The organism is Rouxiella badensis, from assembly GCF_002093665.1.
GTDB lineage: Bacteria > Pseudomonadota > Gammaproteobacteria > Enterobacterales > Enterobacteriaceae > Rouxiella > Rouxiella badensis.
On sequence record NZ_MRWE01000034.1, the window covers coordinates 1 to 57,671 of the forward strand.

Annotated in this window: 53 protein-coding genes (1 of these 53 running past the window's edge); 19 read left to right on the plus strand and 34 right to left on the minus strand. The window is 52.8% G+C overall.

The genetic code is table 11. The features are described 5' to 3' along the window. Positions 1 to 573: 573 nt before the first annotated feature. The 4 genes from BS640_RS17530 to BS640_RS17545 form a co-directional block, all read right to left on the minus strand. Positions 574 to 1,023: a YcgN family cysteine cluster protein gene (locus BS640_RS17530; protein ID WP_017490966.1), complete on the minus strand. Its 450-nt coding sequence runs from the start codon at positions 1,021 to 1,023 to the stop codon at positions 574 to 576. A 122-nt stretch (positions 1,024 to 1,145) separates the two neighbouring features. Continuing rightward, positions 1,146 to 1,802 (minus strand): fumarylacetoacetate hydrolase family protein, encoded by a 657-nt coding sequence (locus BS640_RS17535; RefSeq protein ID WP_017490965.1) that lies wholly within the window; start codon positions 1,800 to 1,802, stop codon positions 1,146 to 1,148. 48 nt (positions 1,803 to 1,850) lie between these two features. Further along, positions 1,851 to 2,933 (minus strand): lytic murein transglycosylase, encoded by a 1,083-nt coding sequence (locus BS640_RS17540; protein ID WP_017490964.1) that lies wholly within the window; start codon positions 2,931 to 2,933, stop codon positions 1,851 to 1,853. A 164-nt stretch (positions 2,934 to 3,097) separates the two neighbouring features. Further along, entirely contained in the window at positions 3,098 to 3,370 is a 273-nt protein-coding gene (locus tag BS640_RS17545; protein ID WP_017490963.1) for a YcgL domain-containing protein, read from the minus strand. 136 nt (positions 3,371 to 3,506) lie between these two features. Here BS640_RS17545 and minC point away from each other — a divergent pair, with 136 nt between their 5' ends. The 3 genes from minC to minE all read left to right on the plus strand — a co-directional run bounded on the left by minC (position 3,507) and on the right by minE (position 5,355). Continuing rightward, on the plus strand, positions 3,507 to 4,202 hold the full coding sequence (gene minC / locus BS640_RS17550; protein ID WP_017490962.1) for a septum site-determining protein MinC: 696 nt from the start codon (positions 3,507 to 3,509) through the stop codon (positions 4,200 to 4,202). Between the two features lie 61 nt (positions 4,203 to 4,263). Next, a complete protein-coding gene (gene minD / locus BS640_RS17555) occupies positions 4,264 to 5,076 on the plus strand; it encodes a septum site-determining protein MinD (RefSeq protein ID WP_017490961.1) in 813 nt (270 codons plus the stop codon). Between the two features lie 3 nt (positions 5,077 to 5,079). Continuing rightward, positions 5,080 to 5,355 carry a cell division topological specificity factor MinE gene (minE, locus tag BS640_RS17560; RefSeq protein ID WP_017490960.1) on the plus strand — a complete coding sequence of 92 codons (276 nt, stop codon included), beginning with the start codon at positions 5,080 to 5,082 and terminating at the stop codon, positions 5,353 to 5,355. Between the two features lie 302 nt (positions 5,356 to 5,657). On the opposite strand, the gene BS640_RS17565 is transcribed toward minE, so the two are convergent. The 4 genes from BS640_RS17565 to BS640_RS17580 form a co-directional block, all read right to left on the minus strand. Next, positions 5,658 to 5,915, minus strand: a complete 258-nt coding sequence (locus tag BS640_RS17565; RefSeq protein ID WP_084913022.1) for an immunity protein — start codon at positions 5,913 to 5,915, stop codon at positions 5,658 to 5,660. A gap of 291 nt (positions 5,916 to 6,206) precedes the next feature. Beyond that, positions 6,207 to 7,562 carry a carbohydrate porin gene (locus BS640_RS17570; protein WP_084913006.1) on the minus strand — a complete coding sequence of 452 codons (1,356 nt, stop codon included), beginning with the start codon at positions 7,560 to 7,562 and terminating at the stop codon, positions 6,207 to 6,209. 86 nt (positions 7,563 to 7,648) lie between these two features. Continuing rightward, positions 7,649 to 9,076: a glycoside hydrolase family 32 protein gene (locus tag BS640_RS17575; RefSeq protein ID WP_084913023.1), complete on the minus strand. Its 1,428-nt coding sequence runs from the start codon at positions 9,074 to 9,076 to the stop codon at positions 7,649 to 7,651. A 21-nt stretch (positions 9,077 to 9,097) separates the two neighbouring features. After that, the gene (locus tag BS640_RS17580) at positions 9,098 to 10,339 is read right to left on the minus strand and encodes an MFS transporter (protein ID WP_084913007.1); all 1,242 of its coding nucleotides are present in this window, start codon (positions 10,337 to 10,339) and stop codon (positions 9,098 to 9,100) included. Between the two features lie 275 nt (positions 10,340 to 10,614). Here BS640_RS17580 and BS640_RS17585 point away from each other — a divergent pair, with 275 nt between their 5' ends. Beyond that, positions 10,615 to 11,610: a LacI family DNA-binding transcriptional regulator gene (locus BS640_RS17585; RefSeq protein ID WP_084913008.1), complete on the plus strand. Its 996-nt coding sequence runs from the start codon at positions 10,615 to 10,617 to the stop codon at positions 11,608 to 11,610. A 7-nt stretch (positions 11,611 to 11,617) separates the two neighbouring features. Here BS640_RS17585 and BS640_RS17590 read toward each other — a convergent pair whose 3' ends face one another. From BS640_RS17590 to BS640_RS17620, 7 genes are all read right to left on the minus strand, one after another. Continuing rightward, positions 11,618 to 13,297 (minus strand): glycoside hydrolase family 13 protein, encoded by a 1,680-nt coding sequence (locus BS640_RS17590; RefSeq protein ID WP_084913009.1) that lies wholly within the window; start codon positions 13,295 to 13,297, stop codon positions 11,618 to 11,620. Then, complete coding sequence (locus BS640_RS17595) at positions 13,297 to 14,952, minus strand: glycoside hydrolase family 13 protein (protein WP_084913010.1); 1,656 nt, start codon at positions 14,950 to 14,952, stop codon at positions 13,297 to 13,299. Before BS640_RS17595 ends, BS640_RS17590 begins: the two co-directional genes overlap by 1 nt. After that, positions 14,949 to 16,085, minus strand: coding sequence for an ABC transporter ATP-binding protein (locus tag BS640_RS17600; RefSeq protein ID WP_051040084.1), 1,137 nt, complete (start codon positions 16,083 to 16,085; stop codon positions 14,949 to 14,951). Before BS640_RS17600 ends, BS640_RS17595 begins: the two co-directional genes overlap by 4 nt. Before the next feature lie 65 nt (positions 16,086 to 16,150). Next, positions 16,151 to 17,512: a family 4 glycosyl hydrolase gene (locus BS640_RS17605; RefSeq protein ID WP_017492876.1), complete on the minus strand. Its 1,362-nt coding sequence runs from the start codon at positions 17,510 to 17,512 to the stop codon at positions 16,151 to 16,153. A gap of 37 nt (positions 17,513 to 17,549) precedes the next feature. Continuing rightward, positions 17,550 to 18,395, minus strand: a complete 846-nt coding sequence (locus BS640_RS17610) for a carbohydrate ABC transporter permease (protein ID WP_084913024.1) — start codon at positions 18,393 to 18,395, stop codon at positions 17,550 to 17,552. Beyond that, positions 18,395 to 19,378 carry a carbohydrate ABC transporter permease gene (locus BS640_RS17615; RefSeq protein ID WP_017492874.1) on the minus strand — a complete coding sequence of 328 codons (984 nt, stop codon included), beginning with the start codon at positions 19,376 to 19,378 and terminating at the stop codon, positions 18,395 to 18,397. The genes BS640_RS17610 and BS640_RS17615 overlap by 1 nt, the downstream gene beginning before the upstream one ends. 44 nt (positions 19,379 to 19,422) lie before the next feature. Next, entirely contained in the window at positions 19,423 to 20,688 is a 1,266-nt protein-coding gene (locus tag BS640_RS17620) for an ABC transporter substrate-binding protein (protein ID WP_084913011.1), read from the minus strand. 122 nt (positions 20,689 to 20,810) lie between these two features. Between BS640_RS17620 and BS640_RS17625 the strand changes: the two genes are divergently transcribed. Together BS640_RS17625 and BS640_RS17630 are read left to right on the plus strand one after the other, a co-directional pair. Further along, entirely contained in the window at positions 20,811 to 21,746 is a 936-nt protein-coding gene (locus BS640_RS17625; protein ID WP_017492872.1) for a LysR family transcriptional regulator, read from the plus strand. An 88-nt stretch (positions 21,747 to 21,834) separates the two neighbouring features. After that, positions 21,835 to 22,968, plus strand: a complete 1,134-nt coding sequence (locus BS640_RS17630) for an endo-1,4-beta-xylanase (protein WP_084913012.1) — start codon at positions 21,835 to 21,837, stop codon at positions 22,966 to 22,968. Here the strand turns inward: BS640_RS17630 and BS640_RS17635 are convergent. Continuing rightward, positions 22,965 to 23,621: an O-methyltransferase gene (locus BS640_RS17635; RefSeq protein ID WP_084913013.1), complete on the minus strand. Its 657-nt coding sequence runs from the start codon at positions 23,619 to 23,621 to the stop codon at positions 22,965 to 22,967. The genes BS640_RS17630 and BS640_RS17635 overlap by 4 nt on opposite strands. Before the next feature lie 125 nt (positions 23,622 to 23,746). On the opposite strand from BS640_RS17635, the gene BS640_RS17640 reads away from it, so the two are divergent. Beyond that, a complete protein-coding gene (locus BS640_RS17640) occupies positions 23,747 to 24,379 on the plus strand; it encodes a TetR/AcrR family transcriptional regulator (protein ID WP_084913014.1) in 633 nt (210 codons plus the stop codon). Between the two features lie 177 nt (positions 24,380 to 24,556). After that, positions 24,557 to 25,486 carry an FUSC family protein gene (locus BS640_RS17645; RefSeq protein WP_225741470.1) on the plus strand — a complete coding sequence of 310 codons (930 nt, stop codon included), beginning with the start codon at positions 24,557 to 24,559 and terminating at the stop codon, positions 25,484 to 25,486. A 90-nt stretch (positions 25,487 to 25,576) separates the two neighbouring features. Here BS640_RS17645 and rnd read toward each other — a convergent pair whose 3' ends face one another. The 6 genes from rnd to BS640_RS17675 form a co-directional block, all read right to left on the minus strand. Further along, entirely contained in the window at positions 25,577 to 26,698 is a 1,122-nt protein-coding gene (rnd, locus tag BS640_RS17650) for a ribonuclease D (RefSeq protein WP_017492867.1), read from the minus strand. 173 nt (positions 26,699 to 26,871) lie between these two features. After that, positions 26,872 to 28,569, minus strand: a complete 1,698-nt coding sequence (gene fadD, locus BS640_RS17655) for a long-chain-fatty-acid--CoA ligase FadD (protein ID WP_017492866.1) — start codon at positions 28,567 to 28,569, stop codon at positions 26,872 to 26,874. A 523-nt stretch (positions 28,570 to 29,092) separates the two neighbouring features. Beyond that, complete coding sequence (locus BS640_RS17660; protein ID WP_017492865.1) at positions 29,093 to 29,362, minus strand: hypothetical protein; 270 nt, start codon at positions 29,360 to 29,362, stop codon at positions 29,093 to 29,095. Positions 29,363 to 29,670: 308 nt separating this feature from the next. After that, positions 29,671 to 30,273, minus strand: coding sequence for a Slp family lipoprotein (locus tag BS640_RS17665; RefSeq protein ID WP_084913016.1), 603 nt, complete (start codon positions 30,271 to 30,273; stop codon positions 29,671 to 29,673). Positions 30,274 to 30,334: 61 nt separating this feature from the next. Then, positions 30,335 to 31,051 carry a tRNA (adenosine(37)-N6)-threonylcarbamoyltransferase complex dimerization subunit type 1 TsaB gene (tsaB, locus tag BS640_RS17670; RefSeq protein ID WP_017491110.1) on the minus strand — a complete coding sequence of 239 codons (717 nt, stop codon included), beginning with the start codon at positions 31,049 to 31,051 and terminating at the stop codon, positions 30,335 to 30,337. A gap of 131 nt (positions 31,052 to 31,182) precedes the next feature. Then, entirely contained in the window at positions 31,183 to 33,084 is a 1,902-nt protein-coding gene (locus BS640_RS17675; protein WP_017491109.1) for a DNA repair helicase YoaA, read from the minus strand. Positions 33,085 to 33,227: 143 nt separating this feature from the next. Between BS640_RS17675 and BS640_RS17680 the strand changes: the two genes are divergently transcribed. Next, entirely contained in the window at positions 33,228 to 33,572 is a 345-nt protein-coding gene (locus BS640_RS17680) for a RidA family protein (RefSeq protein WP_017491108.1), read from the plus strand. Between the two features lie 76 nt (positions 33,573 to 33,648). Here BS640_RS17680 and BS640_RS17685 read toward each other — a convergent pair whose 3' ends face one another. From BS640_RS17685 to zwf, 3 genes are read right to left on the minus strand one after another with little or no spacing between them, the layout of a single operon-like run. Next, entirely contained in the window at positions 33,649 to 34,290 is a 642-nt protein-coding gene (locus BS640_RS17685; protein ID WP_017491107.1) for a bifunctional 4-hydroxy-2-oxoglutarate aldolase/2-dehydro-3-deoxy-phosphogluconate aldolase, read from the minus strand. 20 nt (positions 34,291 to 34,310) lie between these two features. Further along, positions 34,311 to 35,006 carry a 6-phosphogluconolactonase gene (pgl, locus tag BS640_RS17690; protein WP_017491106.1) on the minus strand — a complete coding sequence of 232 codons (696 nt, stop codon included), beginning with the start codon at positions 35,004 to 35,006 and terminating at the stop codon, positions 34,311 to 34,313. 40 nt (positions 35,007 to 35,046) lie between these two features. After that, complete coding sequence (gene zwf, locus BS640_RS17695) at positions 35,047 to 36,522, minus strand: glucose-6-phosphate dehydrogenase (RefSeq protein WP_017491105.1); 1,476 nt, start codon at positions 36,520 to 36,522, stop codon at positions 35,047 to 35,049. Positions 36,523 to 36,948: 426 nt separating this feature from the next. Between zwf and BS640_RS17700 the strand changes: the two genes are divergently transcribed. Next, entirely contained in the window at positions 36,949 to 37,818 is an 870-nt protein-coding gene (locus tag BS640_RS17700) for a MurR/RpiR family transcriptional regulator (protein WP_017491104.1), read from the plus strand. A gap of 293 nt (positions 37,819 to 38,111) precedes the next feature. Further along, positions 38,112 to 39,554: a pyruvate kinase gene (pyk, locus tag BS640_RS17705; RefSeq protein WP_017491103.1), complete on the plus strand. Its 1,443-nt coding sequence runs from the start codon at positions 38,112 to 38,114 to the stop codon at positions 39,552 to 39,554. A gap of 88 nt (positions 39,555 to 39,642) precedes the next feature. Here pyk and lpxM read toward each other — a convergent pair whose 3' ends face one another. From lpxM to aspS, 9 genes are all read right to left on the minus strand, one after another. Then, positions 39,643 to 40,617 carry a lauroyl-Kdo(2)-lipid IV(A) myristoyltransferase gene (lpxM, locus tag BS640_RS17710; RefSeq protein WP_017491102.1) on the minus strand — a complete coding sequence of 325 codons (975 nt, stop codon included), beginning with the start codon at positions 40,615 to 40,617 and terminating at the stop codon, positions 39,643 to 39,645. A 160-nt stretch (positions 40,618 to 40,777) separates the two neighbouring features. After that, positions 40,778 to 42,112 (minus strand): murein DD-endopeptidase MepM, encoded by a 1,335-nt coding sequence (mepM, locus tag BS640_RS17715; protein WP_084913017.1) that lies wholly within the window; start codon positions 42,110 to 42,112, stop codon positions 40,778 to 40,780. 19 nt (positions 42,113 to 42,131) lie between these two features. After that, positions 42,132 to 43,070, minus strand: a complete 939-nt coding sequence (gene znuA / locus BS640_RS17720; protein ID WP_376783505.1) for a zinc ABC transporter substrate-binding protein ZnuA — start codon at positions 43,068 to 43,070, stop codon at positions 42,132 to 42,134. A 428-nt stretch (positions 43,071 to 43,498) separates the two neighbouring features. Then, positions 43,499 to 44,503 (minus strand): Holliday junction branch migration DNA helicase RuvB, encoded by a 1,005-nt coding sequence (gene ruvB, locus BS640_RS17725; RefSeq protein WP_017491099.1) that lies wholly within the window; start codon positions 44,501 to 44,503, stop codon positions 43,499 to 43,501. A gap of 8 nt (positions 44,504 to 44,511) precedes the next feature. Beyond that, a complete protein-coding gene (gene ruvA / locus BS640_RS17730) occupies positions 44,512 to 45,126 on the minus strand; it encodes a Holliday junction branch migration protein RuvA (RefSeq protein ID WP_017491098.1) in 615 nt (204 codons plus the stop codon). A 104-nt stretch (positions 45,127 to 45,230) separates the two neighbouring features. Beyond that, positions 45,231 to 45,752 carry a crossover junction endodeoxyribonuclease RuvC gene (gene ruvC, locus BS640_RS17735; protein WP_017491097.1) on the minus strand — a complete coding sequence of 174 codons (522 nt, stop codon included), beginning with the start codon at positions 45,750 to 45,752 and terminating at the stop codon, positions 45,231 to 45,233. 180 nt (positions 45,753 to 45,932) lie between these two features. Continuing rightward, positions 45,933 to 46,676, minus strand: a complete 744-nt coding sequence (locus BS640_RS17740; protein ID WP_017491096.1) for a YebC/PmpR family DNA-binding transcriptional regulator — start codon at positions 46,674 to 46,676, stop codon at positions 45,933 to 45,935. Positions 46,677 to 46,763: 87 nt separating this feature from the next. Beyond that, entirely contained in the window at positions 46,764 to 47,201 is a 438-nt protein-coding gene (gene nudB / locus BS640_RS17745; RefSeq protein ID WP_017491095.1) for a dihydroneopterin triphosphate diphosphatase, read from the minus strand. Further along, positions 47,201 to 48,994 (minus strand): aspartate--tRNA ligase, encoded by a 1,794-nt coding sequence (gene aspS, locus BS640_RS17750; protein ID WP_084913018.1) that lies wholly within the window; start codon positions 48,992 to 48,994, stop codon positions 47,201 to 47,203. Before aspS ends, nudB begins: the two co-directional genes overlap by 1 nt. Before the next feature lie 292 nt (positions 48,995 to 49,286). On the opposite strand from aspS, the gene BS640_RS17755 reads away from it, so the two are divergent. The 8 genes from BS640_RS17755 to BS640_RS17790 form a co-directional block, all read left to right on the plus strand. Beyond that, positions 49,287 to 49,862: a hydrolase gene (locus BS640_RS17755; RefSeq protein ID WP_017491093.1), complete on the plus strand. Its 576-nt coding sequence runs from the start codon at positions 49,287 to 49,289 to the stop codon at positions 49,860 to 49,862. An 81-nt stretch (positions 49,863 to 49,943) separates the two neighbouring features. After that, positions 49,944 to 50,762 (plus strand): DUF72 domain-containing protein, encoded by an 819-nt coding sequence (locus tag BS640_RS17760; protein ID WP_084913019.1) that lies wholly within the window; start codon positions 49,944 to 49,946, stop codon positions 50,760 to 50,762. 139 nt (positions 50,763 to 50,901) lie between these two features. Next, positions 50,902 to 51,657, plus strand: a complete 756-nt coding sequence (cmoA, locus tag BS640_RS17765; RefSeq protein WP_017491091.1) for a carboxy-S-adenosyl-L-methionine synthase CmoA — start codon at positions 50,902 to 50,904, stop codon at positions 51,655 to 51,657. Continuing rightward, on the plus strand, positions 51,654 to 52,625 hold the full coding sequence (gene cmoB, locus BS640_RS17770; protein WP_017491090.1) for a tRNA 5-methoxyuridine(34)/uridine 5-oxyacetic acid(34) synthase CmoB: 972 nt from the start codon (positions 51,654 to 51,656) through the stop codon (positions 52,623 to 52,625). Before cmoA ends, cmoB begins: the two co-directional genes overlap by 4 nt. Before the next feature lie 472 nt (positions 52,626 to 53,097). Further along, positions 53,098 to 54,528, plus strand: a complete 1,431-nt coding sequence (locus BS640_RS17775) for a PhoPQ-activated protein PqaA family protein (protein ID WP_017491089.1) — start codon at positions 53,098 to 53,100, stop codon at positions 54,526 to 54,528. A 93-nt stretch (positions 54,529 to 54,621) separates the two neighbouring features. Further along, positions 54,622 to 54,870: a CsbD family protein gene (locus BS640_RS17780; RefSeq protein ID WP_017491088.1), complete on the plus strand. Its 249-nt coding sequence runs from the start codon at positions 54,622 to 54,624 to the stop codon at positions 54,868 to 54,870. Positions 54,871 to 55,694: 824 nt separating this feature from the next. Beyond that, positions 55,695 to 57,020, plus strand: a complete 1,326-nt coding sequence (locus tag BS640_RS17785) for an APC family permease (RefSeq protein ID WP_084913020.1) — start codon at positions 55,695 to 55,697, stop codon at positions 57,018 to 57,020. 74 nt (positions 57,021 to 57,094) lie between these two features. Further along, positions 57,095 to 57,671, plus strand: the 5' portion of a protein-coding gene (locus tag BS640_RS17790; protein WP_084913021.1) for an NAD(P)/FAD-dependent oxidoreductase. The gene runs 860 nt beyond the window's last position; 577 of the gene's 1,437 nt are visible here — the first part of the coding sequence; the start codon lies at positions 57,095 to 57,097; the stop codon falls past the right edge of the window.

Below are 57,671 nucleotides of genomic sequence, written 5' to 3' on the forward strand. Positions count from 1 at the left end.
GGCTTAACCCATAATCACGCGGGTGGTTTATAAATTTTCAAAAAAATTATTAAAAAATCGATTTAAATCTAACTCTTTTTGATTACTTAACAATGCTATAGTCATTTTTGTGCTAAAAGCACATGTGTGTAAATATTACTGATTTGTTTGCCCATCTCTTGATGGGCCTTTTTCTACATCAACGGCAATCACAAAACTCTTCCCTGCACGCTTTGTTGATGATGTCTAAGGCTTGAAGTCACCCACTTTCAAGCTGGGCACGGGTATGAGCAGCCATTGAGGCATTGCCAAATAGCGTTAACAAGATATAGAAGAATAACCAAAGCTAGCAGTACACATCTGGAGTGGTGGAGAGGGAAAACTCGAACTGATGAGCGCACTATCGTATTTGTAGCGCGGCTGCCCATCAAATGGGCCATACTTCAGCCCAGAGGATTTATGACCTTTACGGCAAATGGATGAGCGAAAACAACTCAGACCAATGTCGGTTATGAATTCTGGTTTCAATCATTCTGTCCCAGATATGCCTCAAGCCCCAAAAATTTGAGTCACAAAAGCTTATACTTCAGAAACCTACCTGGCCCACTGCGGCTTATTCAAGATATGATCCTGCCAGTCAACAACGTCGTCTTCGCGTACCGCAATATTACGCACCGAGATGCGGGCGGCGTGCATGGCTGACTTGGACTCTTTATGCAACAGAGGATGCCATGGCAGCAGATCCTTGCCCTCACCAATCAGGCGATAGGCGCAGGTCGGCGGCAGCCAGTCGAACTTGGTCAGGTTCTCACGGGTCAGCTTGATGCAATCTTCTTCGAGCGCAAAACGATTCTCGTAATTGCGACACTGACAAGACTTGATGTTCAACTGGTTGCAGGCAACGTTGGTGAAGTAAATCTCGTCCGTGTCTTCATCGATTAGCTTATGTAAACAGCATTGCCCACAACCGTCGCACAGTGCTTCCCATTCATTATCGGTCATTTCAGACAGCGTTTTTTGCTGCCAAAAAGCGGGTTGAGACATAGTGACATCCGGTTTTAATAAAAATGAGGCTGACTATATAGACGCTTTAGCCTCGAGATGCAAGCAAAGCGACCCATAATAGCAGCCGCGTTGTGGTTGCGCCCTGTCATTCAACCCGCCTGTCAGATGACGCGGGTCGTAATTGCTTTGCCGTTGAGAAAGATTTCAAGAGCGTCACCGGCAGCTATTGGCCCTACGCCATGCGGCGTGCCGGTAATGATGATGTCGCCGGCGCGCAGTGTGAAGAATCGGCTCATGTAGGCAATCAGCGGCAATATTGGGGTGAGCATGTCGCACGTGTTGCCCTCTTGCCGCACCTCACCGTTGACCACTAATTTTAGTTCAGCCTGCTGTGCATCACCAAACTCGCTGGCAGAAATAAATCCCGACACTGGGCAGGAACCATCGAAGCCTTTAGCCTTATCCCAGGGCTGCCCGTGCTTGATAAATTCGCTCTGCAGTTCGCGCAGAGTCAAATCGAGCGCAACGCCATAACCTGCAATCGCCTCACTCACCCGCTGCTCGTTCGCCTGCTTTAAAGGTGAACCGATTAATACGGCAAGCTCTACCTCGTGGTGAACCACGCCGAAATCCTTGGGGATGGCGACGGGTTGCAAAATATCGCACAGCGCGGTTTCCGGTTTGATAAACACCAAGGGCTCTGTCGATGCTGCGCTGCTCATCTCTTTGATATGTTTTGCATAGTTATTACCTACGCAAACCACCTTACTCACGGGATAATCCAGAAACGCGCCATGCCAATCACGATGCTGATACATTGGGCTCTCTCCCTTGCCAGCCGGTTGTTGCTGGCTAAAAATAGGTCGCTATTGCACGGAGGCTCCGGCGATATCATCTGCCATCATGCCAACGCTGATAGCGAAATAGTAAGAGCGATTCCAGTGCATGATGGTCCTAAAGTTATCGTAAACCATAAATGCGCGCCCCTGATCGGAGTCTGGCGTAATAATCCAGGCACGCGTCACAGAAGCAGGTAAAGGTTTACCGTCCAGCGACAGCACGCCCTTTTGCTGCCATTCTGCGGCGCTGTGCGCCTGATCGTTTTTCAAACCAACCTGCGTGGTGTCAAAACCGGCGGGTAATTTGACCTCCATTCCCCACCCCTGATTTGCCTTCCATCCTTCAGATGACAGATAGTTCGCCGCAGAGGCAAAGACGTCGGAGGTATTGTTCCAGATATCAATCTTGCCGTCACCGTCACCGTCAGCGCCATACCTCAGGTAAGAGCTAGGCATAAACTGCGTCTGCCCCATCGCGCCGGCCCATGAACCTTTCATCATCTCACTGGTTGCCTTACCTTGTTCAACAATAGTCAGTGCTGCGATTAATTCATTGGTGAAAAATGCTTCCCGGCGACCTTCAAAGGCCAGCGTCGCCAGCGCCGAGAATGCGTCATCTTTGCCCTGTATCTTTCCGTAATTACTTTCCATGCCCCACAGCGCGACAACATACTGTGGCTGTACAGCATAGCGGTCACTGACTTTTTGCAGTTCGGCCGCGTGTTGTTGAGCCAGAGCCTGGCCCTGCTGGATTTTAGAGGTAACAAGTACGCGGCGCAGATAGTCGTCGAGGGTTATCTTGTTTTCAGGCTGATTTTGATCGAGGCTGATAGCTCTGTCGACGAAATGCACGTTGGCAAATGCGCTATCGAGGGTTTTCTGGCTTATACCCTGCTGTCTGGCCTTTTGTTTAAGCTGTTCAACGTAGGCAGGAAACTCTGCAGGATTGCGTCCCTCGGCGGCTAAGGTCGTTTGGGCAGGTTTGGCGGCAGCAGGCGCCACAGTGGCAGCAGGAACGCTTGCAGGGGCAGACTGGGTCTTATCGTTCGCGCAGCTGCTTAATGCCACAGCGCCCATCGCCAGGGTGATAACCGATAGTTTTAAGCTCATCGCGTGCTTCCTTTTCGTGGCAACCTTTATGGCAATGCTTCATTGCAAATGCATTGTGCTTCTCATAAGGGCTAACGTGCAGGAGCGCGAGGATGAATGCAAGACTCCCGCCTCTCATTTTCATAAAAGACGGGATATGTCAGATTTTCCCTAGAATAATCTGATTATTTATTGTCTGAGCCGAGGTGGATATTTAATAGACTCTCGGTCGGAGGTGGCACCTGCAGGTAATAGCCGCGCTCGGTCAGCTCTTGTTTAACTTTTTCAATATCTGCGGTCGCAAGCTTCTCGCGCGTGCCCAGGTTAACCATCATAGAAAACACCGGCTTGCCGAAACTTTTCATCAGTTCTTCAGGAACCTGAGTGAAATCGTCTTTTTTTTCGACATACAGGTAGGTTTGATCACGTTTATTACTTCTATAAATTGCACAAAGCATTTTTTTAACTCTATTTTATTGGAACGGTGGCTTGCCTAGATATAGCTGTAACTATACCATGCATAACGTACATCGGAATATCGCCCCCCGTGTGGTATTCCGGGGATTTAAAGATGCTGAGACTGAGTCAGGATAGATGTCACAATCGCCAATAGAACTAAAAGGCAGCAGTTTTACCTTATCGGTTGTTCATTTACACAGTGCACAACCCGAGGTTATTCATCAGGCATTACAAGAAAAGTTGGAGCAAGCTCCTGCATTTCTGAAAAATGCCCCTGTTGTTATCAATGTTGCAGCACTCACCGGTGATGCAGACTGGAAAAAAATTCAACAGGCTGTCGTTTCTGCAGGCTTTCGCGTTGTAGGCATCAGTGGGTGCAAAGATGAACAGCAAAAGCGTGCGCTTTCGCTTACCGGTTTACCGCTGCTAAGCGAAGGACGCGTCAAGCGTGCCCTTGCAGAGCCGCCGGCCCCGGTTCCGGTGATACCGGATAATGCCCCTGCCAAAACGCGGATTGTCAGTACGCCAGTCCGTTCAGGTCAACAAATTTATGCCCGTAACAGCGATCTTATTGTAACCAGCAGCGTGAGTGCCGGTGCCGAGCTTATTGCCGACGGCAACATTCATATTTATGGCATGATGCGCGGTCGTGCATTGGCCGGCGCTGCGGGTGATACGAATTGTCAGATATTTTGCACGCATCTTGGCGCTGAGCTAGTCTCTATCGCAGGCCAGTATTGGCTGAGCGATCAAATCCCGTCCAACTATTTTGGACAGGCTGCGAGACTTCGCCTCCAGGATAACGTGTTAACCGTACAACCTTTATATTAAGTTTCTGCGCCTCTTTTACCCTCTGGGGCAGACACTACGACCTTTGACAAGGAATCTTTACATGGCACGCATAATTGTTGTTACATCGGGTAAAGGGGGCGTTGGCAAGACTACTTCAAGCGCAGCCATTGCTACCGGCCTTGCCCAAAAAGGCAAAAAGACCGTCGTCATTGATTTCGACATCGGTTTGCGTAATCTCGACCTGATCATGGGTTGCGAACGTCGCGTTGTGTATGATTTTGTCAATGTTATTCAGGGTGATGCCACGCTGAATCAGGCACTTATCAAAGATAAGCGCACCGAAAACCTCTACATTTTACCGGCATCACAAACGCGTGACAAAGACGCGTTGACCCGTGATGGCGTTGAAAAAATCCTGAAAGACCTGGCCGATATGGACTTTGATTTCATCGTCTGTGACTCTCCGGCAGGGATCGAAACCGGCGCGCTGATGGCACTGTATTTTGCCGACGAAGCCGTCATCACTACCAACCCTGAAGTCTCTTCTGTTCGTGACTCCGACCGCATTTTGGGCATTTTGTCTTCAAAATCCCGCCGTGCGGAACAGGGTCAGGATCCTATCAAAGAACACCTGCTTCTTACCCGCTACAACCCTGGCCGCGTTAGCCGTGGCGACATGCTGAGCATGGAAGACGTGCTGGAAATCCTGCGCATTCCACTGGTTGGCGTGATCCCTGAAGATCAATCGGTGCTGCGTGCGTCCAATCAGGGCGAACCGGTTATTCTGGACCAGGAGTCTGACGCAGGTAAGGCATACGATGACACGGTCAGTCGTTTGCTGGGTGAGGAACGTGCGTTCCGTTTTATTGAGGAAGAGAAGAAGAGTTTCCTGAAACGCCTGTTTGGGGGATAAGCCATGGCATTGTTAGATTTCTTTTTGTCCCGCAAAAAATCGACAGCCAACATAGCCAAGGAACGGCTACAGATCATCGTAGCTGAACGGCGTCGAGGGGACAGTGAACCCGCCTATTTGCCTGACCTGAAGCGTGATATTTTAGCGGTCATCTGTAAGTACATTCAGATTGACCCTGAAATGCTCCACGTGCAGTTCGAGCAGAAAGGCGACGATATATCGGTGCTTGAGCTGAACGTGACACTTCCTGAGTCAGAGTCGGAAGAAGCACCAAAATGATCGGCTTTGAGTAACCCTCCCCTGTTCCTGGAACAGGGGATAATTTTTTCCGCCCGTTGACGTTCTGACGGTAGATATTCACGACTTTTACTTTTTGAAATGACCAGAATGCTTGAATAATTGTATTCAGGTATGTGACCTGAAAAATAACAGGCAGTGGTTTTGGGGTAGGGTCATTGAATAGTTCGAAATCCTGTTCGGAATTAGGAGCGGTTTCCCTTTCTAACCGCCAAATAAAACGTCCAACAAACCCTCGGTTGCTGAACGTTGCTTAAAATGGATTTATCAGAAAGCGCTAGCGATTATACGATTCCGTATTTTTTCTCAGTAACAAATTTAGGTTCTTTCCAGTTCGGGCCTTTTACGATTTTCCCATTTTGATCAGCTAGTACACCTTTTCTAAATAACTCATCGTATTTAGATGAAAGCTCTCCACAGGTAACTACACCATATCGGTTGTATGTAAATAACTTATCTAACTTTGGATAGTCAGACGTTGGTCCTAAAAATGTTAATATATCCTCTACACTTTCATTTTTGATTATATCTTTTAAAGACATTGAATTATCCTCCCAAGGCATCTTTTAGTTCCTGTTCACAATCGGCTTGTAGGGTCTCATCAGTATAAAGGCTCAGTTCTCTTTCGTTTATTTTATAATCCTCTAGAGTTGCAGCATGGGTATTATTCCATTGTTCTTTTCGTCTAGAAATGCTTTGAGAAACTTCTCCATCTTTGATCCGCTATATAGCTATCGCTGTTTCCAAGACTGCATAAGACCCCCCCTGTTTTTATCCAGGGGAGTCTTTATCTGATTGGCAGCAAGGCTAGCGGAGAAAAAGACCGCCCTGTCTTAAAACAGATATTTGAATCTCAGCCGTGCGCCATAACGAGGTTGATGATTGCCCTGCTCTTCAGAGGAGGCATTTAGCCAGGACGTGTAGGCACCCAGATAAATATTGAAGTTAGGCATTGCCATAATATCAGGAAGCTGCCAGGAAGTATGCAGAGTGTGAATATCATAATTACCCGGCGCCAGAATCGAACATTCATTATCACAGCTTTCATTAACTCCAGAAATATTAAACTCGGAAATCTTGTTGTGAGCATAAATATATCCCAGCTCGACGCGATGCCAGAGCGCATTAACGCCCGCACTGAAGTCCTTCTCCTCTTTCGCATTCATCATGGCGGTGTTGAGGTTAACGACCATCCCATTCTCGAGATCGTTTTTCAGCGTATTCCACGTCATGGTTAAGCCATAGCCCGTGCGCCTGGACTGATCGTTCCATTTCCCGTTGCCGTCGTTATAACCATAGGCATTCTTGACCAGATTGCTTTCCATCGCCGCCGCAACGGAGTAAATACCGGATTGCCACGCCACAACCGGACGTGTGTACACCACATTTTTTTGATTTTCCAATTCCGTGCCGTGGTAGCGGCTGTCGACATACAGAGAACTGCCATCCTCGACCAGGTTATTGAGCTCAAAATACCAGTTGCCAAGGGTTTTGCTGACCAACAGGTTGCCACCGCTGTTGCTGCGGCCGCGTGCCTCTTTCATCATGTAAATATAGCCGTAGCCGTCGCTGTAGAGATTGTTTGCGGTATTACCGGAATACTCGACAAAAGTGTCCTGATTCAGCGGGAACATATCGTAGGCCTCAAAACGCCCGACTTTCATCTGCCAATCGTTTTGTTGGCCAAAGAAGAATACCGCATCGTCAAGATTCATCTTGCCATTCATATCCGCCAGCGGCTGAACGTTGAATCCGGCGTAACGGCCAGCGGTCGACCTTTGCATCCCTTCCAGACCTAACAATATACGTCCATTAATATCCCAACGCTCCTTATTACCCGGTGCCCAGTTTTTATTAGCGCTAGTTTTTAACGAAGTTAAACTGCCCGTACGGCTTGCGCCATCGAGATTAAATTCAACGTCACCATAGAACTTTAGTTCTGCATTAGGATTTGATTTCACTAAAGGGGGACTTTCTCTTTTAACCACGGCGACGATATTCTCTTTTATTTCACCCGCCCCTTGCTTTAGCTTTATAATTTCCGCCTCAGCTTTATCCGCGCGTTTTTCTGCGGACTGTAACCGCTGTTCGAGTAACGCAAACCGCTGCTCTAATGTGAGAGAGGATTGTGCAAGAAGATCACCAGAGAAAATACTGAAACACAGCACCAGTCCGACTTTTTTATTCATCGAATTAATCCTTGCCGAAGGGTTATATTTTATTATTAATGTGAGAAACCCGCCCGTTTATTACGGGCAAGGTCATTATTTACAAATTATTTTAAATACCAGGCACCACTTTCATTGAGCACGGCTTTACCTGACCAGGCAAAGATATGCAGCTTTCGTTGGTCGGGATAAATACGACTGCTCAGGCAGGCTTCCCCATCATTAACAAAAACCTCAACGGAGGACTTGTCGAAAAAGACCCGAAGTGACAATGCTGCCGTCTGCGGTAATGGCACGCTGCGTTGGCCACAGAGTCCAAACTGCGGATAATGACGTTCCAGAATCAGGCGTTGGGCCTGGTTATCAACATACAGCCGCATCCCCTCCTCCAGAGCAATACCGTACTGCTCTGCATCACTCCCCACCCTGTCCCACTCGAGAATCACCTCCGTCGTTTCGCAGTGGTCCATCACGCACAGCGCCTGATTATCCAGAGTCTGCGCCGACCAGCTTGAGAAATCCTGACGCATTGCTTCGACCTCTTTTACGGGTCGCATTTGCAGACGATTTTCCGCCGTCAGGGTAAGTTCACGAGGTAAAGAGAGCATTCCCGCCCATCCGTCACGCTGTTCCGGCATCGGTGATTCCCACATGGCCAACCATCCAATCACAATGCGTCGACCATCGGGTGCCAGGAAACTTTGTGGCGCATAAAAATCGTGCCCGTGGTCTAGCTCCTGAAACGCGACTTCTTGCACAAAGTTTTCTCCCGGTTGCCAGTGCCCCACGATAGACCCGCTCTGGAATAAGTTCCGATTCGAATATCCCTCGGCTTGCATACCTTGCGGGGAAAACATCAACACCTGTTTGCCCCGCAGCGTGAAGAAATCCGGGCATTCCCACATGAATCCCATGCCTTGCGGGGCGACAGCAAGCACCCCTTCATCATGCCAGTGGCGAAGATCCTCTGAGCGATAGAGCCTTACCATGCCGGTATCTTCGGTGCGTGCGCCGACAACCATGTACCAGCTCTCGCCCTCTTTCCAGACTTTAGGATCGCGGAAATGGTGCAGTCCGGCCGGCGTATCGAGCACCTGTCCCTGTCGATTAAAATGAATGCCGTCCTCGCTGGTTGCCAGGCATTGCACCTGATAAAGGTTATCGTCGCTCGCAGGACAGCCGTGAAACTTATGCCCGGTATAGACGAGGGCTAGCTCGTTACCGTTGACAACCGCAGAGCCTGAGAAGCACCCGTCTTTATCTTCCGGTCCTTCTGGCGCGAGCGCGACGGGCAGATGTTCCCAGTGCAGTAAATCGCGGCTTCGTGCGTGGCCCCAATGCATAGGCCCCCACTGCGTGGAATAAGGATGATGCTGGTAAAATGCGTGATACCAGCCCTCAAACCAGACCAGGCCATTAGGATCATTCATCCAGCCTGCTCTTGCCGCCAGATGATATTCGGGGTACCAGCGCCTGTTCAGCTGTTCACCTTTAACCCTGAGTGCTTGTTCGGCTTTGTCTATTAATAACGTCATATTCATTCACTCTTATTTCATTCAAACGGCAGAAGGTTGTGACAATAAATCTTCTGGAGAGGGCTTATTGCTGCGTAAAAGAAAGATTGAGATAAAGGTGGTGCTAAATACCATCAGCCCCATGATGAGATAGGATTGGGCAAATCCATATTTTTCATAGCTATAGCCGGCCAGCGGAGAGAGGACCGTCGCAATCACCGAGCTGGTGCAGGCAAAGCCAACAAGATAGAGGGTTGAGGAGAGACGTTTATCGAAGTTGAGACTGTTATATTTAAAGATGGAAACCAGCAGAACGGGGAGTTCTACGGCATGCAGCAGTTTGGTGATGGAAATGAGCAGCGGCCCTTCCACCAGCCCTGAGGCAATCATGCGCAGAGCCATCGTCATGCCAGCAAAGATCAATCCGTTTTTGGCCCCCACGCGATTCACCAGCCATGGGGCGCAGAACATCCCGGCCGCCTCCAGGAAGACCTGGAACGAATTGAGATAGCCGAACATCGCATTCCCCTGATGCAGGGTGGCAAACTGAGAGGCAAAATAAACCGGAAACTGCTGGTCGTAGACGCCGTAGATGCAGGTTCCAACCACAAAAAACACCAGTTTCCAAAAGCGCGATAAGGTCAATAATCTCAGCGCGTCTTCAAGCGTGACTTTCGCCATCCCCAGTTCGAGTTTCTCAAGGCTCGCTGGCGTATTCACTTTTAAACGTGCCAGCAGACCAAAGAACACCAGCCCGGAGCATGACGCCACCAGAAAGTTGAGTTTTGGATTGATATTGAACAGAATGCCGGCAAAGAAGGTCGCCACTGCCCAGCCCAGCGACCCCCACATGCGAGCCCTGCCAAATTCAAAGGTGCTTTGACGCGCCACCCGCTCGGTGTAAGACTCGAGGACTCCAATCCCCCCGTTAAAGGTCATTCCGACAAACACGCCACCGAAAATACTGCCCAGCAAAATATTGATACTGAGCAGATAACCGAACAGCAGATAGGCTGGCCCGGAAAGGAACAGCAGCGCGGTGATGTACCACAGCAGGTTCTTGCGTAAACCGAGCCGGTCCTGAATAAAGCCATAAAAAACCTGGGCACAGAGCGCCGAGACTGACATTACGGAAAAAATAATCCCGGTATCCATGGCTTTCAATCCCACCTCCTGATGTAACCAAATGGAAAGCAAAGAGCCGGAGGATGACCAGCTCACAAAAAAGAAGAACAACAGCGCACTTAAAAGCGAGTAACTGCGAGAATGATGTTTTTTCATCATAACGATCTCTATGAGGGATAATGATGAAATGGTAACGTTAACAAATCATCACCCTCACCTTCTTTTGCGGCGATACATGATGTTAATCACACAAGTTAACGTTAACATAGTGCAATTGGGAGCATGATCAAATTTTAACGTCATGTTTAAAGACTCCTCAGGGAGATGACGGTGAACAAAAATATCGCCGCATCCTTTTACATCATAAAGTGAGTTGTATAGCCTGATGCAGACAGGGGCATTGGCCAGACACTTTCCAATCAAGACAGGTACTCATGGCGTCGTTAAAAGATGTGGCAAAGCGGGCAAACGTATCGTTAATGACGGTATCGCGGGCCTTAAACAGTCCAGAAAGGCTCAGACCTGACACGCTTGCCTGCGTACAGGCCGCAATTAACGAATTAAATTACGTCCCCGATTTGTCGGCCAAAAAAATCCGTGGTGCACGCGCCACGCCCAAAACGATCGGTGTGCTGGCGCTGGACACGGTGACAACCCCCTTCTCGGTTGAGATAGCCTTATCCATTGAAGAAACAGCCCGCGCCCACGGATGGAACAGCTTTGTGGTCAACATGTTCTCCGACGACAGTCCGGAAAAGATTGTCGATCTGCTGCTCTCCCACCGCCCGGGCGGGATAATTTACACCACCATGGGCCTGCGACAGGTCCCGGTTCCCGCCAAGCTCCTGACGCTGCCCTGTGTGCTGGCAAACTGTGAAAGTCTGCACCAGCCGGTGGCCAGCTATATTCCTGACGATGAGCAGGGTCAGTATGAAGGTGTCAAAGCGTTGCTGAAGGCGGGTTATCGTCGCCCCCTGTGCCTGCACCTGCCCTTTGCCCGTCTGGCAACCGTTCGTCGCCAAAAGGGGCTGACTCGCGCCGGTCTCGAGGCGGGTCTAAGTCCCGAGACGTGGATACATTGCTATATGCAGGACGGTGACGCTCACTACCAGGACATTCCGGCGATGATCGAGGCCCAGATGCCGCAGGGCAAACCGACCTTTGACTGCGTAATCTGTGGCAACGACCGTATCGCCTTCCTGGTTTATCAGACCTTGCTTTCACACGGCATCCGCATCCCCACCGATGTCGGCGTGCTGGGCTATGATAATATGGTCGGCATTGGCGACCTTTTTCTGCCGCCGCTGTCGACCGTACAGCTCCCCCATTACGAGATTGGTCGCCTGAGTGCGCTGCACATTATCAACGGAGATAGCCATCGCGAGACGGTCCGCGTGGCGAGCCCCTGGCTGCATCGCGCATCGATTTAAGGCTTATTTAGCGGAGTTCGGCCGCTTCATGCCGCTGGTAAATCCTTGCCTCATAAGGCCGCAGTTTTTGGCTTTCTCCCTGATTCGAATAATTCCCCAGCAGCGGCTGCCAGCCTTCCAGCGCTAACTGATTCGCGTCAACATCCTGAGTCAAGGCACTGATATTGCACAGCACCAGCACCCGTTGGTGGTCCAGACTGCGGGTATAGGCGTAGAGATAAGGATGATCGGCCAGCAGAATTTCATAGCGGCCATAAACCAGCACCGGCTTCTGGCGACGCAGGCGTATCAGCGCACGGTAGAAATTGAGTACTGAATCGGCATCTTCCCGCTCACGCGCAACGTTAATTTCACGATAATTGGCGTTCACCGGGAACCAGGGCCGGGCGGTGCTAAACCCCGCGTTAACGCTCTCATCCCACTGCATCGGCGTGCGCGAGTTGTCGCGCGCATTGCGGCTCAGGAACGACAGAACCACCTTCTCATCGATCCCCTGCCTGAGCATTTCAGTGGCACGCCTTCTGGCCGCAACGTCGTTAAAATCATCCAGACTGGCAAAATGCGTATTGGTCATGCCCAGTTCCTGCCCCTGATAAATAAAGGGCGTCCCCTGCATCAGGAAATACATCGCGGCAATTGCCGTCGCACTTTCCCGCCGATAACGCGACACCTCGCCCCAGCCGGAAACTACCCGCGGCAGGTCATGATTCTCAACGTACAGCGCATTCCAGCCTTTGTTTTCGAGCAGCGTCTGCCAGCGGGTAAAGATGTTTTTCAGACCGCGAACGTCCAGCTCCGGCTCGCGCAAGCCTCCCTGACTGTCCTGCCAAAGCTTGACGTGCTCGAACTGGAAGATCATGTTCAGCCTGCCACGCGCCTCGCCCACCCAGTCTTCTCCCTGCTCGGCCGAGGCGCCGTTCATTTCCCCTACCGTCACGATGTCATACCGTTTGAACACCTGCTCACTCATGTCGTCGACGTAATCAAGCAGCCCGTCGTAGTTGAGGTGGCGTTCGAATGAGGGCACGAAATGCAGCCCCAGCGGGTTGGGCATGTCGCTCATGGCCGGTTCTTTTTTCATGTGGCATATCGCGTCGATGCGAAAACCATCAATGCCTTTGTCCAACCACCAGCGCATCATCGCGTATACGGCCGAACGGACCTCCGGGTTCTCCCAGTTAAGGTCCGGCTGGCGTTCGGAGAACAGGTGGAGAAAGTACTGTCCGGTCTCCGGACTGTGCTTCCAGGCCGAGCCGTTGAAAATGCTCTCCCAGTTATTCGGCTCTGCGCCATTTTTGCCGTCACGCCAGATGTACCAGTCACGCTTCGGGTTATCACGCGAAGCGCGTGACTCGATAAACCACGGATGTTCGTCCGACGTATGGTTGACCACCAGGTCGATGATCAACCGCATGCCGCGGGCGTGAACCTGCGCAAGCAGGCGGTCAAAATCCGCCATCGTGCCGAACTCGGTCATGATGTCCTGGTAATCGCTGATGTCGTAGCCGTTGTCATCGTTAGGCGATTTGTACATTGGGCAAATCCAGATAAGGTCGATGCCCAGATCCTGTAGATAATCGAGCTTCTCGGTGATGCCGTTCAAATCGCCGATGCCATCACCGTTGCTGTCTTTAAAGCTGCGTGGATATAGTTGGTAGGCCACGGCCTCTTTCCACCAGTTCGCCATTACGACCTCTCCAGTAATAAAGCAAAAGATTCAAAAGGTTGCAGCTCCAGGCTGGCTGGCAGCCGCACGCGCGGTGAAGAGTTGGTGATCAGGCAGGTCCCCTGTTTTCCCTGCATCGCCTCAGGCACGTCGAGCGTGACGGGCTCGGGGGTAAAATTGTTGATGACCACCAGCGTCTGACCGTTGAACCTACGCAGCCAGCCAAAGACCTGAGGATGGTCGGCGAAGATCTGCTGGAAATCACCGTGCACCAGCAACGGCAGTTTTTTTCGCAGCGCCACCAGCTTCTGGTAGTGGAAAAAAATAGAGTCGGGACAGGCCAGCGCCGCCGCCACATTCACCTGCTGATAATTAGGATTAGCCGCAATCCAGGGTGTGCCTTGGGTAAAACCGGCATGCGGACTGTTGTCCCACTGCATCGGCGTTCGCGCATTGTCGCGCCCATTGGCGTAGATGCCTTCCATCATCTGCGCATCGCTGACGCCGGCCTCCGTCCGCTCGCGGTAAAGATTCAGGCTTTCAATATCGCGATAGTCATCAATGCTGGCAAAGCGCACGTTTGTCATGCCAATCTCTTCGCCCTGATAGATATAAGGCGTGCCTTTCAGGCAGTGAAGCGCGGTCGCGAGCATTTTTGCCGAAGCGACGCGATAGCGGCCATCATCACCAAAGCGAGAAACCGCCCGCGGCAGGTCGTGATTGCTCCAAAACAGCGAGTTCCAGCCCTGATGGGCCAATGCCCGCTGCCATTTGTCGATAACCTCTTTGAAGCGCAGCAGATTGAAGGGTTTATTGCACCACTTGCCGTCATGCTCGTCCCAGAACAGTTTGATGTGCTCAAACTGAAACACCATCGACAGCTCTTCGCGTTGTTCGGCGCTGTAGAGCAGCGCATCTTCCGGCGTTGCGCTCCACGTTTCACCGACCGTCACACAGTCGCGATGCCCAAAGGTGGCGCGGTTCATCTGGTGGATGAACTGATGCAGATTCTTGCCGTTGACCATCACCTGTCTGTCAACGTCTTTACCAATCAGGTCGATAACGTCCATCCGAAAGCCACTGATCCCCTTGTCGAGCCAGCGATTCATCATCGCGTGCACTTCTTCTCGTACCTGCGGGTTATCCCAGTTGAGATCCGGTTGCCGTTTGGAAAATTGATGGAAATAGTATTCACCGCTGGCAATGTCGAACGTCCAGCCACTGCCGCCAAAGTAGGAGCGGAAATCGTTGGGCGGTCCGCCGTCTGCTGCGGGTTTGCGCCAGATATAAAAATCCCGATAAGGGCTGTTCGTTGACTTTAGTGCCTCGAGAAACCACGGATGTTCGTCGGAGGTGTGATTGACCACCAGATCCATCAGAATACCCATATCGCGCACTTTCGCCTCGGCGATCAGGCGTTCCATCTCCTGCAGGGTGCCAAACACCTCGGCGATGTCCTCGTAGCTCGAGATGTCATAGCCGTTGTCGTCCATCGGCGAGCGATAAACCGGTGAGAGCCACAGGAGATTGACGCCCAGCTGCTGCAAATAATCGAGCTTGCCAATAATGCCAGCCAGGTCACCAATACCGTCACCGTTGCTGTCCATAAAGCTGCGCGGATAAACCTGATAGACCACCGCCTCTTTCCAGGCTTCCGCCGTCTTTCTATCCGTCATAGCGTGAGGGCCTCCGGGACCGATGAGTGACTTTTTACCTTGATACGCTGAAACGCCTGCCCCTGGCTGTCGAACAGATAACAGCACTCAACCGGCAGCCGCACCCCCACCGTCGCGCCCACGCGAATAGCAGAGCGTTCAGGATGGCGCACCACCCAGGGTTCGCTCGCGTTGCCGTTGTCCAAATACAGCAAGGTTTCATTGCCCATTTGTTCAACAAACTTCACTTCCCCCTGATATTCGCACTGCGCGGCGTCACCGCTGCGAATATGCTCAGGGCGAATGCCGATGTTAACGCTTCGACCCTGTGCCGACGCCGGGGTCGCGACAGGCAGCACCAGCGTCTTGCCGTTGTCCAGTTCGACCACGCTTTGCCGTTCACCGGACTGGCGCAGCGTTGCCGGAATCAGGTTCATTTTTGGCGAACCGATAAACTGAGCCACGAACTCGTTAGCCGGGTGGTCATAGAGTTCAAGAGGCGTCCCGACCTGTTCAATTTTCCCTTTGTTAAGCACCACAATGCGGTCAGCCAGCGTCATCGCCTCCACCTGATCGTGGGTAACATAAATAATGGTCACGCCCAGCCGCTTATGCAGCGCCGCGACCTCCATGCGCATCTGCACGCGCAGCGACGCATCCAGATTCGACAACGGCTCATCAAACAAAAATAAACGAGGCTCGCGGACGATAGCTCGCCCAATCGCCACGCGCTGGCGCTGGCCGCCGGACAGGTCTTTCGGCCGCCTTTCCAGCAGCTTCTCCAGCTGCAAAATCCGTGCACATTCCCGCACGCGCTGGTCAATCTCTGATTTGGAATGGCCCGCCAGCTCGAGGGCAAAGGCCATATTCTGGTAAACGCTCATATGCGGATAAAGTGCATAGGACTGGAACACCATGCCGATACCGCGTTCGGCCGGGCTGTCATCGTTGACGTAATGGCCATCGATATACATGCCGCCACCGCTTATCTCCTCAAGCCCCGCAATCATGCGCAACAGCGTAGACTTGCCGCAGCCGGAAGGCCCGACCACCACCATAAACTCCCCGCTGTTGATATGCAGGTCGAGCTGGTGGATAACCTCCGCGTTGGCACCGTAGCGTTTCTGAATTTTGTCTAACGTCAATTGCGCCATATTGTTCTCCAAATCCATGATAATGAAATGCCGGCCGTCCGCCGGCATGAGTGCAGCAATGCGGCTTATTTCAGGTAATCGAGCCAAGGACTCTGGCGCGAGATCATGACGTCCACCAGCTCAGGAATCGCCCTGCATTTGTCGTTCACCGAATCCACCAGCAGCGCCTGTATCACTAAATCGCGCGAGCCCTGAAGCACGGCCTCGGCAGTCAGGTCATGGATGGCTATCTGGTTACTGAGCAAGCCGCCGATGCCGCTCGGGATGTCAACCTTAATGCCGTGAATCCCCTTGCGGTCGACGGTAGCCGGAACCTCAACGGCAATGAATTCAGGCAGCTGTTTAATAAAGCCTTTATTAGGAATGTTGACCGCAGACTCTTCATAGCCGGAATCGGTGAGGATCCCTTCCATGATAGGCACCACTCTTTCCTTCAGTTTTAGCTCAATCTTCGGCTGTACCTGCCCCAGATAGTTGCGGTAGAAGGTGTAGAAATCGAGGATCCCGCGATGGTCGCTGACCTCGTTAGCCCAGCGAATGTATTCGCCGAAATGGCTGTCGCCAGTGATTGGCAGATGGTGGAACTTCTCAAGGATCTCTTTAAAGAGAGTTCGGTCTGCCCATGGATAGGCGCTGTCGCGGCCTCCGAGCGCGTCACGCTCTGTGCTGCCCTCGGTCTCCACCAGACGCCCATTTTTACGGGTGTAAGCCAGAATGTCGCTATAGCCAGGCAGAGTGGAGAAATAGTCTGGCGCCTTGGCGCGCACGTCAGGATAGGCATCGTAGCCGCTGTCTTTATAACGAGCCTCCAGCAGTACGCTAAAGTGGTTGAGACCGGCCGCACGCAGGGAGAGATTGTCGAATGAGGTGCCCAGCATCTCCGGCAGGTAGCGCTCAAGTGAAGCAATTTCGTGGCACATTCCCACAAAGTTTAGCTCCGGGAAGCGGCGATGTACGGTGGTGCAGATACGGCTCATCGGGTTGGAATAGTTGAATACCCAGGCGTTGGGGCAGACTTCGGCCACGTCAGCGCAGATGTCAAGGATAGGCGGAATGATGCGCAAGGAGTGGAACAAGCCGCCGGGGCCGCCGTTCTCGCCGTAAACCTGCTGAATGCCGTACTGCTGCGGGATTTGCCAGTCCAGATCCCACAGGGCAAAGCGGTCGCCTACCTCAATGGAAATAATAACGAACTCAGCGCCGCGCAGCGCCGTCAGGCGATCGGTGGTCGCCGTCAGGGTAAACGGCAGGTCCTCTGCCGCCAGAAAATCACGGGCGGTCTTTTCGGTCGCCGCCAACGCGGTTGGATTGATGTCGAGCAGCACAATCTCACTGCCATACAGCGTTGTGCTCTGGAATATCTCGCCCAGCGTGCCGTAGCCGAACTGTGCGCTGCCCGCGCCTATCAAAACGATTTTGGTAGCCATAGTTGATTCTGCTCTCCTGCAAGTTGTAATTCGGGCATCAGCCCTTGACTGCGCCATGGGTTAATCCACTGACGATTCGTCGCTGGAAAATAAGCACCAGCGCCACGATGGGTAAGGTGACTATCACCGAGGACGCCATGATGGTGCCCCACGGAAGTTCATACTGAGAGGAGCCATGAAGCATGCCTATCGCCACAGGAACCGTGCGTTTGCCGCTGGAGATAACGAACGTCAGGGCAAACATGAATTCGTTCCAGGCGCCGATAAACGCCAGAAGTCCGGTGGTGACCAGTGACGGCCCCATGATCGGCGCAAAGATGCGACTGATAATGGTCCACGTGCTGGCACCGTCAACGATGGCGGCCTCTTCCAGCTCGGTGGGAATCGCCTTCATAAAGGTGGTCAGCACCCAGATGGTGAACGGCAGTGAAAAGGTGGTGTAAGACAGCACCAGTGCCCCGAGTGAGTCGTAAAGCCCCATGAAACGCACCAGCTCGAACATGCCGGAAAGCACCGCAATCTGAGGGAACATCGACACACAAAGGATGGTGAACAGCAGATACTTACGGCCACGGAAGCCAATGCGTGCCAGCGCAAATGCTGCTGTAATCGACACCAGCAGGCACAGCCCTACCGTCAGGGTCGCCACTATCGCCGAATTGAGAAGGCTGCGAGCGATGCCACTGTCCATCAATGCGGTGACATAATTGCCCCAATTCATCTCGTTGGGTAACCAGCCCACCCTGAACAGGTTTTGCCCCGAACGCAGTGAAGTCAGGATGGCGTAATAGAACGGGAAAAGGCAGATAATGCAGGCTAGGGCTGCGCTGGTGAAAATCAGCACGCGCTGGGCCATTTTTTGTCGTTGCAGTTTCAGGCTCATCATTTCGCCTCCCCGCTGTTACGGCGGCCAATCATCAAGAAGCAGGCAGCGATGCCGGCGACCATCATAAATACCAGCACCGAGGCGGCGGAGCCGGATCCCATCTCCTGATAGCTCACCAACAGGTCACGTGCGTAGCCGGACACCGAAAGGGTCGATTCACTGTTGGAGGTCAGGATATAGATAAGGTCAAACACCCGGAGCGCATCCATCACGCGGAAAATCAGCGCCACAATCATCGCCGGCATAATCAGCGGCAGCGTGATGCGACGAAAACGCTGCCAGGCATTAGCGCCATCAATCCGCGCGGCTTCGTATAAATCGCGGGGAATAAGCTGCAGTCCGGCCAGCAGCATCAGCGCCATAAAGGGCGTGGTTTTCCATACGTCAACGATAACCACGGCCCACATTGACAGCTTCGGTTCTGCGACCCAGGCCAGCGGCGTGCTAATAACGCCCATCTTGAGCAACAGGTCATTCACGACGCCGTACTGGTCGTGAAACATCCAGCTCCACATTCTGGCCGAGACGATGGTCGGGATTGCCCAGGGCACCAGAATGGCGGTTCGCACCAGTCCCTGACCGCGGAATTTTTGATTCATCAGCAGCGCCAGCAGCATACCGAACACCAGCTCAAACGAGACCGACAGCAGGCTAAAGCGCAAGGTGTTGCCGACGGCAAGCCACCAGAGCGGATCGGCCAGTACCCCGTAATGGTGGCCTCCCTGATTCAGGTCAAAATAGTTGGCAAAGCCCACAAAATGGTAGTCATCGGGTGCGTCCAGCATGGCGTCGGTAAAACTGTAAAACAGCGTGCGCAACAGCGGCCAGCCTGCGGTGGCTACCAGCAGAAGGAGGGCCGGTGCCACCAACAGCCAGGCAATTCGGCTACGACGCAGCCGGTAGCTTAGCTTTGTGCGTTTCGCTACGCGGCTTCCGGCCTGACTGCCGGGCAGGGATAACGAGGTGATTTCTTGCTTCATGCATCAGACTCCAAACCGTGAATTCCGTTAAGGGGGGACTGCATTCAACGCCATCCTTTGGCTTTAATGATTTCCAGCCGCTGCTGTAGCGCCACGACGGCGGACGCCCCGTCACTGTTGCCGCTCAAGACGTTGTAGGTGGTGTTGTAGATTGCGTTGGATACCTGAGCGTACTGACGGCGGGTTTGCGTGGCCGGACGCGGCACGGCGTGCATGAAAATCCCCTTAAAATCGGCAAGGAATGGGGCCTGCGCCAATACCTGAGGATCCTCGTAAAGTGCAGTGCGCGAAGGTGCCCACCCCATCAATGCCAGCGCCTTTTTCTGCGACTGAACGCTGCTGACAATTTTTAACAGTGCGATAGCCGCCTGGGGATTCTTGGTATAGGCGCTGATGGCCCAGTGCCAGCCACCCATCGCACTGACAGAAACCCCGTCATCGCTTTTCGGTAGCGGCATCACAGCCACCTTGCCTCGGATAGGACTGGTCGGGTCTTCAGCCAGGGTGTAGGCATAAAGCCAGTTGCGCATAAACAGCGCATCGCCGTTCTGGAATACCGGTCGGGACTCTTCCTCCATGTAGCCCAAAGCCCCGGGCGGCGAGATTTTGCCTATCCAGCCTGCGGCCATGTCGAGGGCCTGTGCGGCGCGCGCATTATTGATGGTGATATTGCCTTGGGAGTCAATAAACGACCCGCCGTTCTGCGAGGCCACCCACTCCAGCGCATTGCAGGTCAAGCCTTCGTAGGCTTTGCCCTGAAAGACCAGCCCCCAGAAATTTTTATGTCCCGCATCGTGTTCGCCCTGCTGAATGCGGGTCGCGATACGCGTCAGGTCGCTCCAGGTGACAGGCGGCTGTTCGTGATATTTCTCCAGCAGATCTTTGCGGTAGTAGAGCGCACCGGTATCCATATAAGCCGGAATCGCCTTGACACGACCATTGACGACATCATTTTGCAGGGCCGCAGGGAAAACCTCTGTGCGCAGACTGCTCACGCTGTCGGTCAAATCCAGCAGATGCTTGTTCAACACGCCAATCCAGACGGTATCGGCCAGAAACAGATCGATAGCCCCCGAATCTTTGGCGGCAAATAGCTGTTGAAATAAGGATAGTTTTTCATTTGAAGCTGGCGGGAGATCGATAAATGCCAGGGTATTACCGGTCTGGGCCTCAAACTGCTGCTTAATCTCGTTGCAGAACTGACGACCTTCCTTGCTAGGTGGACATTCCATTCGCAGCGTATCAGCGTGCGTCAAACCCGACGTCAGGGCCAGCGCGGCAGCAATCAGTCCCGGGATCACTCTTCTCATGGCTTCTTCTCAGGTGATGGCGGGAATACCGTCATGCGAGAAAAATAGCGAAGCGGAGACATTGGCGGAAATTGATTTTCGCCTCTACGATATAGAAATACTCTATATCATCAAGGGAATGTGTGATCGTGGATAAAATTCTTCGGCAGTTTATCGAAGTGGCTATGTTCAAAAATGTGAGTCATGCTGCAAACAAATTATGTCTTAGCCAACCCACGCTGACGCATAACATGAAGAAATTGGAGGAAAATCTTGGCGTTCCTTTGCTAGAGCGCACCTCGACCGGCGTCAAAACCACCGAGTATGGCGATCTGCTGCTTGAGCAGGCGCAAATGATGCAGAGGATTTACGACAACACCCTGGCCAAGTTGGCCATTATCAAGGCGCGCCAGGTGCAGAGTCTGCGCATGGGTACCGGCCACGCCTGGTGGCACATGTTTATGCGCGACAGCTTCAACAGCTACCGGGCGCTGCATCCCACCGTGAATATTCATATCGATCAGGGTAACCACCTCAGGCTGATGGACCTGCTGCTCGGCGGCGACATTGACTTGTTTATCGGCCATGAAATTCAGGGGCTTAATGCCAAGGCGGGGATCAGCTTCCTGCCGCTGTTTGGGGTCTCCGACAGCCTGTTTGTGCGCCGTGGGCATCCGCTGTGCAGCCGGGTGATCGAAAATTTTGATCTACAGGACTATCCTTGCGTAGAACTAACCCCGGATGAGGGGCGTTTTCAGCATATGGTTGAAGATATGCAGCCAAAGAGGCTGGCGCGTAACCGGATGCATCTGCAAGAAAGGGTTATCTGGTCGACCAACTCGATGATGGCCGCCGTGGACATGATCAACGAGTCTGATGCGGTGATGCTAAGTTATCCAAGCTGTATGGCAAGCTACTTTGCCCGATACAACATCGTGGCGCTGCAAACCACGCAGCAAAGCCCGCGCTACAACGTAGGCATCTATTTAATGCGCGAAAAAGCGGATGCCGCGCATGTGGTACAGATACAGGAGCTGATGTACCGACATATTGAGCAGATCCGCCATTTGTTGGTTTAATGCATAGACTTTATCTATGCACTCTCTCATCGCAGTCTTTGGGCTATCAGCACCATAAGCGCCTTCGATTCTGCTCATGGAGTTAACGATGGGTTTAGGTCCCGCCTCTACACAAAATTCAACCGCAAGTCGTCGCGGTTTTATTCTCGGCTCCCTGAGTTTGCTGCTCTGCGCGCCCTTTATGGGTAGCCGACTGTCCTTTGCCGCCGCCCCCTTTTCACCCTTGCGCCAACTGGCGAAAGATAAAGGCATTGCCTTTGGTTTCGCGGTAGACCCGAAAAAGCTCGACGCCGATGCGACTTACCGTGACGTCGTCGCCCGTCAGGCGGACATTCTGGTCCCGGAAAACGCCCTGAAATGGCAGACCGTTCACCCGGAACCCGAGCGCTACGATTTCAGTCAGGCCGATACCCTCGCCGCCTTTGCCCAGGTCCATCAGCAACGCCTGCGCGGCCACACTTTCTGCTGGCATCGCGCACTGCCCGACTGGGTCTACAAAACCGTGACGCCGACTAACGCCGAGAGCGTGCTGAACGCACACATCACCACCGTTGCCGCCCATTATCGCGGCCGAATGGCCTCGTGGGACGTCGTCAACGAGGCCATTCAGTTGGAAGATGGCCAACCCGGCGGGCTGCGCAATGCCTTTTGGTATCAGATGCTTGGCCCGCGCTATCTCGACGTTGCCTTTCATGCCGCCCATAAGGCTGACCCCGGTGCCGTATTGTGCTACAACGACTACGGGCTGGAAAAAGACACTCACTATGGAGAAAGCAGACGTGCCGCGGTTCTGACTCTGTTACAGGGCCTGATAAAACGCGGCGTGCCGATTCATGGGCTTGGCATCCAGTCGCACTTACGCCTCGGCGACACCTTTGGGCCGGAGCTTGCGCGGTTCATCCTCGCGGTACGTGCACTGGGGTTGGCGGTTTATGTCACCGAGCTGGACGTCGATGACAGCCAGTTTAACGGTTCGATGCAAGCCCGTGACGATGCGGTCGCGGCGACCTATAAACGCTATCTCGAGGCGGTTCTCGCCACACGCGCCGTCTCCACCGTCATTACCTGGGGCGTTTGGGACAGCCCCCATATTGCCGGTGCCGTTCAGGACCATGGACGACCGGCCCAACGGCCGCTGGTGTTTGGTCCTCAGGGCGAAATCAAGCCCGCGAGTTGGGTCGTCGAGCATGTTTTTGAAGGCGCACAGCCGCCGCGTCTTTAGCCGAGACGTATCGACACCTCAACGTCATCGCCGAACGGAACCGACAGATAACCGTTCGCCGCCGAACGCACATAGGCCAGATATTCGGCGTTGTAGCTAGCATCGTCAGCGACGATGATGGCCCCCACCCTCAGGCGACTCTCGAGCAAATCCAGGATGTCATCGTAAAGCGCCTTCGCGCCGTCGAGCACCAGCAGATCTATCTTCTCCGGCAGAGAGACCGCCAGAGTTTTCAGCGCGTCACCTTCACGGACTTCAACCAGGTCCGCCACGCCGCCCTCGACAAAGTGTGCACGAGCGCGCTGTACCTTGGACGGCTCAAACTCACTGGTAATCAGTTTTCCGCCGCCGTTATCACGCAGCGCCGCGGCCATGTGCAGAGTCGACAGACCGAATGAAGTGCCGAATTCTACGATGTTTTGCGCATTCGAAGTACGCGCCAGCATGTACAGCAGCGCACCGGTGTCACGCGAAACGGGCAACCACAGGTCTTTTAAACGTCCATACAGACTGAGGTACTCGGTCTTACTGTGCATCAGTCGGTCACGCTCTTTGGCAGAGACTGAGGTCAGCACTGTGCTGGTCACGCTGTCCGCTTCAGCAAACAGGCGGTCGAGCAAGGGAGCTAGGGGGGACGTTGTTAAGGTAGTCATGGTTATCCTCTTGGGGTTGAGCACCTGTGAGTCACAGGCTAAAATGTGATGAATCATTCATATTTATAATGTGATGAATTCATCACATTTTCTAATCGCATTCAGTCCAGGGTTCAGATATCACCATGACGCATCGCCCCATCCCGCGTGTTTCCTCGCGAAAACAGCCACAGCAGGCGCGCTCTACTGAGCTGGTCGCCGCCATTCTTGAAGCCGCTGTTCGCGTTTTAGCGAAGGAAGGCGCAACCCGTTTTACCACCGCACGCGTGGCAGAAACGGCGGGCGTCAGCATTGGTTCGCTCTATCAGTATTTCCCCAATAAGTCAGCAATACTGTTTCGATTACAGAGCGACGAATGGCGGCAAACCACCGAGATGCTCTGCCATATCCTGCAAAATCACGCGAAAACGCCCACCGAACGACTGCGTAAGCTGGTGCATGTTTTCATTCGTTCAGAGTGTGAGGAAGCCGAGATACGGGCGGCGCTCAGCGATACGGCACCGCTTTACCGCGATGCGCCCGAGGCGCGGGAGGCAAAAGCCACGGGAGAGAGGATTTTTAATGAGTTCATGCAAGAAGCGCTGCCGACGGTGCCCGCCGAGAGTCGGCAGCGGGTCAGCGACCTGATTGCCACCACGCTGAGTCGCGTTGGCAAGTCATTTTCCTCTACCCCACGCAGCGATAACGAAATCGAACTCTATGCCGAGGCTATGGCTGATATGTTTTGCGCCTATTTGAAACATGCGCAACATCGTTGAGACGCGGCAAATATGTTACCTTGAGCAATCATTTTCAATTTTGCGGCACGGAGTAACCCTCTTTTGATTAGCATTCCCCCAGGCCATCGGCATAACTTGCTGTTAGCGTTATGTTGTTTGCCTGCCATTATCATTATTATTGCCGTCGGTTTTTATTTGAACAAACAGGCTCCTGCGATGCTTATTGCCAGCGGCGCGCTTTCATTGGCGTTTGGGGCCAATAAGACCTGGCGAGATTCCTCTTTCGTCGTGTTATTTACCACCGCGCTGGGGCTAATGGCTGCGTCGTTTCTGGGCAGCCTGGCAGGTAATTTCCCGCTGCTTTATTTAGCGGGCGCGCTGCTGGCAACCGGGCTATATATTGTTATTTTGGATATTAACGCCAATCTGGGCTGGATATTTTTGCAATCTGCAATCGCCTTTATGGTCTCAGGGTTTTTCCCGGGGAAACTCGAGGCGGCAACTACCCGCGCCACGCTATTAGGCTGCGGCTGTATTCTACAGATATTCAGTCTGGGACTGTTCTTTAGCGGGCTGCGTTTTAATTTCCGTGAAGTGACCTCCCTGAGAAAAATTAAATTCTACGAAGGCGTAAAGCAGCTAAATCAGCAATATATTCATCTCCGGTGGTCAATATTTTTCGGGGTGATCGCCATGTGCTTAACCATTACCCTTGACCATCATTTCAATATTCAGCACAGCTATTGGGCCGAAATGACGCTGTTAATCTGCCTGCGCAGCGATTATCACGAATCTCTGCTGCGCGTGCCGGCACGCATCATTGGCACACTGGTGGGCGTATTGGCGGCGGGTACGTTAAGCACCTATCTGCACGACGATTTGCTGATAATCCTGGCGTTCTTTCTGTCGGCAGGTATCGCTATTTTTATGTCGTATTCTCTCACCTCGAAAACCTACGCCTTTTTTGCGTTCTTTATTACCATGATGATCATCTTCATGCTGTCAGGCATTGGTCTGGTACAGGGGAATATCGGCGTACAGCGGTTGGAAGCGACGACGCTGGGAGGGATTTTTGCCTTACTGACGGTGTTTATGACCCGGCTGGTGACCTATATTCACATCAAAAAGCCTGAGCCTTCGGTCTGATAACGCGCTTTATCAACCGGTTAGCATCAGTCAAAAAGGATACGCGCAATCTCTGGCGTATCCTTTTTAATGTCGTTAAATGCTTAGCGCTTAACTCTGTTCCAGCAGCGTGACTAGCCTCTCGCGAAGCAATGTCCCGCGCCATCCGCTCACCAACTCCGGTTCATGTTCCTTGGTCTTCAGCTGCCAATGCCAGTTCAGCAACTGGTTTATCTGGCGACGTGACGCCAGCAGCTCTACGCTGAGCCCCGTTTCTTCACTTACCGTCTGAATCAGTGCCTTGATGTCCTTGAAGACTTTCTTGTAGCCAGGCTGGTCTATCAGGTTAGCGATCGGTGCGGGCAGTGCCGACTCGTCCAGCGTTTCGGCTTCAGCGACGAGCGCCAGCAGCGTGCGGCCGTGATAGCGAATCTCAGGACCGCTCAGGCCGAGCGCTTCAAGCTCACCCAGAGAATGCGGCTGATAGCGCGCAACCTGCCACAGGTTCTCTTCACGCACCACAAAGTTGACCGCCAAATCACGCTGACGCGCCTGATTCAGACGCCACTCGGCCAGTTTCTGCAAACACGCCAACTGACGTGGACGCAGCTGCCAGGCGTTGCCGATTTCGAGGTAAGCCCGTTCCGGCTGTAGCACTTCCTGACGGCGGCGGCAGAGCGAGACACACTCGTCCAGTGCCGCGTCTATCCAGCCCGCATTAATGGTTTCCTGCTCGAGCTGACGTGCCAGCGGCAGCAGATAGAACACGTCGGCAGCGGCGTAATCACACTGCTTCTGGGTCAAAGGTCTGGCCATCCAGTCGGTACGCGACTCGCTCTTGTCGAGTTCCACGCCCGTTGTCTCGGCAACCAGACGCGCAAAACCGCAGGAGAGCGGACGCCCGCTAAAGGCCGCGAGGATCTGGCTGTCAATGAAAGGCACCGGCAGCACGCCAAAGGCATTCAGGAAGACCTCGAGATCTTCGCTGCCCGCGTGCAGAAACTTGACCACATTGGGATGGATCAATAAGTCGATAAATGGCTGCCAGGCAGTAATAGGTAAGGGATCAATCAGCGTTAAGGTTTCACCATCAAAGAGCTGGATCAGGCCCAACTGCGGATAGTAAGTACGGGTTCTGACAAATTCGGTATCCAACGCAATCTGGCTAAACTGTTGCGCCTGCTGACAAACCTTTGCCAGATCTTCATTGCTAACGATCAACTGATAATTCAAAGCTTTTTCTCTTTTCGCTGTTAAAAACCGGATCGGCCTGCATCCTGCCGCCGGGCATTAGAAAACAAAGACTACTGCTTCGCGTTACGCGCATTATAACGTGAAAACGCCGGACTTAATCCGGCGTTGAATGAAGGAGGCCTTCAGTTGATGAAAAATACAGCATCATTGGTTCAGGCTGCGTTCTGCCGGTCGGGCGCGTTGGCCTTTACGGCCTCGTCACGCAGCTCCCTGCGCAAGATTTTACCGACGTTCGATTTCGGTAGCTCATCACGGAACTCGACAATCTTAGGCACTTTATAGCCGGTAAGATTGCGACGGCAGTGATCGAGTATTTCTTCTGCCGTTAAAGAAGCATCGCGCTTAACCACGCAGATTTTGACCTTCTCGCCGGTAGACTGACTCGGTACGCCTATGGCTGCGACCTCAAGCACTTTCGCATGCTGCGAGACGACTTCTTCAATTTCATTAGGATAAACGTTAAAACCTGACACCAGGATCATATCTTTCTTACGATCGACGATGTGCAAGAATCCCTGCTCGTCCACTGTAGCGATATCTCCGGTCGAGAGCCAGCCGTCTTTTAACACTTCATCGGTTGCATCAGGACGTTGCCAGTAGCCCAGCATGACCTGCGGACCTTTCACCAGCAGCTCTCCGGCCTCGCCCTCGGCTACATCGTGTCCGTTTTCATCGACTAAACGAATGTCGGTCGATGGCACCGGTAAACCGATGCTGCCGCTGTAATGTTTGAGGTCGTAAGGGTTGCCGGTCACCAGCGGTGAACATTCGGTCAGGCCATAGCCCTCGAGGAGATGCAGCCCGGTGAGCGCCTCCCAACGTTCCGCAACGGATTTTTGTACCGCCGCGCCGCCGCCTACGGAAAGACGCAGGTTGGAGAAATCGAGTTTTTTGAAGTCTTCATTGTTGAGCATCGCGTTGAACAAGGTATTTACGCCGCTCAACGCCGTGAACGGATAACGTGAAAGTTCTTTCACCAGGCCAGGAATGTCGCGCGGATTGGTAATAAGCAGACTGCTGCCACCCAGCTCGATAAAGAACATGCAGTTAATGGTCAGCGCAAAAATATGATAAAGCGGCAGCGCGGTGACCACCAGCTCCTGCCCCAGACGCAGCAAAGGCCCATAGGACGCTTTGGCCTGCTCGAGGTTGGCCTGCATATTGCGGTGGGTGAGCATTGCGCCCTTGGCGACGCCGGTGGTCCCCCCGGTATATTGCAGGAAGGCAATGTCATCGTTAACGACGTTGGGTTTCACATACTTCATGTGCCGTCCCTGATGCATTACCGTGCGAAACGATACCGCGTTCGGCAAATGATATTTCGGTACCAGGCGCTTGATGTATTTCACCACGAAGTTGACCAGAGTGCCCTTCGCAGCGGAAAGCTCATCGCCCATGCGAGTCAAGATAACGTGCTTAACCTGCGTATTGTGTACGACCTTTTCCAGGGTATGGGCGAAGTTTGAGACGATGACAATGGCCGAGGCACCGCTGTCGGTAAGCTGGTGTTCAAGCTCTCGTGGGGTATAGAGGGGATTAACGTTGACGACCACCATACCGGCGCGCAGCACGCCAAATAGCGCGATGGGATACTGCAACAGGTTAGGCATCATCAGCGCCACGCGATCCCCTTTCTTCAGCCCAAGCTCGTTCTGCAAATAAGCAGCGAATGCGCGGCTGCGTTCTTCAAGCTTGCGGAACGACATCACCTCACCCATGTTGATAAACGCCGGATTGTCTGCGTAACGCAGTGCCGCGTTCTCAAACATCTCAACCAACGAGCTGTAGCGGTTCGGATCGATGTTTTCTGGAACATCCGCCGGGTAACGTTTTAGCCAGACCTTTTCCAAGGTTACACTCCTGATATCATTATCTCACGCGCTCTCAATAACGCACTTTTACCACACCCTTAACAATATTTTAACTCATCTTACCAGCTAAGCTTTAAACAATGTTTAGGTTGAGAGGCAGGTCACTAATTTCACTCACTAACCTCTACGGCACAATAAAAACGCCATCGAACCAAAATCTATAAAGTCTGATAAATCATTTATTTATTGAAGTATAGCGGCTAAATTCTTTTGATGCCATGACAGACGCCCTGGCAAAAATTCATTATCAGGCATGCCAACATAATAACCTTGAGAAACAAAATTTCATTGCCACTGGATATAAACCCTTACGAATAACGTATTAACGGCCTTAACTCACTCGGCGCACTCATAATTAATCCGTGAAAATGAAACAAATAAAAGGCGGCCAAATGCCGCCAAAGAGAAACAGCTCTATATTTAATTATATTATTAGGTATGTTTATATCATACCAATCAATAAAGACGGTTAGCATTTACTAGAAAGCGTAACAAAAATAAATTAGTGATTTACCATACCAAACGGCGTATAGGTTCCGCTTTCAATATAGGTTAACCAGGTCTGGAGATTCTCAATCATTATTTTGGCCGTAGAGATATCAAGCGTCACGATGATATCTTTCGCCGAGGGCAGTTTTTCCCCTTCATCAAGACGATATTCGAAGTGCAGTCCCAGGAAAAAGTCCGTTGCGTTTTGAGTATCTTCCGGCGAAACACTTACCGTACTCCATGAGACAGGCAGCATCATATGTTTGAATGTATTTTTATTCATTTTCACGTTCCTGTGAGAGAGGATGAGGGCCTGTATTATTCCAGACATTAGCAGGCGCAGGTTTATTATTGCAGAAAACAGGAAATAAACGCGAAACGAAAGTGAGAAGTTAATTAAAGCTTGATGAAGGTCAATATTAACGAGTGCATAACCTACGGAGCCAGGCTGCCGTAGGTTAATGCTTCGCCTACTTTCTCGCAGGCGGAGGGGGGAGCATAGGCACCGCATGTGACGGATGATTCTGCACGGGTGGTGAGGCGTGCGGCGGTGGCGCCCCACGTGGAGGCGGCGCGCCGTGCGGCGGCGGGTTATTCCGTAACGACGGTCTCGACTCTGGCCGGGCCCGGGTCAAATCCCCATGCCGGGCCGAAGCCTCGCCCCCAACGTGGATCATAGGGGCCTCCATATCCCCAACCCCATGGTCCCATAGGCTGTGGCGGCATCACCACTTCCTGCACCTCGCGCCAGCGTTTGAAACTGTTCACGCTGACAGTAACAAAACGATAAGGCGTTTGGCCGATGCTGCCGTTTTCAGCGCCGGTGATCGGCCCCACCACGGTTATTAGCTGATTTTTGAAATCAACCGGGTCGAGGAAGCCGTTGTAATAGGCCGCAAGGCGTCCAATAGAAGGTTCACCCAGAATTGGCGAAGCGCTTGAGTCTAACGGCATCGCAGCTATCTCGAGACGCGTGCGGCTGCCTTCATTGGTCACCGAGACGACACGTCCACCAAATCGCGCTTCCTGACCGACATAAATCTGCGGTGCGCCCTGAACCGCCACCAGGTTCATCTGCGGTGTTGCCGTCGTGCCGCGGATAGCGGTCGGCACCGTGACGCATCCTGACAGCAACAGCACGCTTAACCCCACCGCCAAGGCCACACTTTTCTTACTTGTGAATATCTTACGCATGGTAAACACCCCTGGGTACATTATCTATTTCGACAACTTTTTCTTTCACAAGTTGCCGTTTTTATCGGCCAGGCAGCTTCTTCCAGGTTACCTCATTACGTAAGTAAGTCGGTTCCGCTTCTGCGGCATTGACTCTCACCCCACGCTCCCACGCGGCAATGGCAAGAGGTAACATATCTTCGGCCTGTGGCAGCAGCATATTACCGTCCACAAGTTCAACGGCTGTTGAACTTAGCAGTTGAGGATAGGTTTGCCAGCCGGTACCCACCGTGAACCAACGGCCCTGAATCGCGGCTTCGCGCTCTGCCAGCTGTTCAGGCTTCAGCACGGCCTCGCTGGCCTCCCCTTCCCACACGCCCTCGGATTGACGGGTGAACTGCCCCCAGTAAACCTCACCCATGCGGGCGTCAATCGCCGCGAGAACGCGTTCTGCCCCCGTCTGACGGTAGGCACCCTGTGCCATAGTCTGTAGCGTAGAAATAGGCAGCAGCGGCAGATCGGCACCAAAGGCCAGACCCTGAGCGATACCAATACCGATACGCACGCCGGTGAAGCTGCCAGGACCACGACCAAAGGCCAGCGCATCGAGCTGATTGAGCGTGAGGCCGGCCTCTGACAGAATTTGCTGAACCATAGGAAGAATACGTTGGGTATGCTCGCGGGCGCAGAGTTCAAAATAAGCCAGCTTCTCGCCGTTTGCGGCCGACGTTGCCGTGTTATATAGCGCAACGGAACAGGCTTCGGTTGCCGTATCAATTGCTAAAATTCGCGTGGACATGCCAAACCTCAGGCGGGGAATAAAAAATAGAAACAGTTTGCGGATAATAACATAGTTGGCGTTGCTATCGAAAAGAGTCGTTACGCTGAATAGCGGCCTGCTTCGCCAATACGGCGATGCAGGCTGAAATGTTAACTTTTCTGCAAGAACGCCATCGCTTCACTGATGGAACGCGTACGCGGCGTTGGCGGCAGACTGTTGAGAAACACTTCGCCGTAAGGTCGCATGACCAGTCGGTTGTCGCAAATGACCATTACGCCTCGATCATCGGTATCGCGGATAAGCCGCCCCACTCCCTGCTTGAGCGTGATGACCGCATCAGGCAGTTGCACCTCGTTGAAGGGATCACCGCCGCGCAGGCGGCAGTCTTCAATCCGCGCTTTGAGCAGCGGATCGTCTGGTGAGGTAAACGGCAGCTTGTCGATGATAACCAATGACAGCGTTTCACCGCGTACGTCTACTCCTTCCCAGAAGCTGCTGGTCGCCACCAAGAGCGCATTGCCCGCCTCGACAAACTGCGCCAGCAGCTGACCTTTGCTGGTCTCACCCTGGACCAGCACCGGCAGCGTCATGCTGGCACGAAATTCTTCAGCCAGCTCGCGCATCATCTGGTGTGAGGTACAGAGGAAGAAGCAGCGCCCCTGGTTAGCCTCGATAAGCGGGCGCAGCATCCGAGCCAGCTGGCGCGAACCGCCGCGCTCGTTGGGTGAAGGCAGATAGCGTGGCACGCAGAGCAGCGCCTGATTGGCGTAGTCGAACGGACTCGCCAGCAGCAGCGTTTGCGCGCCGTCCAGCCCTAGCCGCTGGGTAAAGTGCTCGAGCTTTTCGTTAACCGACAGCGTGGCCGAGGTAAAGACCCATGCCCCAGGTTTATCGTCCATCAATTCACGAAACTTATCGGTCACCGACAGCGGCGTCAGTGCCAACACGAAATGACGTGAGTTACACTCATACCAATAGCTGTAGCCTGGAACGCTCACCTCTTTTAAGCGCTTCAGGCGGTTGCGGTACAGCGTGGCGCGCTCGAAGGCGGCATCAAGCAGCGCCGAACGCCCCAGTGAAAGCTTCATAACGTCGTAGCAAAGCTCGAGAGCGTCGTCGAGCAGCAGCAGCGCGCGCTGGATGTTGGTGTCGGCCAATACGTCGCGCAAATTGCCGCGAAAACCGGGTTCGCCAAGCGCCAGACGAAAATCCTGCGCACTCTGGCTCAGGCGGTCAGCGCTTTTTTGCAGCTGCGCTGAATCACGCACCTCGGTGCGATAGGCGATGGTGATATCTTTCGACAGATCGAGCAATTGGCGGCTCGAAAGCTGCTGCCCAAAATATTGGCTAGCAATGTCGGGGATTTGGTGCGCTTCGTCGAAAATCATGACATCGGCGGTCGGAATAAGCTCGCCGAAGCCGCTCTCCTTGACCACCATATCGGCCATGAAGAGGTGATGGTTGACTACCACCACGTCTGCGTCCATCGCCTTACGGCGCGCCTTGACCACAAAGCACTCTTTGTACATCGGACAATCACTGCCGAGACAGTTGTCATTGGTGCTGGTTACCAGCGGCCAAACGTAGCTGTCTTCAGCGACGACGTTGCAGGTGCTAATATCACCCTCTTCGGTTTTGGCCGACCAGCTGCGCAGATGCGCGAGGTCACTGAGCGACTGGCTGGCCAGTTCACCGCCCGCCATCGATTGTTGATCGAGGCGTTCGAGGCACAGGTAGTTGGAGCGCCCTTTCAGCAGCGCCAGCTTGCCTTTGAATTTTAGCGCGTTGGCTACCTTGGGCAGGTCACGGGAATAGAGCTGGTCCTGTAACGCCTTGGAGCCGGTTGAGATAATGACTTTTTTGCCAGAGCGTAACGCCGGGGCCAGATAAGCATAGGTTTTACCGGTTCCGGTTCCGGCTTCTACCACCAATCCCTGCTTATTTTTAATTGCCAGAGCCACCGCATTCGCCATCAGACGCTGGGGTTCACGGGGTTTGAAGCCCTCAATTTTTTGCGCCAGTGCGCCGTCTGTTGCGAAATCGTCTATCACGCTAAACCCACATTAATTGAATCAGCGCTGATTATGCCAATCCTTGCCGCCGCGTACCACCACCATCTGTCGGTCCATTGTCGGCTCACGATGTGTTACCCTGTTGCCTATCATTAAAACAGCGACTTTCAGGAGCACTCTTTATGTCAATTCAACGCATTAGACCCGAGCCACGGATGTCGGATATCGTTGTCCACAATGGCACCGTTTATTACACCAGCGTTCCGGAAAACCTCGACGCCAACGCCAAAGATCAGACCGCCGAAACGTTGGCGATTATCGATGCGGCGCTTTTGGAAGTCGGTTCAGACAAAAGCAAAATTCTGGATGCGACCATCTTCCTGGTTGACGGCGATGACTTTGCCGCAATGAACGAAGCCTGGGACGCCTGGGTTTCACCGGGCAATGCGCCGGTTCGCTGCACTGTGCAAGCTAAACTGATGAACCCGAAGTACAAGGTTGAAATCAAGGTTATCGCCGCGCTTTAAGTCTCGGCTGGATAGGCCATAAAAAAAGCCTCCTGACGCAAATCAGGAGGCTTTTTCTTTACCTTTACATCAACAATCAGGCTTTCGCGCCCGCCACCGCTTCACGCGCCAGCTCGGTGATACGGGCATAATCACCTTGCTCTAGCGCATCCGCAGGTACCAACCAGGAACCGCCGATACAAAGCACGCTTTTCAGCGCCAGATAGTCACGGTAGTTGCCCGGAGTGATACCGCCAGTTGGGCAGAAACGCACCTGTGGGAAAGGCCCCGCGATGGCTTGTAGCGCCTTGACACCGCCGTTAGCCTCCGCAGGGAAGAACTTGAATTCGCGCAGACCGGCATCCAGTCCCAGCATCAGCTCCGACACGGTACTAATCCCTGGGATAAGCGGTATTGGACCCTCATTGGCCGCCTTTAGCAGCGGCTCGGTCAGGCCCGGGCTGATAGCAAACTGCGCGCCCGCCGCGGTCACTTCCGCCAGCTGTTGCGCATTAAGCACGGTTCCTGCACCGATAATGGCGTCCGGCACCTCATGAGCGATTGCCTTGATGGCATCAATCGCACAGGCAGTGCGCAGCGTCACCTCAAGCACGCGAACACCGCCCGCCACCAGCGCTTTGGCCAAGGGAACGGCATGTTCCAGTTTGTTAATCACAATGACCGGAACGACCGGACCCGAGGTCAGGATCTGTTCTGCGCTTGTTTTCCAGTTCTTCATCTTTGTCTCCATTTATCCCGCTAAGCGGTCCAGTAAACCTCTACCGGAGTCTGTTGTTGATGCAATACTGCCCTGACGGGCATGTTGTTTTGATCGGTGCCTTTCTCCGCACGCTCGTAAACTTCGCGTTTGGATTCACCGGCCAACAGTAAATAGATTCGCCGACTGTTGAGCAGTACCGGCAACGTCAGCGTCATGCGCTCAAGTGGCGCGGTCAGCGGCGTAATCGCTACGCAGCGCCGCGTCGTCTTGAGGTCAAGCGCCCTGGCAAGATTGACACTGCCGGGAAACAGAGACGCGATATGTCCGTCGTCCCCCATGCCCAGCAGCGTGATGTCCGCAGGCAGTTGCAGTGCCGCCAGCGCCGACTCAGCCGTCGATTCACCCTCGGCGGCAGTCCCGGCACCGTTCTTGAGGGCAATAAAGGTGGCTTTCGCCACCTCACCCTGCAACAAACTGTTTCGCACCATTTTCTCGTTGCTGGAGCCGTTGTCGTTGGTAACCCAACGTTCATCGGCCAAGGTAATGGTCACGCGACTCCAGTCGAGCTCCTGGCGAGACAGCTGCCTGAAAAGTTCGAGCGGCGTTCTGCCCCCCGAAACAATCAGCGTTGCCTGTCCTCGGTCCGCAATGGCGCGGCGCAATGCGTCAGCCATTTTACCGGCCAGATTTTGGTTGAGCGCCGCTGCACCGGAAAATTCGACGAAATTGGCCATCTGTTGCCCCTTACCTGACGTGCCGTGAAACTACGGTGGATTAGCCGAACTCATTCCATGAACGGCCATCACGGGTAATCATCGCCACCGAGGCAACAGGTCCCCAGGTACCCGCCTGATAAGGCTTAGGTGCTTCGTTTTCTGCGGCCCAGGCGTTGATGATGCCATCAACCCATTTCCAGGCTTCTTCCACTTCGTCACGACGAACGAACAGTGCCTGAATACCGCGCATGGTTTCCAGCAGCAGACGCTCGTAGGCATCGGCAATGTGTTCTTCGTGGAAGGTCTCAGAGAAGCTGAGATCAAGCTTAGTCGTTTGCAGACGGTGCTTGTGCTCAAGACCAGGAACTTTGTTCAGAACTTCGATTTCGATCCCTTCATCCGGCTGTAGACGAATGGTCAGCTTGTTCTGCGGCAGTTGCTGGTAGGAATCACTGAACAGGTTCAGGGCTGGAGTCTTGAAGTAAACGACAACTTCGGAACATTTGGTTGGCAGACGCTTACCGGTACGCAGGTAGAAAGGCACACCCGCCCACTGCCAGTTGTCGATGTCCACGCGAATGGCCACGAAGCTCTCGGTGCTGCTGCTCTTGTTCGCGCCTTCTTCTTCAAGGTAACCAGGAACTTTTTTGCCCTGCACGAATCCCGCCGTGTACTGACCACGAACGGTGGTTTCGCGCACGTTGGTCTGGTCAATACGACGCAGAGAACGCAGCACTTTCACTTTTTCGTCACGGATACGGTCGGTGCTCAGATCCGCCGGTGGAGACATCGCGATCATGGTCAGAATCTGCAACAGGTGGTTCTGAATCATGTCACGCATCTGACCGGCTTTGTCGAAGTAACCCCAACGTCCTTCGATGCCCACTTCCTCGGCCACGGTAATCTGCACGTGATCGATAGTGCGGTTGTCCCAGTTGGAGGCAAACAGGTTGTTGGCAAAGCGCAGCGCCAGCAGGTTCAATACGGTTTCTTTACCCAGGTAATGGTCGATACGATAAACCTGGCTTTCATTGAAGTACTGCGCCACACCATCGTTGATTTCCTGAGAAGACGCCAGGTCGGTACCGAGCGGCTTTTCCATGACAACGCGGGCTGGCTCTTTATTCAGACCCGCTTCGCCCAGACCTTTACAGATAGCTGAGAAGGTGCTCGGCGGCATGGCGAAATAGTTGATAGTGGTACGTTTTGACGTATCCAGCATCTTGCCCAGGCGGGTGAAGTGCTTGATGTCGTTAACGTCCAGATTACAGAATTCCAGACGGGCGCTGAGTTTTTCCCACAGTTCAGGATCCAGCTTTTCTTTCATAAAGGTGGTTAGCGCTTCTTTTACCACTTCGGTATAAGCCGCTTTGTCCCACTCGGCGCGACCTACGCCGATGATCTTGGTGTCGTCGTGAATGTGTCCAGCTTTTTCCAGCTGATACAGGGAAGGCAACAGCTTACGGCGTGCAAGATCGCCTTTAGCACCGAAAATAACCAGGTCACACGCCTGGGCTGGTTGGTTTACCGCCATGTTCTTCTCCTTAGAGCAGGATTTACCCTTTTTGCCTGGAAATGCAGCGCCGAAGCGTTTGCATCTCAAACGTTTAGGTAGATTGTAATTTTATTTCAGCAGGTTTTGCGTTTCCGCCACAATGTACTCTGATTAGGCAGAGTCAGTAAACCAAGATCTAAGGCATTAATAAATGAATAAAAAACCACATAATTTGTCATGATTGTTAAATCGGCTAAGCTTTACGCTAACCCTGATGTAATTTTATGACAAATTTGAGCATTAATTACCATATTGAAACTTAGATCTGGCTCATGTTCTGGAAAAAAAGCTTGGATTTCACCAGATTGTCCCTGCCACCTCATTCAGCGCCGTAGTATATTTTCATCAAACTGACATGATTTCTCCTTTTCGTTGAAATCGATGAAACCTATTGAGTAGCCGCCCATGAATACGCTGGAAAAAATCCTCAGCTTTTTGGACATCCTCAGCAAATCTGAAAGAAAAGTTGCTGAAGTTATCCTTGCCTCACCACAAACTGCCATACATTCCAGCATCGCGACATTAGCCAAAATGGCGGACGTCAGTGAACCTACCGTCAATCGCTTCTGCCGCCGCCTTGAAACCAAGGGTTTTCCTGACTTCAAATTACAGCTTGCCCAAAGTCTGGCTAATGGAACGCCATACGTAAACCGCAACGTCGAAGAAACTGACAGCGTTGAGGCTTATAGCGCGAAAATCTTTGAATCGACGATGGCCAGTCTCGAGCAGGTGAAAAATACGCTTGATATTTCGGCAGTTAACCGCGCTGTCGATCTCCTGACCCAGGCGAAGAAGATCTCGTTCTTCGGACTTGGTGCGTCAGCAGCCGTTGCACACGACGCTATGAACAAGTTTTTCCGCTTTAACATCCCTGTTATCTATTTCGATGATATCGTAATGCAACGCATGAGCTGTATGAATTCGGGCGAAGGTGACGTCGTGGTGTTGATTTCTCACACCGGCCGCACGAAAAACTTAGTCGAGCTGGCGCATCTTGCCCGCGAAAATGACGCAACGGTCATTGCTATCACCTCCAAAGACACACCGCTGGCTCATGAAGCGACCCTTTCCCTGCTGCTCGACGTTCCTGAAGACACCGACGTTTATATGCCGATGGTCTCGCGTTTGGCGCAGCTCACGCTGATAGACGTGCTGGCGACAGGATTTACTTTGCGTCGCGGGGCTAAATTCAGAGATAACCTGAAGCGAGTCAAAGAATCATTACGCGATTCGCGTTTTGATAAAGGGGTTTCTGCCCCCCCACGATTTGAATAAATCCGTAAATTGACGGATGTTTTTATGCCGCCACGTTTGTTACAATGTTGTTAAATACTAGGGGTCTGGCCGTCAGGAGTGGGCTTTCAATCCTCTCCGACAAGAGCCAGACAAAATTGCCCGGATAACATTTATTGGGATAACAACAAGTGTCGAGCAGGCTACGCGCCTTCTCTCTCATGGGTGCAACAATTTTGTATTAAAATTACAATCAACCTCCCTTATGTTGTTATCCCGTAACACGTTATTCAGGTTTAGCAGCGCAAATGCTTCACAAGTCAACGGAGTAATGCATGTCCAGACGGCTCAGAAGAACCAAAATTGTCACCACCCTCGGCCCGGCAACGGACCGCGATAATAATCTTGAAAAAATTATTGCCGCCGGTGCAAACGTCGTCCGCCTTAACTTCTCTCACGGCACCCCGGAAGATCACCAGCTTCGCGCCGATAAAGTTCGCGAAATTGCGGCTAAACTCGGTCGTCACGTGGCTATCCTCGGCGATCTCCAGGGCCCAAAAATTCGCGTTTCCACCTTTAGGGAAGGCAAGGTTTTCCTGAATATCGGCGATAAGTTCCTGCTCGATGCCAACATGAGTAAGGGCGAAGGCGACAAGGAGCGCGTTGGGATTGACTACAAAGGCCTGCCTGCCGACGTGGTCCCCGGCGATATCCTGCTACTCGACGACGGACGTGTGCAGCTCAAGGTTCTCGAAGTTCAGGACGCGAAAGTGTTCACCGAAGTTACCGTTGGCGGTCCGCTGTCGAACAATAAAGGCATCAACAAACTGGGCGGTGGACTTTCGGCTGAAGCGCTGACCGAAAAAGACAAAGCCGATATTCTGACTGCGGCAAAAATTGGCGTCGACTTCCTTGCCGTCTCTTTCCCACGCACCGGTGAAGACCTGAACTATGCACGCCGACTGGCGCGCGATGCAGGCTGCCATGCGAAAATCGTCTCGAAGGTTGAGCGTGCAGAAGCGGTTGCCAGCGATGCGGCAATGGATGACATTATTCTCGCCTCTGACGTGGTCATGGTGGCGCGTGGAGATTTAGGCGTCGAGATTGGCGATCCTGAGCTGGTGGGCATTCAGAAGAAGCTTATCCGCCGCGCTCGTACGTTGAACCGCGCCGTGATAACCGCGACCCAGATGATGGAGTCGATGATTACCAACCCGATGCCGACCCGAGCGGAAGTTATGGACGTCGCTAACGCCGTGCTCGACGGTACCGACGCGGTGATGTTGTCAGCAGAAACGGCGGCGGGTCAATACCCGGCAGAAACCGTGGCGGCGATGGCACGCGTTTGTCTTGGCGCTGAAAAAATCCCTAGCATTAACGTTTCGAAGCACCGTCTTGACGTCGAGTTCGACAACATTGAAGAAACCATTGCTATGTCCTCAATGTATGCGGCCAACCACCTCAAGGGCGTCAGCGCGATCATCTCACTCACGGAGTCAGGCAGAACGCCGCTCATCATGTCGCGTATCAGCTCTGGCCTGCCTATCTTCGCGATGTCTCGCCACGAACATACCCTGAATCTCACGGCGCTTTATCGCGGCGTGACGCCGGTATTCTTTGACAGCAACAACGACGGCGTCGCCGCGGCTGTCGACGCGGTTAATCTGCTGCGTGACAAAGGCTACCTGCTGTCCGGTGACATCGTCATCGTGACCCAGGGTGACGTGATGAGCACCACCGGCACGACCAACACCACGCGCGTTCTGACGGTTGAATAAGCCGTTGACTGAATCGTGACACCCCGCGGTGGCACTTAGAGTAGAACGTAAAAAACCGGCCTTGGCCGGTTTTTTTGTGCCTTACCCCTTAGCGTGGGTAAAGTTCGTCACGGGTGTACGGCTCCTGCTCGCCCGGCTTGCGGGTTTTAAGCAGTTTAAGGATCCAGGTGTACTGCTCGGGATTAGGCCCAACCAATACCTCGACCTCTTCGTTCATACGACGCGCGATGGTAGCATCATCAGCCGTTGCCAAGTCGTACATCGGCGGGCGGATATGGATATCAAGACGATGTTTTTTGCCATCATACACCGGGAAAAGCGGCACGATTTCAGCGCGGCACACTTTCATCAGCCTACCGACCGCCGGAAGCGTAGCCTTATAGGTTGCAAAGAAATCGACAAACTCGCTGTGTTCCGCGCCGTGGTCCTGATCCGGCAGATAATAGCCCCAGTATCCCTGACGAACCGAGCTGATAAACGGTTTTATCCCGTCATTGCGCGCATGCATACGGCCGCCAAAACGACGTCGTACGGTATTCCACAGATAGTCACTCAGCAGGTTCTTCTGGTTATGGAACATCGCCGCCATCGGCTGACCGGTCGCCGCCATCAGCATGGCAGGAATATCCACCGCCCAACCGTGAGGCACCAGAAAGATGATGTTCTTCCCTTCTGCTTTCAGGCCATCAACTATCTCCTGATTGTGCCAGTGAACGCGTCCAAGCAGCTTTTTCGCATCGCCACGGCAGGCCAGTTCGGCCATCATCACCATCGACTGCGGCGCAGCGGCAAACATGTCGTCAATTATCTCTTCACGGCGTGCTTCGGGCAATTCAGGCAGGCAGTAAAGCAGGTTGATGCGCGCACGGCGACGGGCCCCTTTCGCGAACTTTCCTGCCAGACGACCGAGTCCGCCCAAAATCGGGTCACGAATCGGTGCCGGAACGTAAGCCATTGCCGCCATTGCGCCAACGCCCAACCAAATGCCCCAGTAACGCGGATGATAAAAGGCTTTTTGGAACTGCGGGATAAACTCAACGTTCGATTTTTTTTCTGATTGCATGCGTTAACTCATAAACTTTTATACTAATTATAAAATTCAATCGTCCAATGATAGGTGCAGTGAATTATTTTGCAATGAATAGTGTCGCCCGCAACGGCAGACGACGCTATTCAACCAGAAGAAAACGAAGAGATTTTATTCGTTGCGTCTATGGGACACCTCAGAGTTTCAGCTGCGGCATCACTTCACGCACCGTAGACAGATAGTCTTTCAGGTCCTTGCCGCTGAGGCCTTCGGAGCGCGGCAGCTTGGCGGTCAGCGGATTGACGGCGACGTTGTTGATCCACACTTCAAAGTGCAAATGCGGCCCGGTTGAACGCCCGGTATTCCCTGACAGTCCAATACGTTGACCACGCTTCACTTTTTGTCCCGGCTTAACCAGCACCCGGCTGAGATGCATATAGCGGGTCATATACTGACGCCCCTGACGAAGCGCAACGTAGTTACCCGCCGCGCCGCCGTTCTTGGCGACGATCACCTCACCGTCACCGACGGCCAGTACCGGCGTACCGATAGGCACCGCAAAATCGACGCCGCGGTGTGGCGCAATACGGCCGGTGACCGGATTAAGGCGACGTGGGTTGAAGTTGGAGGAAACGCGGTACTGTCTGAGGGTTGGGAAACGCAGAAAACCACGCGCCAGCCCGCTGCCCGAACGGTCATAGAACTTTCCGTCTTCGGCGCGAATGGCATAGTAATCTTTACCGCCGCTGCGCATATGGACGCCGGCGAGTTCGCTCTGCTGGCTCTTGCCGTCGAGCATTTCGCGCGACATCAACACCGAGAACTGATCGCCTTTACGCAATTTTTTGAAGTCCATCTGCCACTGTAGGGCTTTGACCACCGCGCCGATTTCGGCATTGGAGAGACCAGCTTCCTTAGCGCTGCCGACGAAACTGCCGCCGACGGTGCCTTTGAGCACCTGGTCTTGCCATTCGCCTTTCAACATTTCGGTTGAGGCCTTGAAGCCGTTGCCGCTGCGGTCAAAAGTCACCGTCTCACGGCGCGACTTTTCCCAGGTCAGACGCTGTAAATCACCGTCGTCGTTAACCGTCCAGGACAGCTGCTGGCCTATCTTCAGATTACGCAGGTCACTGTTTGAGGTTGCCAGCGCGGAGATATCAGACATGTCGATACCGTACTGATTCAGAATGCTGCTGAGCGTATCGCCGGTAGAGACCACATACTCGTGAACGCCCTTTTCGTTCTCGGTTTTATCATCGAGTTCATCTTTAGGGATATCCGCGGCGGGTGGCGAGTCACTGTCGTCGAGAGGTTCGCTCGCCTCAGGCAACAGGGAACGCACCTGTTGCGCGTCGAGAAGGATTTGTTTGGCAATAGGCTTTTGGTGATAACCGTCGTCATCATTATGATATACAAAGGGTTTTGATATCGCCATGGCCAGAGTTAGCGCGGTCAGTGACCCCAGCATGATACGGTGGGGTCGTGGAAGACTGTTGAGCGCCAGAGCGATCGATCGGGGTAGTAGCTGCACTTAAATGGATCCTTATAGCTTACTTCAGGCAGCTCACGTACTGAGAAGTCAGATGTGACAGGAAGTTCACATAGCTGTCCTTGGTCAGTGCGATACCGCCTCCCAGCGGATCCAATGTGCTCGTACGCACTGTTGTTCCCTGGGCAACGGCATTAATTATGGCCGGCCTGAACTGTGGTTCAGCAAAAACGCAGACCGCTTTCTGCTCAACCAGCTGTGTTCGAATTTGATGTAATCGCTGTACTCCAGGCGGGATTTCAGGATTCACAGAGAGGCGCCCCATCGGCGACAACCCGTAGTGTTTTTCAAAATAACTGAATGTATCCTGAAAAACAAAATATCCCTTTCCCTGAACAGGTTGCAGCATCTTACCAAGCTTTATGTCAGTTTTTGTCAATCCGGCTTCAAACTGGCGCAAGTTGGCATCTAATTGGTCCTTCTTTTGCGGCATTAGTTCCAATAATTTTGCGTGAATTGCGATAGCGGTCAGTTTCGCAATATCCGGGGAAAGCCACACCGACATGTCGTAGACGGCAGTTTGCTGATCGTCGGCGATTTTATTATGCGCACGAATGTCATGTTCACGCTGTTCTTGGTTATCCGCCGCCATAAGTAGGGGTTTCACTTCCGGGATTGCCGAGAGGTCGACGACGCGATTAGGCGGTAATTGCGCCACCGATTTGCTCATAAAGCTTTCCATGTCCGGCCCTACCCACACCAGCAGATCGGCGCTACGCATGCGTTGCAGGTCGGAGGGATGCAAAGAATAGCCGTGGGGAGACTGACCGTCCGGCAGCAGGACATCCGTTGGCGTAACGCCATCGGCAATAGCGGCGGCGATAAAACCGAGCGGGCGCAAAGACGCCAATACTGCCGCCTGAGCGGTGGTGACCACGCTTGCGGTCAATAATGATGCGGCCATCACGGCGCGGATCAAGAAGGATTTTTTCATTTTGATCATTTTTTCTGTTTCACAATAGGCTTATCGTTTTTATCGTTCTTAAGCCTGTTTTCAGACTAAGCATTTAGGTATTGCAGCAGTCTAGAATACTGCGCCCGCAGCCTGCCTGTCGGCAAATAGCTGAGAGCAAAAGAGAACTTTTGACTGGAGTTATCATTATTTTGTCAGAGGGGCGGCATTATACCATTGGAATTGAGTTTTAATTTCAAATTTGATCTTTTTAGGGGAGTACAGCGGGGACGGGAGGAACAAAATGGAAAAAAGGCGCAGAGAGGCAAGAGGTACTGACTTCCCCCTCTTGCCCAGGTTCGCTGCGGTGGCCTATCGAAGCCGATAAGCCATAAAAGCGACTCGGCGTAGATTGACGTTGGCCTTAAAGACAATCTCCACAAACAGCGCCGCGGGCCACCAGCCAAAAAAACCTTTTACTCAGGCCGGGTCATCCCAAAATGCCGGTAAGCATGATGGGTCGCCATACGCCCACGCGGTGTGCGTTGAATGAATCCCTGCTGAATGAGGAAGGGTTCAATGACGTCTTCAATGGTTTCGCGCTCTTCGCCAATCGCCGCCGCGAGGTTGTCCAGTCCAACCGGGCCGCCGGTAAATTTGTCGATAATTGCCAGCAACAGCTTACGGTCCATGTAATCAAAGCCCTCGGCGTCGACGTCAAGCATGTCCAGTGCGCCGTTGGCAACGTCACCGTTGATGGTGCCGTCGCCTTTGACCTCGGCGAAGTCACGCACACGGCGCAGCAGTCGGTTGGCGATACGCGGCGTACCGCGTGAACGGCGAGCGATTTGATGCGCGCCCTCCTCCGACAGCTCAAGCCCCAGACAAGACGCGCTGCGCCCCACAATGTGCTGCAAATCGGCAACCTGGTAAAACTCCAGGCGTTGCACGATACCAAAACGGTCGCGCAGTGGAGAGGTCAATGACCCCGCCCGCGTCGTCGCACCGATCAGCGTGAACGGCGGCAGATCGAGTTTGATAGAGCGCGCAGCCGGGCCTTCACCAATCATGATATCCAGCTGATAGTCTTCCATTGCCGGATACAGCACCTCTTCAACTACCGGTGAAAGACGGTGAATTTCATCGATAAACAGCACGTCGTGAGGTTCGAGGTTGGTCAGCATCGCCGCGAGGTCACCCGCCTTTTCCAACACCGGACCCGACGTGGTACGCAGGTTCACGCCCATCTCGTTAGCAACAATGTTGGCCAGCGTAGTTTTACCCAGTCCGGGAGGACCGAAAATCAGCAGGTGATCCAGCGCGTCGCCGCGCTGTTTGGCCGCCTGAATGAAGATCTCCATCTGCGAACGAACGTGCGGCTGCCCAACGTATTCGGACAACAGTTTAGGACGAATCGCTCTGTCGATAACTTCTTCTTCGCTGATAACACCAGCAGAAATAAGACGGTCAGCTTCTATCATCTGTTACCTCACAGAGCCGCGCGAAGCGCTTCTCTAATCAATGTCTCGCACTCTGCGCCGGGTTTGGCCACTTTACTGATCATTCGGCTCGCCTCTGGCGGCTTATAGCCGAGAGAAATGAGTGCGGCAACCGCTTCGCCTTCGGCGTCAGACTCTTTCGCCTTCGACGCAGCAGCAGGCAGGTTAATATCGACCGGATTGTTAAACAGGTCGCCGTTGAGCCCTTTAAAGCGGTCCTTCATTTCAACCACCAGACGTTCGGCGGTCTTCTTGCCCACGCCAGGCAGCTTGATAAGCGAGGTGATTTCTTCTTTCTCTACCGCACTCACAAACTGCTGCGCAGACATGCCAGAGAGAATAGCCAGCGCCAGCTTCGGCCCTACGCCGTTGACCTTAATAAGCTCGCGGAACAGCGCACGTTCCTGTTTATCATTGAAGCCGTAAAGCAGCTGCGCATCTTCACGCACGATAAACTGGGTGAAGACCACCGCTTCTTGCCCCAGCTCCGGCAGTTCGTAAAAACAGGTCATCGGCATGTGCACTTCATAACCCACGCCGTTGGTTTCCAACAGCACTAACGGGGGCTGTTTTTCCAGAATAATGCCTCTGAGACGACCTATCACTTTTACCTTCCTTTGCCGATGAATCCGCCAGCAAGGCCAGCGGAATGACGAAAATTTTTATGGTTTATATCATAGAAAAGAGCTGGATAGATATCCAGCCTTAATTAACGCATTCTCCCCCGCGCCAACTGGAGCCTGTCGCTGCTTAAGCGAATCGCATTTTGGCTGACGTGACAATGAGTTATGGCAATAGCCAGCGCATCGGCGGCGTCCGACTGAGGATTGGCAGGCAGCTTGAGCAAGGAACGCACCATGTGCTGCACCTGACTCTTTTCCGCCGCACCGGTACCGACGACGGTCTGCTTGACCTGTCGCGCCGCATATTCAAATACCGGCAAATCCTGATTAACCGCCGCCACTATCGCCGCGCCGCGCGCCTGACCCAGCTTGAGCGCCGAGTCGGCATTCTTGGCCATAAACACCGATTCAATGGCAAAAAAGTCCGGCTGAAACTGGGTGATAATTTCGGTAACGCCCGCATAAATCAGCTTCAAACGCCCCGGCATGTCATCGACCACCGTGCGAATGCAGCCGCTGCCCAAATAGCTGAGCAGCCTGCCCTGCTGGCGGATAATGCCATAGCCTGTGACGCGTGAACCGGGGTCAATCCCCAGAATGATAGCCATCGCTTATTAATACCTTATCTTATGATAACGCTGAGCCTGTCCGGGCAGAGGACCGGTTGGCGTATGAAATGTTCTGTTGGCAAGTTTGTCTTGAATTGAAGGAAAAAACAAACCGGACTGAGGATGTCCGTAAAGCCGGGCGAAAACGCGAGCCTGTCGCGCCTTCGCCCGTGAGGAAGATTACAGGGTTTCTGCGATCTCGTCGGAGATTTCACCGTTGTGGTAAACCTCCTGCACATCATCACAGTCTTCCAGCATGTCAATCAGACGCAGCAGCTTAGGCGCGGTCTCGGCGTCCATATCGGCCTTGGTAGAAGGGATCATGGTGACTTCAGCCTGATCGGCCACGAAGCCAGCGGCCTGCAACGCGTCTTTTACATCGCCCAGGCTTTCCCATGCGGTGTAAACGTCAATTGCGCCGTCGTCATAGGTCTGGATGTCATCAGCACCCGCTTCGAGCGCGGCTTCCATGATAACGTCTTCGTCCTGGCCTGGAGCAAAGGTGATTACGCCGGTTTTGGTGAACAGGTAAGCGACGGAGCCGTCGGTCCCCAGGTTACCCCCGGTTTTGCTGAAAGCATGACGCACTTCAGCAACGGTACGGTTACGGTTATCACTCAGACATTCAACCATCACGGCGGTGCCGCCCGGGCCGTAGCCTTCATAGATGATGGTTTCCATGTTGGTGTCGTCATCGCCGCCCACGCCGCGCGCGATGGCGCGGTTCAGGGTATCGCGCGTCATGTTGTTTGACAGCGCCTTGTCGATGGCCGCACGCAGACGTGGATTGGCACCCGGATCGCCGCCGCCCAGTTTCGCAGCGGTAACCAGCTCGCGAATGATTTTGGTGAAAATTTTACCGCGTTTAGAGTCTTGTGCTGCTTTGCGGTGTTTGGTGTTGGCCCACTTACTGTGACCTGCCATAAAAGATCTCCATTAGCCTTATACAGGCTGAACTCATTTTAGATAATCAACGGCCTTGCTCCGAGACTCAATGACTCTGAGACCGGCCTAATAAATAACAAATTCTTCAATCGCCTGCTGATTGCTCGGTGACTTGGTCAAAGCGGCCGCAGCCGCTTTGTCCAGCCAACGATAGGCGTGGTGTTCGGTCAGAACAATGCTTCGCTCTTCCGGCAATGCCAGACAGAACCAGTGCTCTTTGTTCCAGCTCACGCCAGGGGCATAGCGATAGCGCAGGTGCGCAAACAGTTCAAACTCGACACAGCGGCCGCAGTCCTGTAACAGCAGATTTTCGGCAGCGATATCGATGCCAACCTCCTCCAGAACCTCACGCTGCGCAGTTTGCGCGGGTGACTCGCCGTCTTCCAGGCTGCCGGTAACCGACTGCCAGAACTCCGTATCGTCACGCCGCTGGAGCATCAGCACCCGGCCGTTGTTTCTGGCATAGATGACCACCAGTATCGACTCAGGACGCTTGTAGCTCATCAGTTATTCTCTGAATCTGTGTCTGGGGTCGCTTTTTTAGCGATAACGCTAATCCCTAGCTCAACCAGAGACGCCGGATTGGCGAAGTTAGGTGCTTCGGTCATCAGACAGGCTGCCGCCGTGGTTTTCGGGAACGCGATAACGTCACGGATGTTATCGGTGCCGGTCAGCAGCATGACCAGACGGTCAAGACCAAACGCCAGACCCGCATGCGGAGGCGTGCCGTATTTCAGCGCATCAAGCAGGAAGCCAAACTTCTCGCGCTGCTCGTGTTCGGTAATACCCAGAATGCTGAATACCGCCTGCTGCATCTCACCACGGTGGATACGTACGGAACCGCCACCCACTTCATAGCCGTTGATAACCATGTCGTAGGCGTTGGCGATAGCGGAGGTTGGGTTCGCGATCAGCTGTTCCGCCGTCATTTCTTTCGGTGCGGTGAACGGGTGATGCATGGCCGAAAGTCCGCCTTCGTCGGTGTCTTCGAACATTGGGAAGTCAACCACCCACAGCGGCGCCCAGGCGCTTTCGTTGGTGATTTTCAGGTCGCGACCCAGTTTCAGACGCAGTGCACCAATGGCATCGGTGACAATCTTGGCACTGGCGGCGCCGAAGAAAATCATATCGCCATCCTGTGCACCGGTACGCTCTATCAGCGCACTCAGCAGTTCTTCGTTCAGGAACTTGGCAACCGGGCTCTGGATACCTTCGAGGCCTTTAGCCACTTCGTTGACTTTAATGTAAGCCAGACCCTTGGCGCCGTAAATTTCGATAAACTTGGCGTATTCGTCGATCTGCTTACGGCTCAGCTGGGCAGCACCCGGCACGCGCAGCGCGGCAACGCGACCTTTCGGGTCGTTAGCCGGATCGGAGAACACTTTAAACTCGACGGACTTGAACAGGTCAGCAACGTCGACCAGCTCCATCGGGTTACGCAAATCAGGCTTGTCGGAGCCGAAACGACGCATAGCATCGGCGTAGGTCATGATCGGGAAATCACCCAGATCGACGCCTTTAACCTCCAGCCACAGCTCGCGCGCCAGCTTCTCCATGACTTCGCGAACCTGCTCTGCGGTCATGAAAGAGGTTTCAACGTCAATCTGAGTGAATTCAGGCTGACGGTCGGCACGCAGGTCTTCGTCACGGAAACATTTAACGATTTGGTAATAACGGTCAAAGCCAGACATCATCAACAGCTGCTTGAACAGCTGTGGGGACTGTGGCAATGCGTAGAACTTACCTTTATGTACGCGGCTTGGCACCAGATAGTCGCGCGCGCCTTCCGGCGTGGCCTTGGTCAGCATCGGCGTTTCGATGTCGAGGAAGTCATGGGTGTCCATGAAACGGCGTACAAAGCTGGTGATGCGTGCGCGAGTTTTCAGGCGGTTGGCCATCTCAGGGCGACGCAGGTCCAGATAGCGGTATTTCAGACGCGCTTCTTCGGTGTTGTTGTGGTTGGAATCCAGCGGCAGCGGTTCTGAACGGTTGATGATGTTCAGCGCGCTGGCAAAGACTTCAACTTCACCCGTTGCCATGTCTTTATTAAACTGGCTTTCAGGACGCGCACGAACGGTACCGGTTAACTGCACGCAAAACTCATTACGCAGTTCTGACGCCAATTCGTACGCTGCGCTCTGATCCGGATCGAAAAATACCTGCACGATGCCTTCACGGTCGCGCAAATCGATGAAGATCAAACCACCCAGGTCGCGGCGGCGGTTAATCCAACCGCACAAAGTCACTTCCTGACCAACGTTGGACGAATTCAGCTTGCCACAATATTCAGTACGCATAACGGTATCCCTTTGATCTCACTGCCTGTGAGCATCGGATTAATATGGGTCGAAAAAAGGCGGTCATTATAAAGGAATTTCGTTCGCAGGATAAGTGCGAACACGCAGTTGATGCACCTGAAATTCGCTTTGGCGCGCCCTCACATATAATTTAACAAAATTATCAACAAACCCTACCCTAACCTGGATTAGACTCTTACGGACTATTAGTGCCCTAAGTAATTGCCGTCGCACGGAGGCTGCGCAACGACCGTGGGTTATTTAAACTTATAAAATCGCGAGCCTACCTATTATGTCTCTAACACTTGATCCTAAAACAACTGCTCTGGTGCTGATCGACTTGCAGAAAGGTATTCTGCCTTTTGCCGGGGGGCCACATACCGCTCAGCAAGTCCTGGATAAAGCAACTGAACTGAAAACCCGCTTCAACAAACTTGGCGCGCCGGTATTTATGGTTCGCGTAGGCTGGTCTGCAACCTTCGACGAAGCGCTGAAACAACCTACCGACATCTCTGCCGGTGGGGGTAGCCTGCCTGAAGACTGGTGGGAATTCCCAGAGCAACTTAACGTTACCGATAAAGACCTGCTGGTAGTAAAACGCCAATGGGGCGCGTTCTACGGTACCGACCTCGAGCTGCAACTGCGCCGTCGTGGTATTAAAACCGTCGTTCTTTGCGGCATCTCTACCAACATCGGCGTGGAGTCCACCGCGCGTAATGCGTGGGAGCTGGGCTTCGAACTGGTGTTCGCTGAAGACGCATGCAGCGCACACAATGCTGACCACCACGGTTCAAGCATCAACTTCATTTTCCCTCGCATCGGTCGCGTTCGCTCCACTGACGAGGTACTTGCTGCCATCGCCGAGTAAGGTTACCCTGCCGATATCAGCCAACGCCGCCTATGGGCGGCGTTTTTCATTTTAGAAACGGAACAACAATAGGGAAACGGCATGTATATTGGACTTCCCCAATGGCACCACAGTGCATGGAACAGCATCGGCCTGCACGATTTGGCCGATTACGCCCGTTACTTCAACTGCGTGGAAGGCAATACGACATTTTACGCATTGCCCAATGCCGAGGTTGTTATGCGCTGGCGCGACATGACCCATGATGATTTCCGTTTCTGTTTCAAATTTCCCCAAACCATTAGCCACAAGGCCGCGCTGCAAAACTGTCAGCGGGAAATCGATGCCTTCTATCAGTGCATCGCGCCGCTGGGGAACCGCATCGGCCAACTGTGGTTACAGTTACCCTCCACTTTCTCACCTCAGCATCTCGACCGCCTGTGGCAGTTTCTTGATGCCTTGCCTACCAGCTTTGATTACGGCGTAGAAGTCAGGCACTCACAGTTTTTTGAGAAAGGTGAGGAAGAGCGCGCATTGAATCGCGGTCTTCATGAACGTGGCATCAACCGGACCTTGCTCGACAGCCGTCCGGTGCATCACGCCACCAGCACCACCCACGCGGTGCTTGAGGCGAAAAGAAAGAAACCGATGCTGCCGGTGCACGCCGTGGTCACTGCCACGCATCCGATAGTGCGCTTCGTCGGAGGGGACGACATTAACGTCAATCAAAAATGGTTCTCGCAGTGGATAAAAAAGCTGGTCGACTGGCAGCAACAGGGGCATTCCCCTTACCTGTTTATTCACTCTCCCGACTGCAGCGATGCTCCGCAGCAGGCACAGGTCCTTTGGCGAACGCTGAGAGGCCATCTTCCGGCGCTGCCGCCTGAGCCAGATTGGCCCGAGCAAAACTCGCTGTTTTAACAACCGGGACCCGGCACGCGGTGCTTAGGCTGATATTTTTCGAGTATCCAGCGGGCGGAATCTGCTAAACTCCGCCCCCATAGCAGCAAACCGACGATTTTTGCTCCCCTTTTTACTTTTTTTGGTCTGATTCAGCACTATGACTAACCAAGATAAACTTTTTTCTGCACCGATTGAGAAACTCGGCGACTGGACTTTTGACGAGCGCGTAGCCGAAGTCTTCCCCGATATGATCCAACGCTCGGTACCTGGCTACTCCAACATCATTTCGATGATTGGCATGCTGGCCGAACGCTTCGTGAAACCCGACAGCAACGTCTACGATCTGGGCTGCTCTCTGGGTGCAGCGACGCTTTCAATGCGCCGTAATATTCACGTCTCTGGGTGTGAAATCATCGCCGTCGACAACTCCCCGGCCATGGTCGAGCGCTGCCGCCGCCACATCGACGCCTTCCGCGCCGAGACGCCGGTGCAGGTTATCGAAGCCGATATTCTTGACGTCGAGCTGAAAAATGCCTCGATGGTGGTGCTCAACTTTACCCTGCAATTCTTGCAGCCCGACGATCGCCAGCGCCTGTTAAATCAGGTTTATCAGGGCATGCGTCCGGGGGCCGCGCTGGTCTTGTCGGAGAAATTTAGCTTTGAAGATGTCAACGTCGGCGAACTGCTGTTCAACATGCATCACGACTTTAAGCGTGCCAACGGCTATAGCGAGCTGGAAATCAGCCAGAAACGCAGCATGCTCGAAAACGTGATGCTGACTGATTCGGTTGAGACCCACAAGGCACGCCTGCAACAGGCCGGTTTTGAACACGCCGAGGTCTGGTTCCAGTGCTTCAACTTTGGCTCACTGATTGCCATCAAGGCAGATGAGACAGCAGGGGACGCGGCGTGATTGAATTTGGGGATTTTTATCAGGCTATCGCCAAGGGTCCGCTAAGCCCGTGGCTCAATACTCTGCCTTCACAGCTGACGGCCTGGCAGAAAGAGTCGCTGCACGGTAAGTTCAAAATGTGGTTCAACGCCGTTGACAGGTTGCCGTTGCTGCAACCCGAACGCCTGGATCTGCTGCACAGCGTGACGGCCAATATGCTTGAGCCGCTGCCGAAGGGTCAGCGCGAAGGCATGGAAAACCTACTGCGTAACCTCATGCCGTGGCGCAAGGGTCCATTCTCACTGTATGACATTGAAATAGAAACAGAATGGCGTTCTGACTGGAAGTGGGACCGCGTACTGCCGCACATTTCTTCGTTGGCGGGTCGTACCGTCCTCGACGTCGGCTGCGGCAGCGGTTACCACATGTGGCGCATGCTTGGCGCAGGCGCGAATTTTGTGGTCGGAATCGACCCAATGCAGCTGTTTTTATGCCAGTTTGAGGCCGTTCGCAAGCTGTTGGGCGGCTGTCAGCGCGCTCACCTGTTGCCGTTGGGCATTGAGCAGCTCCCGGAACTGAACGCCTTTGACACTCTGTTCTCGATGGGCGTGCTTTACCATCGCCGCTCCCCGCTCGACCACCTTCTACAGCTTAAAAATCAGCTGGTTAGCGGCGGTGAGTTAGTGCTTGAAACGATTGTTATCGAAGGTGACAGCAATCAAGTGCTGGTCCCGGGCGACCGCTATGCGCAGATGAATAATATCTACTTCATTCCTTCCGCCGAGGCGCTAAAAGGATGGCTCATCAAATGCGGCTTCATCAATGTGCGCATTGCCGATGTTAGCCTGACTACGGTGGAAGAACAGCATCGAACCCCGTGGATGACCAGCGAATCTCTGGCAGAGTTCCTCGACCCTAATGACAGCAGCAAGACCGTTGAAGGCTACCCTGCCCCACGCCGCGCGCTGTTAATTGCCAACAAGCCTTAATCTTTACCCCGCCCCCCTAACGTCTCCGGGGGCGGGTTTATCACCAAACTCTTCCTCTCGTTCTGCACGATGATAAAACCTCTCGGTTAGATTTAAAACATTGCACATCAATGTGTTAACCGCGTAAATTGTGCACACTTAAATTTTACAGTTGCCCTTTCTGTCATTAATATTTTTGAGTCATTCAAACAAAATCAAAAATTAACGCTAAAATAGCCTCTTGGAATTCAAATAATTCGAACAATTTCACTGAGTGTTATTTCTTTAGAAATCAGAAAATAACCCATATCTTTTTTAATTTAACAGCATTTGTGTAGCAATAATCTGATTTTAAGGACGCTGACAAAGAATGATTAAAAATCAGTTAGAATATAAGTAATAGTCAAGGAGTGAGAAAATCACCCACAGTAACAATAGCATTTATTGTTAATTCGAAGATGAAACCTGCCATTCATTATATTGAGGATGAATGATGAAAAAGATTCACTATTTGATTTCTTCCTTACTTTTTTTAACCAGTGAAATTTTTGCAGCTACAAATACTCCTGATAATGCGTGTAAAGATATGAAGGCTAATGATCCTTCAGCGGTTATTTCCTGCTATCGCCAAACGCTGGCATCGCAGCCGCTTAAATATTGGTTTTTGAGCAATCAGGTATATGGCGATGTCGAAGTTAACCGCTATCAGATGATTTCTCAGTCCTGGTCTCCTGAAAATCTGGTTTCGCCTTCACAGTGGCTTGAAAATGTGGCGATTGGTATTCCCAAACACCCTAAATCAACCCGTGCGCTTATCGCCGTCGATATGGACGAGGGAACCCTGTTAAAGGTGGTGCAGGAGACAAACACTATCGTCATTTCGCTCAAGACGATCCCGAACAATAATCTGGTGTATCAGAACGACAACAAAGTGCGCGTCGAGGATGACAGCATTGCACGCACCTGGAAATTATTCACCGAAGACCCGGCACAGCGCCAACTTCTGCCATTGCATGTCCCGATGGCGGCCACAATATCCCAAACAATAAGGCTAGCAAAAAAGGAATTGGTGCACTGGAATATTGATCAGTTCATCGTGACCGGTGCGTCGAAACGCGGCTGGGCAACCTGGCTAAGCGCCGTTTCAGATCCCAGCGTGGTGGCAATCGTTCCCTTTGTCATTGACGTACTGGACACCGATTCGGTGATGAAGAATATCTATCGCTCGTACGGTGGAAACTGGCCTGTGGCTTTTACACCCTATTATAACCAAGGCATCGATAAGCTGGTTAATTCCTCGAACTTTATCAAATTGATGAAAATAGAGGATCCATTGCAATATATGGATACCCCCTCCGAATCACGCCTGGCTATTCCAAAGTATATCGTTAACGCCAGCGGTGATGATTTCTTTGTTCCTGATAATACAAGATATTATTACGACAAGCTGCCGGGAACCAAATCATTACGTATTGCGCCAAATACCGGCCACATCGGCATTCAGGATGATTTCGAAAAATCACTGGTGCCGTTTATCAATCGAATTCAAAACAACAAAGCATTGCCAACGCTAGCCATTGCTCCCTACCGTCAAAATAAAAGTAACAGCCTGAATATCACATTTTCCGAAAAACCGCTGAAGGTAATACGTTGGACCGCCACTAATCCTGCGGCACGTGATTTCCGCTTTGCATGCGGCATCAAATATATTGCTAGCGACATTACCATGAACGGTGGAAATAATGTCTCCGTGCCGCTGAGCTATCCAGGCCCGGGTTGGCAGGCCACCTTTGTGGAGGCGACGTTTAGCGACGGCTATATCGCCACCTCGCAGGTTTATATTACGCCTGACGATAAATACCCTACCACCCCACCGCCAGCCAACGGCGATGCATGCACTACTCTGGCAGGACGTGGTTTATAAGATGTGTCTGATAACACGCGTATTTTGTGGCAGAGGATAACAATTCTGGTTTTCTCTGCTAACCTTATCTAACCAATCAAAAGGAGATAGCGTATGTTTAATCAAGCACAAGACAAAGTAAAAGAAGTTGCGGGCGCTGCACAGGAAGCTTACGGCGATCTCACTGATTCACCCGAGCATCAGGCCAAAGGCGCAGCACGTAAATATGCCTCTCAAGCTAGCTATGTGGCTAAAGATGCAGTATCGACTGCCGTCGATCAGGTTAAAGAAAATCCTTTCGCAGGCGTTGCAGTTGCAGGCGCGGTAGGTATTCTCATCGGTTATCTGCTCGGCCGAAAATAAAAAAACGTCATGAGTTATGCTAGCCACCCTAATTAGTGTGTGGCAGAGGTTCGGAAGGCTGTGTGAAATTTCTTCAGCGGGCTTGACCTAGTGCTTATTAGGTATAGAATTTTGTCCGCATAATATTTACACACAGCACGTTCTACCCATAACTATATAGAAGTCGTTTTTATTGAGCCATCAGCGCAAGCTGATGGCTCTTTTACTCATTATGTAAAACTTTTTTCCCGCCCTTATAACCCCTCCAAAAACCTGACAACCTTAAACTATTGCGAAATGTGCAGTCAGTTGAGTACGCTGATAATCACAGGGATAGAGAGAGGTGTGATATGACACATGAAATAGCAGCGTTACACGTAGCGGCCTCAAGCATTACAAATAATCTTAAGTCGGCTGACGGCATCTTCGCGCCCTGATTGCCAAGCCTGAGAGGCTAAGCGCAATCAATGCCGCCTCAGGGCGGCATTGTCATTTAAGACGCCCACCCTCCGTTTTCTCGTTTTATTCTCTGATTCAAAATCATAAGAAAAAGACATCCGCCCTCCTCTCCCTCGCCCCATAAACATCAGAAAATCTCATCTTTATAGTGCATTGCTATCTTTTGGTGCGCACAGTCTCAGAAACCGCTTGTTCATTCTAATTAATGATTTAACTATAAAATTTCATATTTTTTATTTAATAAAAAATATGAGTTCGATTTAAATCCGCGTCGAATAAGGATTTAAGTCAAACATACATAAGATTATGGAATGTTTTATTTTTGGGGTGGCATGCGTTTTGCTTATATAAAATCTCCCATACAATGATGAGGCAGTATTACCACTATGAATGATTCTAGACTTCGTTCCGGGCTTTCCCTGTGGCAGGTTGTGATAATCGGCATCGCCTATATGACCCCAATGACCGTGTTTGACACCTTCGGCATCGTCTCCGGCGTGACTGAAGGACGCGTGCCGATGGCCTATTTGCTGGCGCTGGTGGCGGTTCTGCTCACCGCACTAAGCTATGGTCGCCTGGTCAAGCTTTATCCTGAGGCCGGTTCGGCCTATACCTACGCCCGAGGCACCTGCGGCAGCCAATTTGGGTTCCTGGTGGGCTGGTCCTCTCTGCTCGACTATATTCTGCTGCCGATGATCAACTCCCTGCTCTCGGGGATTTATCTGAGGTCGCTGTTTCCGCACATTCCCCCCGCCCTGTTTATCATGGCTTTTACCCTTCTGGTGGCCTTCATTAACTGCCGCAACATCAAACTGCTGGCGAATCTGAACGTTATTTTTGTCGGATTGCCGGTGATATTGATGGGCATCTTTATTTATCTGGTGATTCAGGGGGTGAGCCATCATGCAGGCAGCGGCCACGTCTGGACGTTAGCCCCACTGCTCAACGGCAACGCCAGTGTTCTTCCGCTGATAGGCGGCGCGGCGATGCTCTGTTTCTCGTTCCTGGGCTTTGATGCCGTGACCACCCTGTCTGGCGACACGCGTAATCCTGGCAAGGTTATCCCCCGCGCTATCTTCATTACCGCACTGAGCGGTGGACTGATTTTCTTCGTCGCCGCCTGGTTTATTCAGCTTTACTACCCCAACAATGCGCAGTTCAAGAATCCGGACGAAGCCATGCCGGAAATCGTACTTTACGTCGGCGGAAAATTCTTCCAGTCGGTATTTCTGGTGGCAATTCTGGTGAATACCTTTGCCTCTGCGTTGGCCTCCCACGCAAGCGCCGCGCGACTGCTCAACATCATGGGGCGAGACAACATCTTCCCGCAGAAATTCTTTGGCTATAACCATCCGCAAACCCACAGCCCTCTTTACTGCATTCTATTCGTCAGTGGAATCTCGATGACCGCAGTTTTCTTCAATCTCGATACCGCTGTGTCATTGATTAGCTTCGGTGCGCTGGTGGCCTTTAGCTCAGTGAATATCTCGGTATTAATGCATTTTGCCGTACTGAAAAAGCAGATCAACTCGCTGCGTGAGGGAATCAATAACGTCGTCATGCCACTGTTGGGGCTACTCACCGTCGCCGTAATGTGGTTCAACCTGGATAAAGACGCGCTGGAGCTGGGCCTGACGTGGGCAGCGCTGGGTGCAGCTTATCTGGTCTATTGCAAACTGACTAACAAGGTGGTGGTGCTTTCCGAAGTGTAACCGGTAGTCATTCCCTGAAGGTGTCCTCAGCGTGTCTTCCTGAAGGACTGTGATTAACTTATTGAGAAAATGCCATGTCCCTAAAAACGGCTATTAAGAAGCCTGCGTTAACCCATGACGCAATCTGTATCCAGGCCCAGAACGAGATAACTCACGGTGACTGGAACTGGGTCAACGACAAAAAACAGACCGAAAATCTGGACCCTGGAAATCCCGCTAATTACTACGAGTCGACACTTTCCCCCTGGGAAAACTTCCCACCGCTTATCGAGGACAAAGAGTGTGAACTGGTAGTGATTGGAGGAGGTCTGCTGGGCGCATCTGCCGCTCTTCACCTTTCAGAATCGGGCGTTGATACCGTACTGCTTGAAAAAGACAGGATTGGCTCTGCCGCCTCGGGGCGCAATGGCGGACAGCTCACGCCCGGGCTGGCGCGTTGGGAGGCAGAATCAATGTTGGAAAATCTCAGCTTTGAGGAAGCACGCCGCCTGTGGACCTTTACCTCGTCGGAGTCGATGTCGCTGATTGACGAGATAACGGCACGCTATGGCCTTGAGGTCGATCGCGGACGCGGCCATCTAACGGCGGCTGTTCATCCCGGGCACCTCAACTCGCTGGTCAGAGAAGCCGATGCAAGGAAGTTTCTCGGTG

Excerpts from the sequence above, each read along its gene's own strand:
- BS640_RS17530 (WP_017490966.1), bottom strand. The coding sequence starts at position 1,023 with ATGTCTCAACCCGCTTTTTGGCAGCAAAAAACGCTGTCTGAAATGACC.
- BS640_RS17535 (WP_017490965.1), bottom strand. The coding sequence starts at position 1,802 with ATGTATCAGCATCGTGATTGGCATGGCGCGTTTCTGGATTATCCCGTG.
- BS640_RS17540 (WP_017490964.1), bottom strand. The coding sequence starts at position 2,933 with ATGAGCTTAAAACTATCGGTTATCACCCTGGCGATGGGCGCTGTGGCA.
- BS640_RS17545 (WP_017490963.1), bottom strand. The coding sequence starts at position 3,370 with ATGCTTTGTGCAATTTATAGAAGTAATAAACGTGATCAAACCTACCTG.
- minC (WP_017490962.1), top strand. The coding sequence starts at position 3,507 with ATGTCACAATCGCCAATAGAACTAAAAGGCAGCAGTTTTACCTTATCG.
- minD (WP_017490961.1), top strand. The coding sequence starts at position 4,264 with ATGGCACGCATAATTGTTGTTACATCGGGTAAAGGGGGCGTTGGCAAG.
- minE (WP_017490960.1), top strand. The coding sequence starts at position 5,080 with ATGGCATTGTTAGATTTCTTTTTGTCCCGCAAAAAATCGACAGCCAAC.
- BS640_RS17565 (WP_084913022.1), bottom strand. The coding sequence starts at position 5,915 with ATGTCTTTAAAAGATATAATCAAAAATGAAAGTGTAGAGGATATATTA.
- BS640_RS17570 (WP_084913006.1), bottom strand. The coding sequence starts at position 7,562 with ATGAATAAAAAAGTCGGACTGGTGCTGTGTTTCAGTATTTTCTCTGGT.
- BS640_RS17575 (WP_084913023.1), bottom strand. The coding sequence starts at position 9,076 with ATGACGTTATTAATAGACAAAGCCGAACAAGCACTCAGGGTTAAAGGT.
- BS640_RS17580 (WP_084913007.1), bottom strand. The coding sequence starts at position 10,339 with ATGATGAAAAAACATCATTCTCGCAGTTACTCGCTTTTAAGTGCGCTG.
- BS640_RS17585 (WP_084913008.1), top strand. The coding sequence starts at position 10,615 with ATGGCGTCGTTAAAAGATGTGGCAAAGCGGGCAAACGTATCGTTAATG.
- BS640_RS17590 (WP_084913009.1), bottom strand. The coding sequence starts at position 13,297 with ATGGCGAACTGGTGGAAAGAGGCCGTGGCCTACCAACTATATCCACGC.
- BS640_RS17595 (WP_084913010.1), bottom strand. The coding sequence starts at position 14,952 with ATGACGGATAGAAAGACGGCGGAAGCCTGGAAAGAGGCGGTGGTCTAT.
- BS640_RS17600 (WP_051040084.1), bottom strand. The coding sequence starts at position 16,085 with ATGGCGCAATTGACGTTAGACAAAATTCAGAAACGCTACGGTGCCAAC.
- BS640_RS17605 (WP_017492876.1), bottom strand. The coding sequence starts at position 17,512 with ATGGCTACCAAAATCGTTTTGATAGGCGCGGGCAGCGCACAGTTCGGC.
- BS640_RS17610 (WP_084913024.1), bottom strand. The coding sequence starts at position 18,395 with ATGAGCCTGAAACTGCAACGACAAAAAATGGCCCAGCGCGTGCTGATT.
- BS640_RS17615 (WP_017492874.1), bottom strand. The coding sequence starts at position 19,378 with ATGAAGCAAGAAATCACCTCGTTATCCCTGCCCGGCAGTCAGGCCGGA.
- BS640_RS17620 (WP_084913011.1), bottom strand. The coding sequence starts at position 20,688 with ATGAGAAGAGTGATCCCGGGACTGATTGCTGCCGCGCTGGCCCTGACG.
- BS640_RS17630 (WP_084913012.1), top strand. The coding sequence starts at position 21,835 with ATGGGTTTAGGTCCCGCCTCTACACAAAATTCAACCGCAAGTCGTCGC.
- BS640_RS17635 (WP_084913013.1), bottom strand. The coding sequence starts at position 23,621 with ATGACTACCTTAACAACGTCCCCCCTAGCTCCCTTGCTCGACCGCCTG.
- BS640_RS17640 (WP_084913014.1), top strand. The coding sequence starts at position 23,747 with ATGACGCATCGCCCCATCCCGCGTGTTTCCTCGCGAAAACAGCCACAG.
- BS640_RS17645 (WP_225741470.1), top strand. The coding sequence starts at position 24,557 with ATGCTTATTGCCAGCGGCGCGCTTTCATTGGCGTTTGGGGCCAATAAG.
- BS640_RS17660 (WP_017492865.1), bottom strand. The coding sequence starts at position 29,362 with ATGAATAAAAATACATTCAAACATATGATGCTGCCTGTCTCATGGAGT.
- BS640_RS17665 (WP_084913016.1), bottom strand. The coding sequence starts at position 30,273 with ATGCGTAAGATATTCACAAGTAAGAAAAGTGTGGCCTTGGCGGTGGGG.
- tsaB (WP_017491110.1), bottom strand. The coding sequence starts at position 31,051 with ATGTCCACGCGAATTTTAGCAATTGATACGGCAACCGAAGCCTGTTCC.
- BS640_RS17680 (WP_017491108.1), top strand. The coding sequence starts at position 33,228 with ATGTCAATTCAACGCATTAGACCCGAGCCACGGATGTCGGATATCGTT.
- BS640_RS17685 (WP_017491107.1), bottom strand. The coding sequence starts at position 34,290 with ATGAAGAACTGGAAAACAAGCGCAGAACAGATCCTGACCTCGGGTCCG.
- pgl (WP_017491106.1), bottom strand. The coding sequence starts at position 35,006 with ATGGCCAATTTCGTCGAATTTTCCGGTGCAGCGGCGCTCAACCAAAAT.
- zwf (WP_017491105.1), bottom strand. The coding sequence starts at position 36,522 with ATGGCGGTAAACCAACCAGCCCAGGCGTGTGACCTGGTTATTTTCGGT.
- BS640_RS17700 (WP_017491104.1), top strand. The coding sequence starts at position 36,949 with ATGAATACGCTGGAAAAAATCCTCAGCTTTTTGGACATCCTCAGCAAA.
- pyk (WP_017491103.1), top strand. The coding sequence starts at position 38,112 with ATGTCCAGACGGCTCAGAAGAACCAAAATTGTCACCACCCTCGGCCCG.
- lpxM (WP_017491102.1), bottom strand. The coding sequence starts at position 40,617 with ATGCAATCAGAAAAAAAATCGAACGTTGAGTTTATCCCGCAGTTCCAA.
- ruvB (WP_017491099.1), bottom strand. The coding sequence starts at position 44,503 with ATGATAGAAGCTGACCGTCTTATTTCTGCTGGTGTTATCAGCGAAGAA.
- ruvC (WP_017491097.1), bottom strand. The coding sequence starts at position 45,752 with ATGGCTATCATTCTGGGGATTGACCCCGGTTCACGCGTCACAGGCTAT.
- BS640_RS17740 (WP_017491096.1), bottom strand. The coding sequence starts at position 46,676 with ATGGCAGGTCACAGTAAGTGGGCCAACACCAAACACCGCAAAGCAGCA.
- nudB (WP_017491095.1), bottom strand. The coding sequence starts at position 47,201 with ATGAGCTACAAGCGTCCTGAGTCGATACTGGTGGTCATCTATGCCAGA.
- aspS (WP_084913018.1), bottom strand. The coding sequence starts at position 48,994 with ATGCGTACTGAATATTGTGGCAAGCTGAATTCGTCCAACGTTGGTCAG.
- BS640_RS17755 (WP_017491093.1), top strand. The coding sequence starts at position 49,287 with ATGTCTCTAACACTTGATCCTAAAACAACTGCTCTGGTGCTGATCGAC.
- BS640_RS17760 (WP_084913019.1), top strand. The coding sequence starts at position 49,944 with ATGTATATTGGACTTCCCCAATGGCACCACAGTGCATGGAACAGCATC.
- cmoA (WP_017491091.1), top strand. The coding sequence starts at position 50,902 with ATGACTAACCAAGATAAACTTTTTTCTGCACCGATTGAGAAACTCGGC.
- BS640_RS17775 (WP_017491089.1), top strand. The coding sequence starts at position 53,098 with ATGAAAAAGATTCACTATTTGATTTCTTCCTTACTTTTTTTAACCAGT.
- BS640_RS17780 (WP_017491088.1), top strand. The coding sequence starts at position 54,622 with ATGTTTAATCAAGCACAAGACAAAGTAAAAGAAGTTGCGGGCGCTGCA.
- BS640_RS17785 (WP_084913020.1), top strand. The coding sequence starts at position 55,695 with ATGAATGATTCTAGACTTCGTTCCGGGCTTTCCCTGTGGCAGGTTGTG.